The sequence below is a fragment of the Rubripirellula obstinata genome, assembly GCF_001642955.1.
GTDB classification, from domain to species: Bacteria; Planctomycetota; Planctomycetia; order Pirellulales; family Pirellulaceae; genus Rubripirellula; species Rubripirellula obstinata.
The window spans coordinates 1-52235 of record NZ_LWSK01000035.1 but is presented as its reverse complement, the minus strand read 5'-3'; the positions used below and the strand labels follow the sequence as shown (position 1 = coordinate 52235).

The following is a 52235-nucleotide window of genomic DNA, read 5'->3' as shown; positions in this document are numbered from 1 at the left end:
ATTCGCTGGTCAATTTACATTTTTCAGTGTTCATTTTGCAATTTGCAATCAACACCGAGGCCGGTCAGCCACAAACCCCCAAAGTCGTCCAGTTTCCCTCCACGCAAACATTTTCGTCAGCCCAGGCGATGCCCACGCGGTTAAACGATTCAGAAACCCTTCACGGCGTTGGGGCTAACCGCTCGATTGAAGCGGATTGCCCGGACTGCACAACCATCCTTGGCTTCGGCGAGAAGCTTCGTCGCAGAGACTTTCCGCCGTTCCTGCTGCGCGCTTGAAAGTACGGCCAAACCGCTTTATCAGGTCACACCAAGCATGGCTGTCCAATCCGATCCTCGATAGGATCGGAGCGAGATGCGAGGGGATCGTACCGACCTTTTCTTGATGGACTTGTCGCCCTGTCCAATCAAGCAACTCCAAATAGTTCAACATCGAGATGGAAAGAAATCCCTTTTTGCTGGCCCGACGACCGCCGCTATCGGTATCGGCACCGATCGCATCATCACGCTCATTGATCTCGATCGGACTGAGCCAACCGCTCTTGTGTCGTCGCCGGCTGCGTTCCCAATCGTGAGTGCTCATGCGAGTACGGTCCTCACGCTGAGCCAAATCGTCGAGCCGGTCCTTTGCACCGGTGTAATCACTTGACTCAGGAGTTTCAGCAATGGCTGCCCGGACCGGGTTCAAATCGACATAAGCAGAACAAGCCAAAAGTGATGCTTCGTCGAGCAACACTGTCGCCTTGTAGCGACCTTCCCAGAAATGACCCGTCACTTCGTCTTCTGCGTTGCTTCGCCGAGCAATATTTTCAGCCGTGCATCGCATCCACCAACTCAAGTCGCTCAAGCGTCGGCGTCGCTCGGCAAGTCGATCAGGATCATTGACAATCATGTTAATTTCGGGTGCCGTCGGTTCAGCGGGCGAGCCATCTTTGTCACGCCGCTTGGGAAACAGTCGCAACCAGCGCCGGGCAACTTCCTCGTCGCTCCAGGTTCCTAAAACGTCCGGCCGGCTTCTGAGAACTAAATGGATGTGATTGTGCATTACCGTGTAAGTAAGGCAATCAATCGCAAAAACACTGGCCAAAAACTCCAGTCTTTGCCGAATCCACTTTCGTCGGTGCTCAAAGGATTGACCGGTCAGAGGATCTTCGCCGCACAGAAATGCACGGCGAACGCAACGCTGAATACAGTGAACGACCTGGATTTCAGCGGGATCAATGATCTCGCCACGAGCAAGCCTAGGCATGGCAGCAGCCTCTTAATGGGGATTGCAGAATTCCGATTAAGCAAAAATAAGCGAAAACGCGTTCGGGCAGCAAGATCAGTTTATGCCTGTCCCTTTTCTAACCCCTGAGTGTGGGTCAGGGTGAGCCACTGAGCGAACCGCGACATTTCACCGTCAACACCTGGGCGGACGCAAAGGTGCCAATGATTGGGCATCAAACAATACGAAAATAGTTCAACCTCGTAGCGTGATACCGCTTCAATAAGAACTCTCTCAAACGCTTCGTAGTCAGCTTCCTTCTCAAAGATCTCATCGCGACGATTTGCCCGATTGAGCATGTGATAAATGCAACCTGCTTCGTCGGCTCTCTTTGGTCGCCCCATGTCGTCGCTCTTAGTGAAGTGTTTTCAATATCACAGAAACTAACGATCGACCAACAGCTTGCCTAGACAGCCAAATTGGTACCTGACACCTTTTTGCTCGTCGGCGATCCAACGCCGTACCATGCACTTGCCGGAACTGCGCCGAAGCGGCTTGTTCCGGCCTACACACGCTCGAGCGTTTGATTGGTGGCGTTCACTGAGAAGTGTCGAAAGATGGTTGTTTTTAGCGACCAACTTATTGCCGAAGGCTGTGTGGACCGTTGGAGAACATCGAATGTCGAACAAGGAGTTTTCAATGAGGAAGTCCGGGACATGTGCGAACAAACAGTTCAACATTCGAGATTCCTTGTTCGTGTTCGACATTGAGTTCCGCTGAGAAACCCACCTTCGGCCTGGAAAGTCCTCAACGAACCTTGACGCACGCTTCTGTCGGATGAGCCCTATCAAGTCGGTTTTTTGTGTTACCGCAAAGTGACCTAACGTTTCAGATAACCGGCGCTGGTTTGGAAGTAACGTTGTCGTCGCTGGGTCGATTGCTGCGTTTTTTGACTGGCGGCTTGCAGGTCGGCTAGGTTGGCTTCGCAGTAGCGGCAACCGATTTCTTGGATGTGAAATTGGATGTATTCGGTGTGGTCTTCATCGAGCGTGCCCAAAACGAATTGTCCGAGTTGGGTTCGATTAGGGCATGACAATCTTCGGCGTCGCCAGATTGCACCGACGGTGTGAAGTCCCGCGGTTTCGCGTCCGCGGACTGAGATCAAGCGTTGGCGGAGTTGTTCGTCGTCGCGAAGTGCTGATTCAAATTCAGCGCTGCGGGCAGGTGCGAGTGCTTCATCCAAGAAGGCTGCGATTTCAGCGTCGGTAAAACTGGACATGAAATCGGGAGCCGGATTAAGGTGTCAGGTACCGAATTGGAGGTTTAGGTGGTTTTGTCTGCATTTGGAAACTTCCTTGGTCTGCCTCGCGGTCGCATTGTCATCTCGAGGTCAAAACGCCGCGCGACCGATTCGACCCAAGTTTCTTCACCAAAAGGGCACCCCCTTTGCCTGGACCAACGGAGGCGTTTCAACTCGTTATCAGACAAAGCCATCGTGACCACATCGACCCAGTTTCGGTGGCGGGTGATCGGCCACGGTGCAAGCATTTTCTTTTCTTTGGTAGTCCCATGTTTCCACCGATGAAGACTTCCGTATCGCCATTGTTCGGGTGCCTGACAAAGTTCGGCTGTGAACGCGTTTCGCTCAACATAGCGGCAGACTGTTAGGAAATGCTCATCATCCTGAACAGGAAACGACTTGTAGCGTCCCTGGTAGAGATGCCCATGGCCGACCGTTTTGTGGTGAGCATTGTATCGCTGAGTGTGGGTCAGGGTGAGCCACTGAGCGAACCGCGACATTTCACCGTCAACACCTGGGCGGACGCAAAGGTGCCAATGATTGGGCATCAAACAATACGAAAATAGTTCAACCTCGTAGCGTGATACCGCTTCAATAAGAACTCTCTCAAACGCTTCGTAGTCAGCTTCCTTCTCAAAGATCTCATCGCGACGATTTGCCCGATTGAGCATGTGATAAATGCAACCTGCTTCGTCGGCTCTCTTTGGTCGCCCCATGTCGTCGCTCTTAGTGAAGTGTTTTCAATATCACAGAAACTAACGATCGACCAACAGCTTGCCTAGACAGCCAAATTGGTACCTGACACCTTTTTGCTCGTCGGCGATCCAACGCCGTACCATGCACTTGCCGGAACTGCGCCGAAGCGGCTTGTTCCGGCCTACACACGCTCGAGCGTTTGATTGGTGGCGTTCACTGAGAAGTGTCGAAAGATGGTTGTTTTTAGCGACCAACTTATTGCCGAAGGCTGTGTGGACCGTTGGAGAACATCGAATGTCGAACAAGGAGTTTTCAATGAGGAAGTCCGGGACATGTGCGAACAAACAGTTCAACATTCGAGATTCCTTGTTCGTGTTCGACATTGAGTTCCGCTAAGAAACCCACCTTCGGCCTGGAAAGTCCTCAACGAACCTTGACGCACGCTTCTGTCGGATGAGCCTTATCAAGTCGGTTTTTTGCGTTGCCGCAAAGTGGCCTAACGTTTCAGATAACCGGCGCTGGTTTGGAAGTAACGTTGTCGTCGCTGGGTCGATTGCTGCGTTTTTTGACTGGCGGCTTGCAGGTCGGCTAGGTTGGCTTCGCAGTAGCGGCAACCGATTTCTTGGATGTGAAATTGGATGTAGTCGGCGTGGTCTTCATCGAGCGTGCCCAAAACGAATTGTCCGAGTTGGGTTCGATTAGGGCATGACAATCTTCGGCGTCGCCAGATTGCGCCGACGGTGTGAAGTCCCGCGGTTTCGCGTCCGCGGACTGAGATCAAGCGTTGGCGGAGTTGTTCGTCGTCGCGAAGTGCTGATTCAAATTCAGCGCTGCGGGCAGGTGCGAGTGCTTCATCCAAGAAGGCTGCGATTTCAGCGTCGGTAAAACTGGACATGAAATCGAACCTTTGTTCGGCGGGTCGTCGTTTGTGGAACGTCTCGTGAATTGACGTAGGCCGGAACAAGCTTAGCGCAGTTCCGGCAATCCAATGCACTACTTTGCAATTGCCGGAGCTGCGCTAAGCTTGTTCCGGCCTACACACGAGTGCCATTGGAGGGATCAATGCTTACTCGAATCGCGACAGGCACAGCGTGACGTTTTGTCCGCCGAAGCCGAAGCTATTGTTGAGTGCGTATTTGATCGGAGCTTCGCGGGCCACGTTGGGAACGTAATCGAGGTCGCAAAGCGGGTCTGGGTTTTCGTAATTGATTGTCGGCGGCAGCACTGAATCTCGCATCGCCATTAAACAGACGATCATTTCGGTGACGCCCGCCGCTGCGATCAAGTGCCCCATCATGCTCTTCGTGCTACTGACGGGAGTCTTGGCAGCATCTTCCCCAAAAACTTCTCGGCACGCCAGCGATTCGACTTTGTCGTTGACCGTCGTGCTGGTTCCGTGCGCGTTGACGTAGTCGATGTCCGACGGATTCAATCCCGCATCGGCGATCGACATTCGCATCGCCGCGATTCCGCCATGGCCGTCGGGTGGAATATCGGTGATTCGATACGCGTCGGCGGTGGTACCGTAGCCCGCGATCTCGCCGTAGATTTTTGCTCCACGAGCCTTGGCTGATTCCAGTTCTTCCAAAATGACCATTGCCGATCCTTCGCCCAGGACAAAGCCGTTGCGAAGTCGATCGAATGGGCGTGATGCTTTGGTGGGTTCGTCGTTGCTTTCGCTAAGTGCGGTCAGCAAGTTGAATCCGGTCACGCCGAAGGGGTGAATCATGCTGTGGGTTCCGCCGGCCAGCATCACGTCGGCGTCGCTGCGGCGAATGATTTCGGTGGCTTCGCCGATCGCTTGGCTGCTGGCGGCGCAGGCGGTCAGGCAGTTTAGGTTTGGACCTTGGGCGTTGAACATGGTCGCCAAGTGGGCGGCGGGCATGTTGGGTTCTTGTTCAAGTTCTTTTGCGGGATCGAGCAATTCCAAACCGGCAGCAATAAACCTGGACGCGTCATATTCGCCGCTTGCCAATGCGGCTGCCATCATCTTGCTAAATGTTGCAAAATCTTGGTTGCCTTCGCCGCTGCCCAGATAGACACCAAAGCGAGTCGGGTCTTGCAGGCTATCGACCACGCCGCTGTCCAGGACGGCTTGCTTGCCAGCACCGATGGCAAACTTGGTGTGACGTCCGCGGTTTTGCCATTTTTCAGCGGGCTCACCTGCATCGGTGATGTCCCAGCCTTTGACTTCGGCGCTGATTTTGGTGGGGAAGCCGCTGGCGTCGAACAGCGTTGTTTTTGCGACGCCGCTTTTGCCTTCTTTGAGTCCAGACCAGACGGTTTCGGCATCGTGCCCCATGGGGTTGATCATGCCAATGCCAGTGACGACAACGCGACGACGCATGTGAGGAGAACCGATGTTAGAGATTTTCGTAGATTGGTACAGGTTCACCGTCAGCATCGACGGCGACATGGAAGAAGTTCATCATTCGAAGCATTGATTCAAGATCGCCTGGCTCGAAGAGCGGGCCATCGGTAAAGCGATCGTCACCTGGTTCTAAAAACGCAAACATCATCTGGACTTCGGCTTGCAATTGATCATCGCAATGACTGACGCAGGTCACCGTGGCACCTTGATCGCCGATCGCATCGACATCCACACGGTAATGAAGTTGGTCACCGGTTCGAGCCGGTGCATGGAACTTTGCACTGCCGACTTTGGCAAGCACGACTCGTTTTTCAAAACCAAAATGTTCGGCGACCATGATGCCGCCAAGTTGTGCCATGCCTTCAATGATCAACGTCGGCGGAAGCATCGGGAAACCGGGGCAATACTTATCAACCGCCTCTTCAGCCAACGCGATATTTTTAATCCCGCAGACATGAGAGCCGCTTACGAACTCAGTAAACCGATCCACCCAAAACCATCGCATCGCGACTAGCCAACCTTCGATTCGACGTAGTTGCAGAGATCGCCAACGGTCAACAAGTTTCCGAAATCTTGAACGCGTGGGCTCTTTTCAAATTCGCTGAGGTCAGCCCATGGCATTCGGCGTTTCAGTTCGGCCATGCCTTCGCCGGTGACCGACCCGTCTTGCACGTATTGAGCGTTGGTCAGGATGTCTTCGGGTGAGAGTTCTTCGCGTGGGATCGTGATATCGAACATTTTTTCGAGCTTGAAAACGATGTCCAAAAAGTCGATTGACTCTGCGCCCAAATCGCCCACCAAGGTGGCTTCTTTGGTGACTTCGTCATTGTCAACGCCAAGAGCATCTTCGAGAGCTTCTTGGACCTTTGCGTAAATTTCGTCTGCTGATAACGCCATCGTGAGTGATTTCCTTACTGGATTCGTTAGAAAGTGATCGAGTGAAGTGTTGGGTTGGATTTCGCCGTTGAGTTTCGCGCTGCTTAGTTTTGAGCGGTTAATTTCGCACAGTGGCTAGGTTGGCTGCAAGGCGACTAGGTTGTCTGCATGGAATCCTTGACCAGATTCACTGCATCATCGCCAAAGAGTTCTTGGAATTGTTCTTCGGTGCATCGCCGAACCTCTTCGTCGGTGCCGATTCGATCGCAGTCGCCTGTCTTGCATTTTTCGATAATCAAGCGTGCTGAGACGGTTACTTTGTCGCCTTTCTTGGCTGACGCTTTGATTGTCGTGAAGTCACCGTCGGTTTTGATGGTCTCGGCAGTGATATCGAGCGTTTCGCCGGGTGCGAGGAATTCGCCAAACTTAACGCTTCGGACCTCGCGAAGCAGCACCAATGGGGTTTGGAAGTTATCGCCTGATCGTACCAGCCAAATTGCAGCCTGGTGCAGGGCTTCCAACATCATGACGCCGGGCATGACGGGAAAACGCGGGAAGTGGTCGAGCAAGTGTTCTTCGTCGGCGCGCAATGTTCGAGTGCCCGTAAGCGATTTGCCGGGCTGAATTGATTTGATCGTGTCGAGTTGGCGGTATTTCATGTGCCGTCGAAAACTTGGGATGCTGTCCGCGGTCCCTGAAAATCGGGATCGGACCCTAAAATAGAGGCCCGCAAATTTTGCCTCAACCGTCCTAGGCCCTGTTTGCCGCGGTTTCAGTCGATTCGAGGGCTGTTTTTGGCTGCGAAACCCGGTTGAGGCTCCTCTTGCGAGCCCGCGTCAGACCACTTTGCACCCACAATAACTAGCAAACCGGCCAATAATAGCCCCGCGCCAATCAATCGCGTCGGTGACGCCGTCACGCGAGGATTGCCCAGCCATCCGAAATGGTCCAAGACCGTTGCGGCAATGACTTGCCCCGTGATCATCGCTGCAAACCAGGGTAAAGATCCCATTCGGGGCACGATGATCAGTGAGCTAGTCACCACGACAGCACCAATGGTCCCGCCCATCCACATCCAAACGGGAATCTGGGAAGGCGTCGTCGTAAAACGCGGTGGGAAATTGCCAGTCGCCATGCAACAAAATGCGATAATCAGCGTTCCACTGCCAAACGAAATTAGGGCAGCTTGCAGCGGATGCTGGACGGCTGATCCAAGGTTCGCGTTGACACTGGGCTGGATTCCGAACAGGCAACCGACGGCCAACGCGATCACAATCCCGATCAGGTAGATCACGACTGTTGGTCGCTGGACGCTGTTACTGGGTCACTGTCGGTCGCTGCATTCGCTGAATCTTTTCCCAGGAAGGGTTCAAGCAGCAAGCGAGTTTCTTCGTCGCCGATCGACAGCTTTCCGAATCCGCGAACGCAACCAGCTTCGATGGCTGTTTCTTGGTGTTCGTCGTAATTGGTCACCAACATGACGGGAACCGAACCGACTTCGGGGTCTGACTTGATCGCTTTGATGACTTCAAGTCCATCGGTGTAATCACGATCCAGCTTGCGGTTGACCGTCACCAGATCGATCTTCTTTTCGCGCAACATCGCCAGCGTGTCTTCGGCACCATGGGACTGAACGACCGAGGCTCCGAATTTTGATTTGACCATTTGGCGAATCGAATTGAAGTCGGGACCGCAATTTCCGCAGTCGAGGAGTGTCTTGGTCATGGTGTTTAATCCCAACGAATAAGGGTTGGTGAGTGTTGAATGTCGGATTTTTGAGAGTGTGGGGAGGCGGAGCCTCCAAGACAGTGCGTTCCCAGGCGGAGCCTGGGAACGAGTCGACTTACTTGCCGATCGAGAACAACTTGTCTTTGGTGCTGATAAAGATCGTTTTGTTTGCCGCGACTGGGGTGCTGTAAACGCTGCTGCCCATGTTGATCTCTTCGATCGGTTCCTTATTGTCGGCTCCGAATTCAAAAATCGCAACATCACCGTCTTCGTCACCAATGTAAACGTGTCCGTCGGCGATCAACGGGCTGCCCCAGCTTTGGGCCAGCATATCGTAGGTGAAGTGGACAATCGGTTTGCGGTCCGGGGTGCCCTTTGCATCTAAACAGTGTAGCAGTCCCGAAAAGTCGGCGATGTACAAAACATCATCCTTGATGGCACAGGTTCCAATGCTGCGATGCATTTCTTCCTCGAACGCGATGTCGTTATCACCATCGGCGTCAAAGAATGAGTAGTGCCAAACGACGCCCGAATTAGGATTGTCGTCTTCGGTTTCATTATCCTTTTCCGAAACGGCTTGAATCCGACGATGAGGAATGATGACGCGTTTGTCGTCTTCGAATCGATGGGCCAGCGTGGGCGAAATGTCTCCGCGACCGGTCGGATCGATGCACCACAGGTGGCCTTCGCCTTCACCGTGTTCAGGGTCCTGACCAACGGCGATGTAAATTCGGCCTTCGTAGATCACCGGCGTTGCGATGATGTTGTTGCGAGTTCCTTCGCCGCCGAGTCGCCAAATGGTTTTCTTTGGGTTGCAGTCAAACTTCCACAGAAACTCTGGCTTGCCGTCGGTTCCTTCGTCAGCCCGAAAGCTGTACAGGATCCCGTCGCCGCCTGGGAAAATCACTTGCGGCACTCCGTCGAAAACACCGACCGCTGGGCTGGACCATTGACCATGCAAGATGTTCAGGCCCGGTGACGCATCCCGCCACAAAACTTCGCCAGTGTTTTTGTTCATGCAAATGAAGCTGGGGGCTTCGGGAGCAGGCAGGTTGATGTGGGATTCGTCGAGTCCATTGGATGTCGTCACAAACAGCAGATCGCCGTAACTGGTCACGCTGCAAGCGCACATGTTGTGTTGGCTGACGCCCATGTCCGGCCCCATCATGTCGTAGATCCAAATGACATCGGCTTCGCGTTTGTCCGATACGCCCAACGCCTTGATGAACATGATGCGAGGACCGATCTGTTTGATCGCGATGGTTCGATCGACGCCGCCAAAGTTGCCAGTCGCTTTCCATGACTTGCCCTCGGTGACTGTTTCAATCTTGATATCGCCTTCGACAGCTTCCCCTGCATCGGCAAGCGATTTCTTTGCCGCATCGGAAAGCTTTCCATCGGCGAGCGCTTCAAGTGTTTTTGCGTGCGCCTCCGCAGCCGGGCCAGCGTTCATGATCGATGTAACGTTGGCAGGTTCATCTTTGACGGGGCCGTCGTCTTCATCGTCGTAGAAACCATTTGTGTCCAAGCATCGGACTTCGCCACGACTGGTGACAAACCACATTCGTTCGCCTTCGACCAACGGCGCACAACAAATGCCTTGCAGCGGCCAATCGTGGACGCGACCGGTAATCAATTTCTCGCTGCTGTGTTGCCACAAAAAATCACCATTGGATTCGTCGAACGCCAACAAGCATCCCAGGTCAACGTCGGCGGGGTAACGTTTCATGTGTCCCGAACCGTTGTTGGTACCGACAAAGACACGTCCGCCGGCGACCACGGGGTTGCCGTAGGTTTGGCTGCCGAGTCGCGAGAACCAATTGACGTTTTCCGCCTTGCTCTTATCCCAGTCACCGGTTCGGCGATCGAACTTTCCAATGTTCCATTCTTGGACCAAGCCGGTCACGCCAGGAACATTGTTGCGAAGCCGGGTGCCGCCCCACTGAGGCCAATCGCCACCGCTGCTGGTCACTTCTTCGGGAGATTGATACTCATCGACTTGCGTGGTTGGCGTGATCGATTCAGCTTTGGCGTGTCCCGAAATCAGCGAGACGAAGACGACGGCCGCGATGAAAGAGAGAACCGCGTTCAGGTTCAACCTTTCCAGTTTATGATTGATAGATTTCATGAGTATTTATTGGTTGCGGTGTGATTGTTGCGCGGTGTGATTGTTACGTGGGGCGGATCAATGGGTAGTGGATCTTGTTAAAGATCCGACTGCACTGATCCCACAGCACTGATCCCACGGCACTGGGCGGATCTTTACTGGGCGGATCTTTAACAAGATCCACTACGGCTTTTCGAGGTTGCAAGAGTCGTCATCTTTAAAAAGACTTTGACGCGGCAAAACGCCCGCCACTTGAAGCGTCGCTCTTTGTTTTTGATCGCGTGGTTACCAAGGTGTGATTGGCGAAGGCCTCATCCGATCCGACTTCGACAGCCTGCTGGACTTGCTTGCTGGTTGATTTGGCCTCTGGATTAGGAAGAGCCGCCGCGACGATGCTGCCTACCACTGATGAAGTGATCAGCATCGCCCAAATTGTGAGTTCATTGCGTTTCATGATGTTTAGTTCTTAGTTACTTCAATGTTGTCGTAATAGATTTCGGCGACCTTGGCGTTTCCGTAAAGCCCAGGGCTTGCCGCTTTGTTGGGCGATTGGTCACGTGCAGTAATGGTCCACTCTTTGGGCTCGGGCTTGTCTTTTTCCCAAACCTTGCCACGAAGAACTGCCACCGCGGATTCCCCTTCGCCTTCCAATTCAGATTGAAACTTCATTCGATACCAGGTGTCTTCACGCCACGGGAATTTGATCGTTTGAGCCATTCGCAACTGCGCCGACCAAGTGCGAATCTGCAATTGCTGGCTCTCGCCCATTAAGTCCAAGACATAACCTTGGTTGGTCAAACCGATATCGCCCAACTGTTGGCTCATGCGTTTGCCGCGAACATCGGCGGCGATCGTGTACTGCGACAAATCGCTTGGCCCCATCCAAGCTCGACTTCTCGCTCCCTTGGGAATGGTCGTGATCTTGGTCAGTGCCGGTGAACCATCGACAGGCCGAATGATATGCCGGTAACGAGCTCCCACCCAAGACAATGGCGGATCGTTCAAACCGTCAAACGTAAACTTCCAAGGCAACGGAGGCACGATACGTACTCGAGCGGTCCCCGAGATCTCGCCGACCGTCGCGGTGATTTTGGCCGCGGTATGGGTGGCATCCGAATCAGCGGTGAAGGTGTTTCCGTCGATCTTTCCAGCGCCTTCGACTGAAAACTCAACGTCGGTCGGATCAGGCAGTGCTTGGCCGATTGAGTTGAAAGCGTACACACTCAATTCAATACTCTGGCCAGGCTGAATCAGCGATTCGGTTGGAACCAATTGCACCCAATCGACGGTTTCGTTCTCAGCGACAGGCGTTTCTTGGCCCATGGATTCGGTGATGTTGATTGGTTCACCTTTCCCATCACCAGTCGAAACACAGAAGAGCGTCGTGGTACCCGGAAAGTAAAGCCGTCCATCAGACACGATCGGCGACCCGGCAAATCCCATGTCACGAACGCGACCTTTGCTGAGAACGTCAAAGCCGTCTTCGGTTGGTTCGATAATCGCCCAACGTCCGTTTTCAGTCAAAACATAGATCTTGCCATCGGCGTGCAATAACGCGGCCCGTTGTCGGCTGCCGACGAACGACTTCCGCTCAACAATCGGCTCGCCTGTTTCCGCGTCAAAGATCCACATCTTGCAGCGATCATCGACCAGATACAGTTTGCCATCGACCAACACCGGTTCGCTGTAACCCGATACGACCTCGAACTGTTTCCATTGTTCGGTGACTTTGGTATCGCTGCCGGTACCCGAAATCTTCAACCCAACAACGCCGCCCATCACATTCTCATCGGGAGCGACATTTTCCTCGCTATGGCTGGCAAACACTTGGTCGCCAACCACCAGCGGCGTGGCAAAGATGCCGCGGCGGGATAGGTCATAGTGCCAAAGCGGCCGGCCGGTGCGAGGTTGGAATCCCCAGATCGCTCCGTCGCCCGCGCCAAGGATCAATTGACGCTGGCCGTCGATCGTGACCAGGCTGGGTGCGGAATAGGTCGTGTCATAGGGCAGGTCGCGAGTACCGCTGAACCAGCGGACTTCGCCGCTTTCTTTGTCCATCGCAATCAAACGATGGTTGGGCTTTGCCTTTTCGCCGTAGTTAATGATGATCCCGCTGATGATCACCAGGTCTTCGTGAACGATTGGGAAATTGGTTCGACCACCATAAGTGCTGAGCATCCCAAACTGTTCGTGCAGTGGAACGCTCCACAACGTCTTTCCCGTTTTGCTGTCAATGCATTGGAATAAGTCGCACGAGCCCAGTGCATATAGATTGCCGGTTTCAGGATCGCCAACAACACTGCTCCACCCGATCCGTTCGGCGGGAACGTCTGACATCCAGACGTTGAAACGGTTCTCCCAGATCGTTTCGCCGGTCGCCGCATCCAAGCAGACGACTTTCTCGCCTTCGTTTGGCGTGTTGGGTTGGTCGCGTTGAATGGTGAACAACCGACCGTCCATCACGATCGGAGTGCAGGGGCCACCGATGTCTTCTCGTTTCCAAAGCAGATTGCCATCGTCTTTGTCACCATTGGGATCCCACGATTCGGCCAGGCCGCTCGCATTGGCGGTTCCGTCATAGCTTGGACCACGCCAGTACGGCCAATCCGCATTTGAAGGACTGGCGAATGTGATTGCGAGCGAACTCAACAGCAGTAATGTTGCCGAAAGATGGCAGGCCGGTTTCATCAATGAAGTACTCTTCGAGGGAAAAACGACGATGGCGGCAAAGGTGGGCACTAGGTGGCGTCGGGGATTGTGAAAAAACTTGCCGACTGGGGTTCCGCCCGATAGCGGGGTGAATTCAGTTTCACGACATCAATAAGACGCCAGCGACGCAGTTTATACCGATCGTGTCGGATCCGCCACGTGCATGTTCGGACGAACAGGAATCGCCGGAAAATCAGGCTGCTTTTGCCCAGTCGGTAAAGCTTAGCAACAGGCCGAAAATGCCATGGAACATTGGTTCTGACGGGAATCTACGTCGATACCGTTACAGACTCGCTTACCGCAGTACGCTGGCTCGTGGCCAGTGAAACGGGTAAACGACGGACGTGATCAGAGGCGTTGACACCGGATGTTGACGTCTTGCCAAGTACCAAATTTGAATCGAGAAGCGGTTCAATCACGAAGCAAAATCTGACGAATTGAACGAAGTCGGCGGGCTGGGTGTCCGCACCCGGCTCGTTAAGTGTTCGTCAGGTTTGATGAGAGAGGTTCGTTCGCCGGCGACTTCGTCCGACGAACGCATCTCTGCGAAACTGTCTTTGTGAAAAAACGCTTCCAACTTTTGACTTTGATAAGCGGCGAATAATTACCTGCGAAAAAGAGATTAGGGAGACGTGGCTCCAATGAAGCGTACTATCATGACTTTGACCATGGTTCTTGGATGTACTTTGAGTACTCAGAGCTTTGGATTTGACCTTTTGGATCGTATGCTCGGCCTTAAGGGCTGTGGCTGCGACACACAATGTTGCGACAGCGGATGTGAAATGCCGTCATGCGAACCAGCTTGCGGTTGCGAAGCACCAGCTTGCGGTTGCGACATGGGCTGCGAAGCACCATCGTGCTGCGAAGAACCAGCATGCGGTTGCGAAGCACCTGCTTGCGGCTGTGCTGAACCAGCATGCGGTTGCGAAGCACCAGCTTGCGGCTGTAGCGAACCAAGTTGCGGATGCGAAAGCGGATGCGGACTTCTTGGCAAACTAGGCTGCAACAAGGGTTGCAACAGTTGCGAACCAGCTTGCGGCTGCGAAGCACCAGCTTGTGGCTGTGCTGCTGAACCAGCTTGCGGTTGTGAAGCACCTGCTTGCGGCTGCGACATGGGCTGCGAAGCACCAGCCTGCGGCTGTGCTGCTGAACCAGCTTGCGGTTGCGAAGCACCAGCCTGTGGCTGTGCTGCTGAACCAGCTTGCGGTTGCGAAGCACCTGCTTGCGGATGCGACATGGGCTGTGACGGTGGCTGCGATAGCGGTTGCCAAAAGAGCTGTGGCGGTGGACTTCTTAGCAAGTTTTTCGCTTGCAAGAAAGCTCATCACGCCAAGATGTTCGGCGGACGCAGCAGCGGCTGCTGCGAAGCACCAACTTGTGGCTGCGAAGCACCAACTTGTGGCTGTGAAGCACCCGCTTGCGGATGCGACATGGGCTGCGACAGCGGCTGCGATAGCTGCTGCAGCAAAAGCTGCAACATCGGCAACGGCCAACTGTTGAAGAAGCTGTTCGGCAACCTCGGTTGCAACAAGAACAGTTGCTGCGACAGCGGTTGCGACATGGGCTGCGACAGCGGCTGCGGATGTGCACCTGCTGCACCATCTTGCGGTTGCGGATCGGCTCCTATGGCTGCACCAATGGCTGCTCCAATGGCTGCACCTTCATACGAAGCTGCACCAATGCCACCAGCACCCGTTGTTGACCCAAGTGCAAGCTTGACACAAAAGCGACGCGTCATTCAGGCCAGTGCCGTTTTCGTTCGCTAGTAAAACTGGAAAGGCGAAAGCCCAAAAGTTTGAACACGAAGCGAAGATTCACTGATCACCTTAAGACGTGACCGCGACAAAAAAACGACTCGGCGAGGGAAACCTTACCGGGTCGTTTTTTACTTTCGAATCAAGCTCAGCGACCGACGACGTCGCTCTCACCTTCAGGCGGCCGATTCAAGCTCCTCCGCGCGAACCATTCCCAGCAGCGACAGGATGTGAAACCGCCACTTGCCATCTGATTCATCTTGATACAGAACATGAATCGACAAGCTGCTGACCAAGGCCCTATCGCCATAAGCCGGAATAACATGTTCGCTTCCATCATTCATGGTAACCCGGATGGGGCCGCGTTTGAGAAGCTCAATGATTCCGTCGCGATCCATGGTTCTCTCTTTGCAAACTGGGGAATGCGGACTTGCCGTTCCCCATTCTAACCCAAAAAAACGCGACGTTGCGAACCTACCTCAACCTTCCTTGATCGCCGTACTCAGGTGCAACGTTTCGGTCACCAAAGTGTCAACGCGATCCTGGATGCTTTCATCCGCCAAGTCGTTGCCCTCGAATGATTCGCCCGTGGCATAGATAAATCGCGGCACAATGTGACAGCGAAAATCCAACATCAGGCTGTTCGCCAATCCCATCGCCGACATGTAGCTGCCCTGACCACCGGCGGCCAACATCATGCCAACGACCTTGCCCGTCCAAGCCTTGCCGGTCAACTCAACCGCGTTCTTCGCTGCCGCGTTGACGTCGTAGTTGTAAACCGGCGACGCGATCAAAACCGCATCCGCTGCGCCGATCAATTTCGATAATGCAACAACATTCGGATCGCCATAAGCGGTTGCTCCATCACACGCCGGCAACTTTGTCTGCGACAGATCAAACAGCTCCGTCGTCTCGCCAAGCGATTCAAGTTTCTCAACACAAGCGCGGGCCAAAATGCGGCTGCGAGAATCGGGGTGCAGCGAGGAGCTTAAAACAAGAATCATGGTATCGGCGGTACAGAACGAGGAATCACGGCGTGAAATCAATGACGACGTGAAGATAGTAGTCCCGGATCAACATCCTTACCACGACCGCGTAGTTTGCCTCATTCGAAAATTTTTCATCAGGCTAGGCTACCATCGAATGCCCGGCCGCTTACGCGATCACGGCTCACTAAATCAACGAGCCTTCAACGCGTTCATGCCAACGCGTTCATGCCAACGCTTTCATGCGAAGGAATACTGCAGCCAAGGATTACCAAGCGCCGGCGGCTTCGCCTTCGCTGTCCATGCCCAATCGAGTTTTCAAAATCTCGAATTGTTCTTGCAGGCGTTCGCTGCTGCTGTGGACGTGTTCCGCTTCGGTGATGAAACGTAAATCTTGATCGGGATAGACGTCGCCTTCGATCAGGATTTGCTCGAACGGTTTGAGCGGTTCTCCGTAGGCGATCAACAGCTTGTGTTCGTCCAGTTGGACTTCTTGACGCTTCGCTGGGTTGATCACGGCGATGCCTGTGCAACCATCGTTGATCAGCAAGTCTTCGAATTCAAGCAGCGTGCTTTTCAGCACTGGCATGTCAATGTGTTCGCGGTACAAGTCCGCGTGACCTTCGCCAGCTTGATGGCTGGTTTCAAGCACCACATCGACGACTTGTCCGAGTGGTTCGATCAATTCCAAAAACAGATCCATCAGCGAATTGCGAGTCGCCGATGCCATGACAACGGGCGTCTTGGTTCCGCTGGCGTCATCAACATATTGATCATGACGAAATCCTTGCTTGGGTACGATTTGAAGATCGTACGATGGCCGGATTGCGTCTGAAAGCTCGAACACGCCGTAGGACCGAATGCCCATGTGGGCTTGCAGTTCTTCGTCGGTTAGTGATTCGAAGCTACCTTCGGGAACGCTTCGGAGCGATGTTTCGTCGCTCGGTCCGTTTCGGAGGATACGTTTTAGAAAACCCATGATTTAATTTCGGCCTGTAAGAAAACTGACTTTCGCAGTCTGCTAGCAAGTAAGGGAGTGCATTTAAAAGTTGGGCCAGGACAACATGCTCATGAAGCTGAACTGACACCCAAAGCTAGGTCAGTTGTGGCGATGAGCACCCCGGAAGTGTCTTCCTGAACACTTTTCCCAAACTAAATCGGCGGCACAATCGTTAGAACCGTTCAGAAACGGCACAATGGAATCAGGTGTTGCAATCGACAACCTGCTAGGATCACGGCCTGCAATTTGTCACTCTGTACAGTCGCCCGGTGCGTGGTGCATGCTGGGGCGATAAGATAGACGTCCGCAAATCGCTGGTGATCGTGATGAGGGCTTGGTTGCTTTAACAACGCACATCTGGGCTTCTCTGGCAACGCATCGCCTTTTCCTTACACTTTTTTACTTTGAAATCGTATGTTTTTCACAGTTCGATCTAACCCGCGAAGCTCGGTTTTTCGTTCGAGCTGGTCGGTCTTTGCATCGAGCTGGCGATGGCGTCCGAATCCGTCGCTGGCAATGATGACCGCGTTTGCCATGACCGTGCTGGGCATCGGAAGTACCGGCTGCGATATCCCCCAGCGTCCTCCTTTGGCAAAGAAATCCGATAAACCAAAAACGGTTTACAATGATGCGTCCGAGGATGGAACTGGCGGCGAATCGTTGGAACTAGCCGGTGGCCGAATCGATGTCGGCTGGGATACCTGGGACGCCTACTACGTTGGCGATCGCCACGTCGGTTACAACCACATCAGTTGCGAAGTCGATCAAGACAGTGACCGTGACGATATCGTTTACGAAATGGACAATGTCCTATTCATCAATCAAGGGCAAGCAAGGACACTGCAGCGACTTCGTCAAACCAGCAAAGAGACGAATAAAGGACGCCTAATCAACTTTGATAGTTCGCTGCAGGTTGGTCCAGTCGTCACCCGGCACAACGGGATCCTGTCAGGTTTGAATGGCGAAGGAAGTTTGTTGCAGGTGGAAACACTTCGCGGCAGCAAACGCACCACCAAAACCATCCCCTGGGACAAGACCAATCGTGGTCTGATCGCGATCGAGCAATCGCTAAGAAATCGCCCCTTGATCAACAAGGGCGAAATGCGATCAATGAAAGTGTTGCTATCGGGCTACTACGACGTCGCGATTGCCAGGCTAAAGTGCAGCGGCGATGCCTACGTGCCAATGCTTGATGGCGAATCGATGCGTCTGATCGAGATCAATTACGAAGTTGAAAAGAGTGAAGGTGAAACAACCTATTCGACTCTTTGGATCGACCCCTCGGGAAACGTCAGACGCACCTACACGCCCGGCATCGACTTGGTGTCTTACCGCACTGACAAAATGACCGCGACCAATCTTCCGCAGTCGATCGAACAGCCGTTATGGTTGCCGGTAAAAGGCAAAATTGATCAGCCGGCCAAGGCAAAGCGGATTGGATATGAAGTTAGTCCGTTGCCAGGTTTGATCGAACGAACACCCGAAGAAGATCGCGACTATTTGCTGGACATCATTGCGGCACCACGGCAAACAATTCGTAAAGTCAGCGCCAATCGTTTTCAGGTTCTTGTCAGTCGCCAGCAAGAACCAGAACGTCGCGGGTTTGAGACGTCCGACATGACGCCATCGAAGTTTGATACGGCACCAAGCGGGTACATCGATTATCGCGACCGTACCGTACGCCGCTTTGCCGATGCCGCGGGCGCATCAAAATCGTTAAGCAAAGAAGAAATCGCGATCGAGATGACGCGAACCGTTCAGTCGTTGATCCAAAAAGATCCAACGAAGATTGGATTGGTCAAAGCCAGCGATGTGGCAAAACTAAGTTCTGCCAATGAACTGGGCCGGTCCATCTTTTTGTGCGCGATGCTACGCGCCAAAGGGATTCCATCGCGAGTCGCCTTGGGAATCAAGTATCAGCCATCTGACCAGCCACCATCGGATGATCCTGAGGAACCGGAACCACCAGCACGAATGATTTACCACCCGTGGACACTGGCCTACGTTGATAACCAATGGGTGCCACTCGATGTCGAAGCCGGTGGCATCGCTCCGCCGGATCGAATCACACTGTCCACAGCAACGTTCGCCGACAAAAGCGAGTACCGCGCTTTTATTCCTTTCTTGGAAGCCGTCAGCCGAATGCAGGTCAACGTCCTGAAAGCCCAGTACTGATCAACCAGTACTGATCAACCAGTACTAATCAAGTGGCATAGGCTTCCAGCCTGTGTTGCAAATTGACCGGCTTTATTTGTTCCAGTGCATAGCGACGGCCGCCAACAATGGGTCGATCGTTTCGGCTTGAATTTGGTGCGGAGGATCCCAGGGTAACCACTCAAACGAATCATGCTCGGTGACACTGATCTTCATCTTTTTAGGAACCTTGCCTAGAAAGTAACGAACATGCTTGTCGAACACTTGATCGCCATGCCGGCGATAGGTGACTCGGTAGCGAAGATCGAATTGAAAGTCGGGATCCCAGGTGACTTTTTCGCGAGAGATTCCTGTTTCCTCTTCCATTTCTCGGATAGCGGTTTCAAGAAAGGATTCGTCGCCGTCGCAGTGTCCCTTTGGAAGATCCCAGCGGTTGGAATGCCGCATCAGCAGGAAAAATTTTCCCAAATCGTTTATGTTGACGTTGCAATACAACAAGACGCCCGCGGCACGGACAACTTGCAGAGGCTTTGTCGGTTTCTTCGGCTTTTCAGACGACTCGGGCATCAAATCCACTTTTTTTAACACGCACGATCGGGTCAACTTTTAAGTGATGAAAATCTATACACGTACTGGGGATACTGGTAGCACAGGATTGTTTGGGGGACCGCGAGTGTCCAAAGATGATGACCGAATCGAGTCCTATGGGACTGTTGATGAATTGAACGCGGCAATCGGAATGGCTCGGTCGGCGGGATTATCTGAAGCCATCGATGGTCAGCTCGACACGATCCAACATGCTCTGTTTTCAATCGGAGCCGAATTGGCGACGCCTGATCCTGACGCCAAACAGATGCGAATCATTTCTCAATCGCACATCGAACAGTTGGAAATTTGGATTGATCAGCATGAAAAGACGGTGCCCGAGTTGAAGCATTTCATTTTGCCCGCCGGACACCCCGGATGCACGGCTCTGCATCTTGCTCGATCGATCTGCCGGCGTGCCGAGCGGCGAGTGGTGACGCTGGTTCGCCATCACGAGACGCAGGTTTCGGAGGAACTGATCATCTATTTAAACCGGCTCAGCGACCTACTTTTCGTTCTCACTCGGGTCGTCAATCACGAAGCCGGGATTGAGGAGGTCAAATGGGTCAGTCCGGCCTAAGGACGCGGTTTTGTTCGTACACTGGCTCGATCACCGGCTCGATCACCGGCTCGATTGGCCCGAATTGGTCGCGATCGGCCGCGTTTTGAAGCAGTCCGGCACGTGATTTTGGCTGGACAATGTTTGGCTGGACAATGCCCGCTAGCCCGCTGGGCATTGCGTTGGCCCGGTGTACAATGCCGACTAATCATTAGTGGTGCGACAAATCATCGCTTACTGCCACCTGAATCGCCTGAGGTTAGTCACCGTGAAAAAAGTTGAAGCCATCGTCCGCCACTTCAAGTTGGAGGACGTCAAAAATGCACTCACCGACCAGGGCATCCACGGGATGACGGTCAGCGAAGTTCGCGGATTCGGTCGCCAAAAAGGGCACACCGAAATCTATCGCGGAACTGAGTACGCCATCGATTTTGTTCCCAAGGTCAAAATCGAAGTTACCTGCACGGATGAGAATCTTCAAACGGTCATCGACACGGTTTTGCAAACCGCGCAAACCGGTCAAATCGGTGACGGAAAGATTTTTGTAACCAACCTAGAAGATGCGATTCGGATTCGTACCGGCGAACGAGGCGAAGAAGCGCTGTAGTGACGTTGGTCGCAGTTGATCCGTAGTGGACGAGGCTACGAGTCCTCGCTTAGGAACGTGCGACTTTTTATAGTCGCCTTTCGCTCCGCGAAAGCAGCGGATTCGCTACTTTCGCGGAGCGAAAGGCGACACTAATTTCCCGCTCGTTCCTTATCTGAGTTCTCACTCATCTGGGTTCTCACTCATCTGAGTTCTCACTTATCTGAGTCTTCGACTCGCCTTTGAGCCAGCATGCGGCCATTTATCAACCGATGTCGTGAAATGCTGGAGGCGGGCCGCGAAAAGGCCTACGCCCAACACCGGTTGGGCAGCCCAGGGATGCAAGTCTCAACCCTGCTGGCGGATCTCTATGATGATGTTGTCTTGGAAATCTGGCACCAAGCGATCGCCCAGCACGGCGACGACGATCGGCTAAGCGGATTGGCACTGGTCGCTCACGGTGGTTTCGGGCGTCGCGATCTTGCCCCGTATTCTGACGCCGACTTGATGCTGTTATCGACGCGCGGTTCAGCCGACTTGGCGGCCAAAATTGCCGGCAACCTGACGCGTGATTTATCAGACTGTGGAATTGATCCTGGTCTATCGATTCGTTCGCCCGCCGAAGCTTGTTCATTGTCGTGGACTGATGCGGTGGTTTTTTCGTCGTTGACCGAGTCGCGGTTCTTGGCTGGCGGTTTGCAGCTTTACCGCAAGTTTTTTGATTCGTATCGCCTCGGTGCAAAACGACGTAGCAATCGTCTGATCAAAAACATCGTCGAAGCGAGACGCGAAGAACGAAGCAAATGGGGCGAGACAAACTATATGCTCCGCCCCAATGTTAAAAGGTCCAGCGGTGCTTTGCGAGACATTCAATTGATTCGCTGGATCGGGTTCGCTCGGTTTGGCGAGACCGATTTGGAACGCCTGCTGAAACTGGGGGCCCTACCCGAAGAGGACTTTCGGCTGATGCGAAGAGCCTATGGATTCATGTTGCGGGTTCGGCATGAATTGCATTTTCGCAGCGGCAAGAGTCAGGACGTGCTTGATCGCCCAACGCAGATGGACATCGCCAAAGCATGGGGTTACCAGGGCGACGATGGTGTGCTGCCGGTTGAGCAGTTCATGCAGGACTATTTCGATAACACACGTAACGTCCGTTACAGTTCAGCCTACTTTGTTGACGATGCCAGAAGCCGCTCGCTGCCGGCTAGGCTGACGGAGTCGGCGCTATCCAGGAAGATGAGCGACAACATTCGAATGGGCCCAACCAGCATTTGGGTTCGGCAAGACGCACTGAAGGAATTTTCCAACAGCTTACCCGATGTGCTGGGTTTGATGAGTCTTGCCAATCAACACACCCGTCGAATTTCGCACCGAACGTGGCAGGCGATCCGTAATGCGATGCGAGAACGCGAACCGTCGCCGCCGGACGAACGTTCCATCGAATCGTTCCTGTCGTTGTTGAGCCGCCCAGGTCGTCTGGCGGATCTGCTTCGGCGTCTGCATGAACTGCGAATTATTGAACAACTGATTCCTGAATTCGAGCGGATGCGAGGGCTGTTGCAATTCAATGCCTATCACAAGTACACCGTCGACGCGCACAGCTTTCTAGCTGTCGAAGCGGCAACCGATTTGCAGGACGATTTAGAATCAGGCATGGGCCGGCGCTATCGGCGAATCGAGGATAAGCGACTGCTTCATTTGGCCTTGCTGGTGCATGACATCGGCAAGGGCTACGAAGAAGATCACTGCATCGTCGGCGAACGAATTGCTGAAAAGGTCGCCAATCGGTTGAATCTTAGCTCCAGTGATTCCGAAATGCTGCGCTGGTTGGTGCTGAAGCATTTGATCGTCAACGTGGTTGCCTTTCGGCATGACTTGAGCGATCCGCAGATCGTTTTGTCGTTCGCCGCCGAAGTAGGCTCCATCAGGCGGTTGGAAATGTTGGTCGTTCACACTTACTGTGATCTTACCGCCGTTGGACCTGGTGTCGCGACGCAGTGGAAATTGAATTTGATCGAAGACCTGTATCGCCGAACGCGACGGTACTTTGATTCGGGCGACTTACCGGGAAGTCCCGACGATCCAGAAATTGACCGAACTCGCAACCGAGTCGATGAGCAACTTATCAAGCATTGCAGCGCAGAACTTTTGCCCCAGGCCAGAGAGTTGCTTTCGGACATGCCATTGTCGTTGCTTAGTCGCTGCGAGGCTGATTCATTGGCAGCCGAAATCATGGCGGTGGGAGCATTTGATTGGGATGACGATCGTCGAACCATTTGCATGGCGGGATACGATAACGCGGTTCAAGCATTGCGTTTTGTTGTCATTCGTCGCGAGGACTATTTGACGATGGGAACCTTTGCTCGCGCAACGGCAGCACTCGCAGCAAACGGTTTCGACATTCAAAGAGCTCAGATTGAAACTGTCGGTGACTTCGCCTGGGATTATTTCTGGGTGGTCGATTCCAAGGTGGGATTGAGCGATCAGGAACCTGAACTCGATGCGAGGACCATCGATGCGGTCAGCAATCGTGTTCGCGACTTGATTGATTCAACTCAGCAACCGATGCCGAAACCGCCAAAGACTTGGAGTCCCAAGGAGTTGTCGGAACCGGATAGCGTGAATGTTTTGCCAAAGAAAGTCGTCTTTGATAACGAGTCGATTGATCGTTACACCATCATCTCGTTTTTTGCCTACAACCGAGTTGGTTTGCTATCTCGGATCGCGCTGGCGATGTCTCAACAGAAATTGAATCTGTCGTTCGCCAAGATTGACACGCACATCGATCAAGTGGCGGACGTTTTCTACGTTAGCGAACAAGATGGATCCAAGCTAATCGATCCAGAGCGTCAAGAAACAGTGCGGCAAGCGATGCTTAGCGTGGTGGATGATGTTTGAACTCGGACGCGATCATGCATTGCTCTCGTTGCGTCGAGTTTAGTGGTTGGCGAAAGCTGTCTAGTTAAGAAGTGTCTGCTGTTCGTTCTCATTAAGCATTTGCATTTCTTCACATCCGAGCTTGTTTTGCTCGAAATCATTTGCAGCCCTTGACGGGCGCGGCAATTCTTTGTTGGTCAACGATCACGATCGCAAGGCGAAACCCGCCACCCAAAACCCAGGCTTGGCCTTCAACCGCCCGCCTCGGATTATCACGGGGATTCACCAAGCGATCACCGACTCACTGGTTGCCGCTTAAACACCAGATGATCAAGTGCAATTCATGCACTTGGTCATCGGTGATTTGGCGAGCTGTTTGGTGGCGATTCAAGAGCACACGTTAAACCAAAAACTTGGTTCCCGAAGCTCCTTGAACCGTATCGAAACACCTTTACAAAAACATGGAACAGTGAGTTTGGCAGCGGGTCTTGATTGATGAACCACACCGTTCCCCTATTCAAGGATGACCTTGCTATGAACCACTTCAATCTTGCCGTCGCTATTGTCCTCACTGTGGCCTTCTCGGTGATCAGTTTCACGGAGTCATGTGCAAACGATTTTCGCTCCCTTCTGTCTGAGCTGAACTTCTCCAAACGAACCACCAATGCACAGCCTCTCGGCATTGCGAATCACCATTCTGCTGCGGCTCTTCGTCCAGTTCCATCGGGTCACCAGGCGTACAGTGCTGGCGCTGCAACCTTGCAGGCACCTATCGTCAACCGTGATCGGGTTGTCAACCGTGATAGGGTCCCAGGTAATTCGTCGATGTCAGCCAGGTCGGCACTTGGGCAGATGACAGCAAGGTCAGGCCAGGTCGCAGCAAGTTCAGTGGGGCACTTGCTCGGCGGGCATCATCACGCTGGTTCCAGTTGTGATGGTGGATCGTGCGACGCTTGCGACGCCATGCCTATGCCCCGAAGGCCGATTCGGTTACCCAAGCTGGGATGCAAATCCTGCTGCGGGCCCGGTTGCGGTGAAATCATCGACGCACCTTGTGGTTGCAGCAGTGGTTGTGGGAGTGGTTGCGGTAAAGGATGTGGGTTGGGGCTAGGAAAGAAACACAAGCACGTCGAGCAAAAGGTTTGCCCGCCACGGACTGCTGTGAATCTGCCCGCGTCAACGCTACGTCAGTACTTCCGCAGCGACCGCTGTAACACCAACGTCTGGGACGGCTACACACGGGAATGCAGTGCTGACCACAAACACGCCAACGGCACCTGTGATTGCGGAACGAAAAAGAAACGCAGTTGTTTGAGCGGTCTTTGTGGCGGAAGCTGTGGCGAGGTTTTGCCTCCACGACAAGCTTGTAACGATTGCGACAGTTGCGATTCCGGCTGCGACAGCGGGTTTTGTCACTAACCCAGGTTCGGCCCTCGCAAGACCAATCAGGTATCATTTTTAAGAAAATGTGGTGCAGTTAGCAAAAGAGTTTCAGCGATTGTCAATCGCTGGCCGATGCTACTAGTACCATGGATTGGGAGGGTGGAACGAACGGTGCCTTCGTTCCGCATTTGATGGGCCATGGTGAGGCAGGGAGGGCTTCACCATGGCCCTTCTTTTATGCGCTAACATAACACGTGTTTTCCCGGCTCGATCGAAGTTGCTTACTCGATTTGGAAGCCAATAAAAACGGTACTCGCTTAGATGGCGACGTGCATGTCCTTGAAGCGGACGACCTCTACGCCATCGCGTCATCACCTGGTTTAGCCAACGTCTGAACCGTTTAACCGCGTGGGCATCGCTTGGCCTGATGGAAATCGTTGCATCGCAGCAAATTGGGCAAACTGCAGTGCTGCGAAGCATTGTGGCAACGGCACATTTCCCTGATCGCCAGTATGTAGGCCGTAGCGAGCATAGCGAGTTACGGCAATTTGCGCAACGCCGTAACTCGCTATGGCTCGCTACGGCCTACTTTCAAGGTTCGTGACAAGTTGACAACGACACATTTTCATCACCCCAGGCATCGCCCCGCGCGTTGTGCCGGCCCGAACGCGCGGGGCGATGCCCACGCGGCTAAACGAACTAGCACGTGTTTTTCGGGAAAAATCTCTTTGCGGCGTTGTGGTTTAGCCGTTCCGCAAACGAGACAATGCACGAGAACTGATTGTCAGCGAAAAGCATCGAAAACGTGGGTGCAAAATTGCTAGTGATTGATAAGTTATGCGTTCGGTTTCATTGGACTTTTTCCGTTCCAAAACAATCAAGGACGTCATCATGGCTCGTGGAAACAAAAATTCGGCAATCGCTCGACGAAGAAAACTGGACCGGCGGCGAAGGACAGGCGGTCAGTCAACGATTGCCACACAGGGCAAGATGCCGCGTGGTGTCAGCCGTCGGGTCGATCGTATTATCGAATTAATTGATGAGCATGATTTTGACGAAGCGATCGAAATCGCAAAACAATTGACGCCAAGCGATCGCGAATTTCCCGAGGTTGCTCAGTGTTTGGTCTCGCTGTATCAACGCATTGATGACTCTGAATCTGCCTGGGTTGAAGCGAGACGTTGGGCCAGAGTTTCGCCGACCGATATGCAAGCCCAATACTTCTACGGAATCCAGTCAGTGATCTGCGAGCGAGCTTGCTTGGCTCTTCTGCAATTCGCCAAACTTCCAGATTCGTATCCTGCGAAGTCGAAAGTAGGCCACCTGCTTGGAAAACTCGAAACCGAAGCCAAACAGCGACTCAGCAAGGTGGCGATGAGCTACCCGGATGATCTGGCAATGTACGCCAAGCATGAAGAGTGCATCGGACTGTTGGGCGACGGAGAATACGATCAATGTCACAAGCTTTGTGAATGCTTAAACGAACAAGTCCCCGAATTTACGTCGCCATGGAACAACCGATCGATGGCATTGTTTTTTCGCGGTCAACTCGATGAAGCGATCGACGTCAGCACCAAAACACTTCAAGCACATCCCGGCAATGCGTTCACGCGATCAATCCTGGCCCGTTGGTTAATGATTCGCGGTGACCACGATCAATCCAATCAAATACTTGACGAACTGATGGCTGATCCGCCCAGCGACACTGATCCGATAACCATGCTTTTTGAAACGCTTGCAATGGTCGGACGTGATGAAGATATCCTGACGTTGCACCAAAACATTGATTGTGATTCGCTGGCGGATTCGACCGCCAAGGCAATGGTGCTGCACTACGTCGCCTACGCATATTGTCGCCAAGGCGACAAACGGCTAGCGAGAAAGCATTGGCGTCAAAGTCTTGCAGCGGTTCCTGGGTATTCCATGGCGAAAGAGAACCTAAACGACTTGGACGAAAAGGTGGGGCACGCGCCGTTTGCTGTGGCAGCGCAACATTGGTTGCCAAAGGCATTGACTAGTGATTTTTCAAGCAAATCGCGGTCAGGAAAAAACATCGAAAAACTGCGAGACTATCTCAAGCCCATCATTCCTGCCTTGTTGGATCGCGGCGACCCGCTTGCTCGCGAAATCGCCATCAAGGCATCGGTACAGTTCGATGATGATGCGTTGATTGAGCCTCTTTTGCAGTTCGCGTTGGGTGAGCGTGGATCAGATAGTTCGCGGTTAGACGCGTTGTGTTATCTCCGTGAATGTGGGCGAATCGACCGTGGACCGCATCGATTTTTTAGCCGCAGGAAATGGGAGGGAGTGTACATCGGCGGTGTGGAAATTCATGAAGAACAAACGATCACCGATGATTCGCCGGAGATACAAGAAATCAATGAACGGGCATGTCAAGCAGCATACGATGGCGATTATGAACTTGCGGTCCAATTGCACGACAAGCTGGTCAACGCGGATCCCGATAACATCCCTAAAAGATTTAACTGGGTGATGGCTCGAACATGGCTGCTTGGGGAAGAGTTTGAAGCCGAAGCAAGGCAATGGCTTGAAAAGCTTCATCAAAAAGATCCCGACTACTTGTTTGCGACGACGGAATTGGCACAGCGTCACGTCGCCGATAAAAATCTGAGTGCAGCAATCGAAATGCTGGCACCACTGATGAAGCGATCGCGACTTCATTTCACCGAAGCACGCTCTCTCTTCACAGTTCAAATCCGACTGGCGATTGCCAAAGAAGACTTTGATTCGGCCGAAGCGACGTTTAAGGTGATGACCCATTCACTCGGCGAGGACGATCCGGTGGTGGAACAGGCAGCTCGTATGATGGAACCCGTTCGTGATCTCCAGCAGATCTACAAGTCGCAGATCTACAAGTCACAGATCTAAAATTCGCAGATCTACAATTCGCAGGGGGCAAGCAAGAAAACGGCAACGGAATTACTATCGTCAATTGCCCGAAATATTACGAGCTGACAATGAGGCTGCGATTTTTCAAGCGATCCCACCCGAGCGCCGTGAAGAGTTTTGGTCCCGGAAAAAACGTGTTAGATCGTTTAGCCGCGTGGGCATCGCCCCGCGCGTTTGGGCCAGCACAACGCGCGGGGCGATGCCCACGCGGTTAAACAATTTAGAAACCCTTCACGGCGTTGGCTTTCGTCCTGCCGGGACGATTCACGAACGTTCTGATCGCGGAGCGATCAACGACTGTTTGCATTTATCTGCACGACCTCTGCTCGGCGAGGCCGGTCGGTTTACTAGCTTGGCGAAACGGAACGGCGCGATTTCTTTGCTACCCGCGAAGCGTCAAACTACTTCCCAGCCTTTGCGGTAGGCCGTTTGGATCAGGCTTTGTGCTTCAGCGTTGGTGCCCGTTTTTAGTCCATCGGCATCCCAGTCGAATCCACCGGCTCGGTAAGCAACGTTGCCCAGTAACACGGTTTCGGACAGCGGTCCCGAATAGTCGAAGTGGCACGTCGCGGCATCGTCTCCTCGGCAGGCTGCGATCCATTCCTGATAGAAGCCGGGCGAGTCCGGGATCGTCGGGCTGGGGGCACGGAAGTCGGCGTATTTTTCTTCGGGGTAGAGTTTCAGCGTATCGAAGCCGCAGGCCAGAATGCCTTCGCTGCCGATGAACACCGTATTCATTCCTTCGCCATCGATTCGGTGCTGGCGAAGCAATTCGTCAGGAGATCCGTGACGCCAATGCAAAACGATCTCTGAGTTTTGGTTTGACTCAGCAAACTGAAAGGTCACATGCATCGAAGTCGGCGTGCGTTGGTCATCGACCGCAGGACCGACTGCGTCCACTCGTGATGGATGTTTTAGCCCCAAAGCCCAATAGGGAATGTCCAGGACGTGGCATCCCCAATTTCCCGTTTCGCCCGTTCCAAAATCCCACCAAAAACGCCAACCGTAAGGACAAAACGATGGATGGTAGGGGCGACTTTTCGCGGGACCAATCCACAGATCGTAATCCAATCCGCTTGGAACCGGTGGACTGTCCAGAGGGATCGAAGGCATCCCGCGATTGCCATTGATCCAACTGTGAACCTCGCTCACCTTGCCGATTGCACCCGCCTGAATGTGTTCAACAACGCGATGCATGTTGGGTATCGCGTGACGCTGAGCGCCGAGCTGGGTTGCGATCCCTTTTTCGCGGGCCAGATTGGTCAGCGTCCGAGTTTCAGCAACCGTGTGTGCCAGGGGTTTTTCAAGGTAAACATGCAATCCCATTTGCATCGCAATCGATGCGGGATGGAAGTGCGAATGATCGGGTGTGCTAATCACGACGGCATCAAGTTGATTGCCCAGCGTGTCAAACATTTTCCGATAGTCAGTAAATCGCCGAGGATTGGGGAACTTCTTCAGCGTCGGGGCCGCTCGATTCTCGTCAACGTCCACCATTGCAATAATGTTTTGGCTCTGCACTCCATTCACATTGGCCACACCTCGACCGCCGACACCAATGCAGGCGATGTTGAGTTTTTCGTTGGGGCTGGGGGCAGCAAACAATCGTGATGGCGAAGCACCGTGGCAGAATACGAGTCCCGCTGCTGTTGCGGTTTGCTTGATCAGACTGCGGCGTGTTGTTCGGTTTGACATGGGTTGATGAAAGCTAATGTGAGGTTTTGAAAATAAAGCAGTACTGGATGTGCTCCGACGCTTGCCGTGGTTATTTCTTTCTACAACCAAAATTTGAGTGTCTGGAAATCGGACTTGATCGCGGCCCAGTGCTGTGGCACCAATTTAGGATTTCGGTGGTCAATGTATTCCTGGTGCAAAGAAATCGGACCGCGGAAATTGGCTTTTTTTAACATGCTGAAAAAGTTCGGATCAACTTCGCCTTGACCCAGCGGGACATTGGTCAGCCCCGACTCGCCCCATGTGAAATCCTTGACGTAGACAACCTGAACGTGGTCGCGAATTAATTGAAAGTTGATCGGCCAGCTCATTCCGGCTTCGACCGCAGCGTGGCGGATATCGTAGGCGACTCCAATGTCGTTGGGATCAATGCCGTCGAGACCTCGATGCAAATCCCAGATCGCAGCTCCAAAGTAATTGCGTCCCGCGTGATTCTGGTAGACGCCGGTAATTCCTAGTTGCTTGTTGAGCGCCGCCAGGTCTTTCATGCGACGATTCCACTGGTCGATCTGCTTGGTGATCGACTTTCCCTCGTCGTATTTAAAATACTGCATGCGATAGTACCGAATGCCGAGACTGGCCGTTGTGCTCAAAACAGATTCAGTGATCGGATCCGAGGCATCGTTGATGTTGGACGTCAGGACGGTCAACTTCAGGTTTTGTTTGCGAAGTGATTCCACCAGTTCCGGAAGCTTGTCAGGAACCGCTTCTGGTTCAATGTGCCCGCCCGGCCGAATGGGAGCTTCGATGCCGCCAAAGCCAACCGCAGCGGTTTGTTGCGCCAGTTCGTCGAAGGTCAACGATTGAAACGGCTTCGTAAAGACGCAGATAGAATTCGATTCAGACTCGGCCGACGCATCGCCTGCAAACGCCGAGCGAGCCAATGCGGTCGCCGCCGTGGTGGCTAGAAATGTTCTTCGAGTCGGCATAGTTCTGGCTCATTACTTTGAATTGAAATCTAGGAGTCGACTTTTTATAGTCGCTAACCAGCATCGAACTCAACAACTTTATTGCCAATTCAAAGACTCGGTTCAACAATCGCAAGTTCCAACAGCTCTTTCAGACGAATGGGATCCGTTGCCGAGACCTTTGCGACAAAGCCGCGTTTGTGAGCGAAATGCACATCGTCCTGTGATTCGATTCGCGAAAAGTCTAGACGTTGATTGTCGTCGTAACGCGATAATCCGTAGCCGTCACTTCGCCGATCGGGATACACCATCGCTTGCACTTCGTTTTCTTTTCCTTCGCTTTCGATGAACGCATAAATACCAAACGCTGGATCATCTGATATCGTGTCACTCTTTTCCAAAAACAAAGCCTGAATTGGTTCGCCATCGGTTTCGATCGTCCAGTACTGACCATGTTGTTTCAGGTAGTCGAGTCGCGTTCGCAGAGTTCGCAAATAGTTGACGATGTCTTCACCGATCATGCCCATGATTTGGTGGATCGGGTTTTCCAGATTCAATTCGGAATGGTTTGCGAATCGGTTCAGCATGGTCATATCGACCGGCGAATTGAGCGCACTCAAAGCTTCACGCGGAATCCCCATCAACTTGGCGGCTTCGTTGGGACCGAGCGTGTCGAGCCATTCCGCCGGACGAAGCCAGGCACAGAACGACAATGCATCTTCGTAGAGTTCTAGGCTCTGCAGTACGAGCGACAATGCACAAAGCGGCGGCGCATCGCGAGGGAATTGGTGATGGTCAAAGTTGTTGAGTTCCGGATCGTGAACGCCGCCGACATCAACGACGCAGATCGACGGATTGGCCAAGTCGTCATCGGTTGGCTCGCGCCGACTGATTGGAACCCCATGCAAATGCGCGAGCACACTGCAAGCAAGGAAATCGTCTTTGTGGGCTCCGCCCGGATGAGTCACGATCAGTTGAACAGTCATGAAGTGGCACTATGGTGATTGGGGAAATAATGTTGGTGGCCCGTGAATTTCGCAAAACTGAAGACGCAAGTCAGCAGTTAGATTCTGGGAAGAACCGGTTACTCACTCGCTGGGGCCAGGAAGGTTTTCCGTGGCTTGTTTTTCATCGGGCGTGGCGATCGCTTGATAGACGTACCAGGATTGTTTCTTTTCGCCGTGAGGGTTTCCCGGGGTTGGTAGCGTTCGCAGGCCCATTTTGAGTCCGCCTTCCTTGGGGTGGTCGATCCAACGATGATAGTGAAATGATTCCACCGTCGGCATCTTTGCGATCTTTCGCATCGCGTAGGCAAGCGAACCTGCTTGATTCGCCTGAGCTTCTGTGTCGTACGAATCGGTGTGGAATCCTTGCTCGCTAAGCAGGATCGGGCGAGGTTGCCTGGCGGCGTTCAACATCAAACGATGAGCCAAAAATTTTTCAAGTACTTCGATATTTTGAATCGTAATGAAAGGCGTATCCAATCCATCGGTCACCTTGGTGTCGTTCCAAGCGGTCGCGGCAAACAGGCTTTGAGGATAAGGGTGATACGCGACGCCCCAATCAAAATCGCCTTCTACGAGCGAGTAGCGCTGAAGCGTGATCAGCACTTCGCGAGGCGACAACCGAGTCCCTTTGCCCACGGCTTCGTCGACCATCCAGCTATGCGTCAGCGATGCGAAGACGCGAGCATGGGGATTGTATTGCCGGGTCGCGTTGTAGATCATCCGCATCGATCGATAGTAGGCCTCCGTGACCAAGGCACGCGGCTGCTTGCCCATGTTGGTCCACTGATGATGGTGATCCACTTCATTCTGAACGATCCAATTGGTGATGCCACCAGGCGGCTTCGATGGGTTGCTGTAGCGGCGTGCAAGTCGATTCAAAACATAAGCATAGGCTTCCGCTGAACGAGCATTGGTCAAGTTGGGCATCGAATAGACGCCGCCGTCGTTGTCTGGATGGATCAACATCGATGCAGCGGATTGCTTGTTGTTGGCAGGAACCAACAGGATGCCAGAAACGATGATCTTGTGTTTTCGTGCAAACATCATCGTCGCATCGAGTGGCCGAAACGCCGCTGGATTGAAATAGACTGGCCCAATGTCGTCTGACGAGTTTTCGCCGTCGAACGATCCAAAACCACTGGGCGATTCGAGAGGAATCACTTCACGTCCCGGTCCTGGCTTATCGACCAAGAAGGCACTCAAAAGAATGTTGACGGTGATCGCCGAGATTCCCAGTTCAGGCAGTTCCTCCATCGGGCTCGCGCGATCGATCCCACCGAGCCCTTTCTGATTGAAGGGCACGGGGCGTTCCTTCACATGGTTTTTGCCTTTGGTTTGAATGGTCGTTGGGAAACGACGCGCCGTAAGAAAACGATCCTGGAATGAAAGCCGCCAACTGCTGTGCAATCGATCGCGTTTACCGTCATAGCGAGGGATGGTTGCGTTCCAAGTTTTAGCCCCAAGCTTCAAGGTTGCATTGACAGGGAATGCGGATGGATCGTCGGTAACGTCGGTCCAAGCAGGACACTCCATGATTTGAATCTCTGATTCGTCAACCTTGGAAGACAGCGTCTTTCCGGCCAGCAGAATCTTGTCGTCAGAAACAACAACGGTTTCGATTCGGTCTCGGTAACGCAGTTTTAGGTATCGGCTGATTTTTGTTGCTCGGCTTTCTCGTTCTTTTTCGATACGCAGAGCTTCCAGTCTTGCTTTTCGATCCGCCGCCGACAGCGGACGCAGTCGAACGGCACGAATCTGCAACCGCACGCCTTCCTGTTTTCCCAAATCAAGACGCATCTTCTCGGGAGGCTTCCGCAACTTCTTGATCACCTCCGGATCGATTTCACTCTGGTAAGTAGTCCAAGTTTCCGACTCTGGAATGGGCGGCAACTGACTGCGTGCTTGCTTTGAAAACGGCGGCCCCAGGTAAACCTCGAAACCACGAACACCATCGGCCGCAAAGACTTCCATTTCCAACACCGAGTCATTGGCCCCGACGCCAACCAAGTCGCCGACCAAGAACGGATCTTTGCCGATCGTCTTAATTTCCAAGACATCGTCCCGCTGTGATATCTCAACATCCTTGCATTTGTCGGGAATCACGCGGAAGTTCTGAGCAGAAGTTTGCGTTTGTGCGAGAAAGGCACAGACGACGCAATAGATTGCTAGGCTGTTAGGTTTAGTGAATTGCATTCTCTTGAACCGATTCGGGATGACGCACTGCGTTTTCGAATCGGGAGTTATATCACGAGAATAGCTGATCGATCACCGTGCCATCGCGTACCAAAGTAATGGGGCGTCCGGTGTTACTGTCGAATTCCAGCGACGGATCGATCCCCAGGTTGTGGTAGAAGCTTGCCGCAACGTCGTCGGGTTTGATCGCATCGTGTCGAGGCCCGGACGCGGTATCGTCACTTTCGCCAATGACCTGGCCGCCACGAACGCCGCCGCCCGCCATCAGCATGAACATGCATCGTGGATAGTGATCGCGACCACCTTCGGCGCTGCGACTGTTGATTTTAGGAGTGCGACCGAATTCACCGGTGACGTAAACGGCGGTCGATTCCAGCAGTCCACGTTGATCTAGTCCAGTCAGCAATCCGCTAAGTCCTTCGTCCAGCTTCGGCAAGTTGTCGGTTTTTAGCTTGGTGAAATTATCTTGATGCGTGTCCCAACCGCCCAATTGCACGCTGACCATTCGCACGCCGGATTCGACCAGACGAAGAGCGAGTAAACAGCTTTGTCCAAAACCGCTCTCGCCAAACTGCGATGCAAAGCTATCCGGTTCTTGGCTGATGTCGAACGCCTTGCGCGCATCCGGTGACGTGATCATCGAATAGGCTTGTTGACCAAAGCGATCCAGGCCATCCAGCAGTTGACTGTTTTGTTCCAGCTTACTGAAACGACGGTCCAGTTTTTCCAGCAACGTTTGGCGACGACGAACTTCTTCAACACCGATACCGCTTGGCAACGAAATGCCGCGAACCGAATACGGTTTCCCAAACGCTGGCGTCGAATTGGTTTCCAGTGCCGCGTAACGAATGCCAAGAAAGCCTGGGCCTTGGCTGCCACGTGGGATCGCGACTTGAGTCGGGATTTCAGGACGGCCTGGTTGTTCCTTGGCCAGCACCGAACCGTAGCTGGGATATTCAAGCGCCGGAATCGGCTTGCTGCCCGTGTTGACGTACTCTTGCCCCAACCGGTGCGCTGCCAACGTGTGGCTGACCCCGCGCAGGATCACAAACTTGTCCATCACTCGCGCCAACTTTGGCAAGTGTTCGGAGACTTGAATTCCGGGAACGTTGGTATTGATCGTTTTGAATGATCCGCGGATATCGTCGGGCGCGTTTGGTTTTGGATCAAACGAATCGAGGTGCGACGGTCCGCCCGGCAATTCAATGAAGATTGCCCGCGTGGCACGACCGGGCGCTACTTGCCCAGCATCGGCCATCTTCAAATAGCCGCTAAGCGATAATCCGCCCAATGATAAAACGCCGGCACGAAGCATGTCGCGGCGATGGATTCCGTCACAAGTACGATGCATGATTTGAAGGAGGTTTAGGTTTAAGTTTAAGTTTTAGTTTTAGTTTTAGTGGCTGATGATGAATTCTTTGGTGTTGACCAAGGCCCACAGCAATGATTCCAGGCCTGCGGCCGGTGTCTTGGATTCTTTGATGTAGGCGATTCCAATCTCGGTTTCTTCCGGCTCGGGAAACCGGCTTAGTGTTCGTAGGTAGGCTTCTTCGATCAGCGAATCAAGCGACGCTGCGATCGCAGCGGTTGATTTGGAAGACTCGTCAGCGTCAATCGGTTTCCAGATTTCTGGGTTCTTGATCAGGTCATCGAGATCGGGGATTTCATATCCATGCGGTTTCATACGACGGACCAGATTTTGATGTCCTTTGTTCAACCCTTTTCTAATCTGCTTTCGTTGTTTTGCATTCCGGCTTTGGTGTTTGAACCGATCCAAACGCTTTAGAAACTGTTGCTGAGCGGCCGCTAGGTTGCGCTGGATTGCTTGCTTTTTCGCGTTGCCATTCCCCGTGGGGCCAGGTACGCCAAGCGTTTTGCACGCTTGGTTCACCCAGCCGTTTTTGTCCGACAAACGCTTGTACATATCGACATCGTTGCGCAAGTAAATTGATTGCAGCAAGCTTGGGTCATCACTGCGATCACAATCACAATTGGATTCTCGTTCGGATTGACCAAAGACTTCCAACGCAAAGTCTTGGCGGTTACGCAGCTTTGCCTTTCCATCGGCGATCGCCATGTCATCCAAGTCGCTGCGAAGTTTTTCAGCGGACGCGTCTGATCCCGTCGCCAGCACGACGCAGTCGTAAACAACCTCGGCTGGCAAGCGACGTGGAATGTGCCTGGAAAAGTTTTTGCGATCGCTGGCGTTGGTCACGTTGGCAGCGGCACTGCGTTGGTAGGTGTCACTGGTGGTGATCGTGCGATGCAACCAATGCAAATCAAAATCATTGGCGACAAATTCGCTTGCCAAGTAATCCAACAGAGGCGCATTGCTTGGCGGATTCGCCAAGTTCATGTCGTCCGATGGATCAACAATGCCGATCCCGAAGTAGTTGCTCCAGACACGGTTGACAATCGCTTTGGCAAAGTACGGATTTTCTGGTGACCGCAACCACTGCATTAAATCGACTCGCGGATCTTTGTCTAATGTTGTTGGTTCTTCTTCGCCCAGGATCGTTCCGCTGGCGACTTTCACATTGCCAGGCTTGCGTCCCTTCTTCTTGGCGATGCGGCGTGCCTTGGCGGCGTTGTTGGCCGCGGCGCTGGTGTTGACCAACAATTCATCAAACGGAACGACTTCTCCCTCTCTCGCAGCCTTGTAGATCGCTCTTCGTAAGTTTCCTTTTTCGACTTTGTTGCCCTTGGTGATCTTAGCGATCATTTCGTTGCGTATTTCTTGGATTGCTTTGCCGCCCTTCGCGTTGGCTTTAATCGGCGTAAAGAGCTTGGCGAATTCATCAAAGTCATTTTTGGACCATCGATCAAACGGGTGCTTGTGACACTGTGCGCATTCGATGCGAACTCCCAAAAACGTGTAGGCAAAACCGATCGCACGTTCTTCCGGTTTCTTGAAATTCCTTCGTGACCAATACAACGGCAATCCGCTGCGCTCGGCAAACAAGTCTTCACCACCGGGCTGGCAAGCTTGCGTCATGTTTTCACAGAACTGTCGATAGTCTTCCCCCTCTTCGCGACTTTCAGCGCTAACGATTCCTTCGACAAGTTCGTCGTAGGGAACGTTGTCGTCGAGTCGTTTTTTGAGCCATGCATACCACAGCTTGGTTGCAACACCGCGAACGGGCAAAACATTGTTAAGCTGTTCATCGCTATTACCCGTCCAGTCCGAAAGACGAGTCGCCCACCAAGCCGCATAGCCGGGCGATTGCAGCAAGCTTTCAATCAGGACTTCTCGTTTGTCGGGCGACGAGTCATCCAAGAACTCACGAACCGCATCCGACGTTGGCAGGATGCCGGTCATGTCCAGCGAAACCCGGCGAATGAATTCACTGTCGGTGCAAGATCGCGAGGGTTCGATGCCGAGTTTTGAAAGCTTGTCCGCAACCAATTGATCAATGGGATGATTCGACGTGGACTGACTAACGTTCAGCGGTTCTTGCCCAGTTGGTAATGATTTGGTTGGCCGGATGACTGGAATCGGAACGACAGCGTTGTCGTAGTAGACGACGACATGCGTATCACCAACTTCACCCGACTGTAAGTTTCCATCTTCATCGATCGCTGCGATTGAATCATCGTTGGAACTGAATCGGCAAAGCTCGGTCACGTCTTCGATGGTGCCGTCTTGCCAATGAGCGACCGCGTTTAGCGAAACAGATTGCTTGTCAGAATCAAAACGGATCTCGGCGGGCGTGACGCTTAGTTTGACCAGCTTGGTCGGTGTTTTTTTCGGGCCGATCGCTCCCTTGCTGATCCATTTTTCCAGCACTCGATATTGCCAGCTATCTCGGTCAAACCGTTTGCCTCCTTCGTGCATGTCCGCATCGGTCGGTTTGCTCAGGATCAAACTCTCCTCGACGTCCTGGACATCGACGCGTCCACTGTCTTCATCCAGTAACGCCAAATGGTCGGCTGAAAAGTCGTAGCCAAAAAGTGACAACTGGAACCCGCCACGCCCCTGGAACGATCCGTGGCATGCCCGACCGTTACACCCGAGTTTTCCAAGCAGCGGTATGACGTGCTTTTGAAAGTGAGGGACTTCGTCGTGGTTGGCGTCCGGCTGTTTGCCAGCGAAACGTTCACTCAGCGGCCGACTAGCCTGGTCCGGTTTAGCTGCCGACGCGGTGACGCTTGCCAGGAAGATGACAAGAAAGCCAATGAGTGGAGTTTGGAATCGGAATTTCATGCAAATTCGATTGTTGGTGGACAAAGAGAACCGCGACAACACCTAGATTTAACCAAAGTTGTGGCGGTTAGTTTCTGACAAAACTCAATTTATGGACAAAATATCCACCTGCTGCATGGCCTGCTTGATCGGAGGTCGTGCAGTTTTTGGAGCCCGAAAAACACAGTGATTGCGACGCACTTCTCCCTTTGGGAGAGGTCGAGCCTAAGCGAGGGAGAGGGTTTACGAGCAACGCTGCCCCCTCCCGGCCGCTGAAACGTCCGACCTCCGCCCGCTGCGCGGGGGAGGTTAAAATTGCACGACCTCTCGGGGTGGGGGAATGGATTGCACCCGTGCAGGCATGTCGGGTTGAATCCTCCGTTCGCTTTGATTCTGATTTCCCGACTTCTCAATTGCACCTTCTTATCTCTCGAGATTTTTCATGGCCGCCAACGACTCCACTGACGCTGACAAGAAAGTTTGGATTGGTTTTGATCTTGGTGGCACGAAGATGCTGGCGATTGCCTATGACGAGGACTGGAAAGAAGTCGGCCGTCGGCGTCGGAAAACCAAAGGCAGTGAAGGCAGCGAAAGTGGTATCCAGCGGATCGCTTCTACCATCTCTCGCTTGTTGGATGAATCCAAGTTATCGGTGAAGGACATCGCTGGGATCGGAATTGGATGTCCTGGGCCAATCGATTTGGAAAAGGGTGAGGTCTTGATGACTCCCAATTTGGGTTGGGACAACGTCAAAGTCAGCAGCCATCTGAAAAAAGAATTCGATTGCCCGGTGGTCGTGATGAATGATGTCGATGCCGGGGTGTATGGCGAGTACCAATTTGGCGCGGCCAAGAAGGCTCGCTGTGTTGTTGGGATTTTCCCAGGCACTGGCGTTGGCGGTGGATGTGTTTATGAGGGCAAGGTTTTGCAGGGGGCGGGGATTAGCTGCATGGAAATTGGACACACGCGAATTAGCAGCAGCCGAGGCGGTGGTTCGGCTTTCGCAGGGACCGTCGAATCTGATGCCAGTCGTTTGACGATCGCGGCCGAAGCAGCCAAGGCCGCCCAGCGCGGTGAAGCTCCTTACCTGTACGAGAAGACTGGTACCGACATCGCTGAAATTCGCAGCGGAGCACTCGCCGATTCGATCAAGAACGGCGACAAGGTCGTCAAGCGTCTGGTTGAAGAGGCGGCCGAGACCATCGGCATTGCGGTCGCTAACATCGTTCACATTTTGGCACCCGACAAAATTGTTTTGGGCGGCGGAATGGTCGAGGCGATGGAAGACTTGTTCATCGGTACCGTCAAGAAAGTCGCCAAGCAAAACGTGATGAGCGTTTACAAAGATCGCTTCGATGTCGTCGCAGCCAAGTTGGGCGACGACGCCGGAGCAATCGGTGCAGCGGCCTGGGCACGAGATCAGACCGAGAAGACGAGTGACAAGGCATAGGGAGTGGGCTGGACCGCTAAATCTTTGGGATTGCATCAGTTCTCGTTTGCGCAGGTTTCATTCTCACCGCGACGTTGAGTGCTTCCGCCGGGCTTGCCCCGGACGGAGCGGCAACTGGAAGCTACCTAACCGCAGATACTATTCGAAAGGGTACTCTCACGTAGGCCTCCGTTGCGGGCTTGTCCCGGCGGAGCCAACGACTTGGCTACCCCCATCACGATCAAGAGCGCGATCGAGCGAAATTCGTTGATCCCGCCGGGGCAAGCCCGCAGCGGAGATCGTGGCTGAAGAAGATTGGAACTGGCGTTGAAACGGAGCATTGGTAGCCGCCAGTTGTGATTCCGCCGGGACAAGCCCGCAACGGAAATCGATCGAGTTGCCTCCTACGATTCGAATGGCCGCATTGGACTGAAAGCGGAACAAATTCTTAATTGCAAAATACTATGTCAATACCAAAGATTTAGCGGCCCAGGGTGTGGCTGACCGGCCTCGGTGTTGATTGCAAATTGCAAAATGAACACTGAAAAATGTAAATTGACCAGCAAATACCGCTTCCCAAGAATTTTCAATTTGCAATGTTCATTTTGCAATTTGCAACGTTCGACTGGTTCGCGAATAACATCACTCACAGCATTTTCATCAGCCCACCGGTGCACCCCGTCCTACTGCGCATTCGATCGGCTGCCTTGGCTGCTGAGGCCGATCTTTTCGCCTTTGGGCAGCGGTCTTGCGGCGGTGGCGAAGCCTTTGGCGTAGAGGCGTTCTTTGAGGCTTCTAAAAGCTGCGAAGCTATCCGGGTAGACCCAGACTGTGATCGTTGTCGTTGATGGATTGTGACCAGCGAGTTCAACATCCAGCTCGCTGGAACCGGTTAGGGTTCGCGAAAGTGGCTGTCCGTGAGGTTCACTCATCGGTTCCAGCTTCATACCGACGACTTGCACCCGAGTTGCCATTTGTGCCTTGCCGCCGCGTGCAACCACGCCTTGGCTCTTGTCCATCACGTAACGAGCGACGTAGCCGCGGACGGGACCGACCGCGCCATCGGATCGTCCTTGCCGCGAACCAGACAAGGCACGCTGTAGATCGCGTTCCATCTCTTTGACCAGTCCGTCGATTGGAACCACGGATACATGATTGTCTTTCAATCGTAGATGGACTTCTTTTCCAAAGACGGTCTTGGCCATCGGTGTGGGCAGGTGATCCAATGCGACCACGTTTTCGGGCTGGTTGTCGATTTGGTCTCGCGTGCCTTGCAGTTGTTCCAGTTTTTGACGGGCGACATCAAACTCGGTTTGCCGTTTCGCGCGGGCCAACGCTTGTTGATCCATTTTGTCCTGGTTGGCTTGCCAGGCCGCTTGGGCTTCGGTCAGCAAATCCATCAGCATCGCGCGTTGTTTTTCGCGAGCAGCTAGTTCGCGGTCATACTGTTTGACCAAGGCTTCCAGGCGATCCGAATCAGCCCGAGCGGCGGCTGCACGCATCGAACTTCCGGCAAGTTTTTGCAATTGCTCTTCGGTTGCAAAACCACCCTCGGGCGTCGCAATCGCCGCGTCGTCTGGTTCATGGATGGCCCGCTGAATGACTTCGGTCGACTGGGCTCCCAGGACGACGACCAGGATGATCAGGATGCCCACCAAGTTGGCGACGATATCCAGAAAGGCATCGTGACCGAGTTCGATCGTGGAACGTTTTCGTTTTAGATTGGCCATGATTAGTTCTTAGGCAACCTCTTCTTTGGAACCACATTGACGCCGCTGTCTTGCAGAATCATTTGCAGTTGTTGGAAACGAACTTCGCCCCCTGGTTTGACATCGACCTCAAGCACTGGCTGCCATCGTCCGCCCGGCAACGCCGCACCCCAATGATCGACTCGATCACGAATCGCGGTCGCCAGTTCCAAACTTGCTCGTCGTGCGTTGCGGTCAAAGACGCCAAACATTTCCGGTGACGATCTGCGGTCACCCGGCAACAACACAAAACGGTCGCTGCGAGATTCCACTCGGATCGTTCGCAGGATTTCATTGCCGTGCGATCGTGCCACTTCGCGTGGCAGTGCCCATCCGGGGCTGCCCGGTTTGGCAAGATCTTCGGTGGCAGTTTGGCTGTAGGAGTTTTCCGGTGGCGGATCTTGCGCGTCGCTGGCATCGGCTTGTTGGTCTTGCGAGTTTGGTCGCTGGGCCGAATCGCCTTGGCATGATCCGCTTTGCGGTTGGCCCGCGCCCGCGGAGCCACCCGACGCTTCGTACGGATTCTGGTTCGGCTTCTTTCCTTCGTTCATTTCGCCGCCGGCACCGGACAGACCGTTGGGCTGTTCGACTTGATCGGTGTTGCCGTCGGCGCCGGCAAATTCACTGTTGAAATCAGAAGGCTTGCCTTCGGAACCGCTTTGTTGGCCAGCGCCTTGAAGGTAGGAATCCATCAGCGAACGTGGGTTGCCGTTTTCGTCAAACGCGCCGCTTCCATCAAGCGAACGTCCACTCAATTCACCGGCAGCTTGCCGCATATCCTCGGACCACTTTTGATCCATCGCCGGATCGATGCCGCCGGGATTGGTGTTGGCGTTCACCTGCGCCGATTGCTGGCCGTAGTTGTTGGAATTCCCGTAGGTCACGCTGGGTGATTTGCTGCGAGAATCGGCTCGGTCATCTGCATACGAACGAGCGATACTGCGGGCATCGTTGGCTTGTTCGGTGTACAGGTTTTGTTCGTTGCGGCCGAGTGATCGGTAGCCGCTGGATCGGCCTTGGCGATCGAGAGCCGCGGCCGATAAGACCGGCAACCGACGACCCGATGAGATATTGTTTCGCTGGGCGATTAGTTCTAAACGGGTTTGGTTGGCGATCGCTTCAGTGATCGCGCGATCGATCTTTCGCTTTAAGTTGGTGTCGGGTTTTGAGGTCGCCAATTCGATGTCGGTTGGAACCAGTTCGTATCCAAATTGATCGTCGTAATCCTTCATCGCGCCGCGTGCCGATGCGTAGGTCAGAATTCCGTCGGGGCGGACAATCAGCAAAGGGTAGGGCGGTACCGAATCACCGTACTGCGTCATGGCATGGTTTCGGATCACTCGCAGAGCCGATTCGACTGGATTGGCACCGGCGTCGGATTGTTGCAGTTGATCGATTGAGATTCGGACTTCCTCGGGCCAAATCACCAGTGCGTCTTCGGTGCATTCCAGATACACCGGTCGTCGGTCGGTACCGTTGGGGCCTTTGTGGGGCACAATGATGACTCGCGGTTTTCGCGTGCCTGATTCAGCAAGTTTCTCCTCGATTTCGCGTTCTTCGATTTCGATTTCTTGTTTCAAAATCGCCAGTTGCTCGTCGGTGATTTCGCTGTCAGCACTTTGCTGTTGTGTCGCTCGATCAACTTCATCGCTGAGTCGTTTGAGTTCATCCGTCAGCCGACGCGTGTGCTCTTCGACATGAGCCAGTTTGTCGCGGCGCTGTTCGATGTCGTCGGTTTGGGCTTGGCGTACTGAAACCAATTGAGCGACCAGGAATTCTTCCTCTTCGATCATGGACGAAACCGCTGTGGCGGCTAAGCCTGGGCGTGCAGGGCCTAAACTTGCAGCGTCGGCCGTTTCGATTTCAGCTTCCGACGCCGACGCAACCGCCGCGGCATCGGTTGCTTTTTCTGCAACGAGCGCAAGCAGCAAGATCAACGTTCCCAACGTACAAATCAGTACGGCAAGAAACGGGAACAGCGAAGGTGATAGCTTGGATCGGCGACCACCACTCATGCTGCACGTCCTAGTTGACGGTTACCGTGATCAGCATTGTTGTAACCAGTATTGCCAGTCCGTTGGTTTTGGCTCATGTGGGTCGACAAAATATCGACTGCACGAGCAAGCGTACGGACGGCGTCGGCCATCGTTTCGTCGGTCTCTTTCCGTGTCGTTTCTTTACTTTGCAGACCTTGCTGAATCGATTCGCTGGTTTCGCGAAGCGCTTGCAAGTTATCGCTGAGCCGTTCTTCGATGTTACCCATCGACTCGAATCGGTCTTGGGACTTGGTCAACGTTTCGGTGTGTTGAATCAGTGCCGGGACCAAACTTAGTTTGAACGCATCGACCATTTTGTTGTTGTTGTCATCGTGGACCGATTGCCATTGGCCTTGCGCGGTGTCGATGGTGTCTCGCCATAGTTTGGCTTGATTGTTCAGCGATTCCGCGACGGCTGCTTGGACGCCGCGGCACAGGTCCGCGATCAAGACGGTTTGATTGTCCGATGCTTCATCGCTTGGCAGATTCGACGAGACGAGCGAGCCGACGCGTTGGTCGATGTCGGCGAGCAGTCGTTGTTCGCTACGTTCGACTGGGAATTGTAAGAAGATTGCGACAACGGACAGAACCAATCCGACGGCGGTGGTATCGAACGCGACGTACAGACCGCTTTTTAGATTATCCACTGCGGCTGAACCGTTGGTAAAATCGAGTCCGCCCAAGGTTTGCGTGATCCCGATAACGGTTCCCAGGAAACCCAACATCGGAATCGCCCAGACAATGATCCGCACCATGCCAAGCGAATCATGAGCGGCATCGCCATCGCGGGCGGCGACTTCTCGCAAGTCATCGGGCAACTGTTTCGATGATCCTCGCCGTGATTGCCGCATCAGAATTTCTTCCAAGCGGCGAACCAGGACGCTGTCGCGGGTTGATTGCTGCAGCGATGCAAGACTGCGCAGCCAGCCCTTGGCAACATGACCGGCATCGTTGCTGGCCAGCCATTGGTCGGCTGGGCCGGACGACGAATCGCTGCCGCTGCCGCCGGGCGAAAGATGCTGGTCGAAAATTCGAGCAAGCAGATTGTTTTGGGCTGATACTGCGAACTGTTTTGCGGCCAGCGAACCAATTGCAAACCAGAACAGAATGGTTGCGGCGATCGCGATCGGGTGGCCCAGGAAGTATCGCCGAAGTGGATCGCCCACGAACGAGGTCATTTCGGACGCCGTCAGAATCATCACCAGGCCGTAGAATACGACTGCGGATGCGACGCTGATGGAAACCGCGGTCAGCGGACTGCCCATTTGATAGTGGGCGATGCTGGCGGTCTCGGGAGAATTCGCCGACGACTGAGTCTTTGACGACTGGGTCTTTGACGACTGAGTTTTAAATGACTGAGTTTTAGATGGTTGGGCCATCGAAACACGCTTTGCTGGAGAGGGCTTTGGGAGGTCGTTTGCTCAAAAGAGCGGAGGCATACCTTCATCGTTTCGACCGTTTCGACCGCTCGTCTTTACCTAATCCGCAAGGTTCGCCTTGTTGCGTGGGTCAGCCAGGGTTTAGATTGCGATTCGCCCCTGGAAGTTGCCCCGATCAAGGAAGTTCGCCATGAAGCGTTTTCAGACATCACCGCTCGTTTTGCTTGGGATTCTGGGGATTGCCAGCATTCAGGTGGTCGGCGTTGGACAAAACCCTGATTATCAAAATCCTGCGCAGAACCAAGGTTTTGAGCCCTCGAGCGACCCAAATCTTGCCGGGTTGCCCGCCTGGGCCGGACAAGTCGATCAAACGGCGCAAGCTGCAAATCTGAATCCACCCGCGAGCGGGGTTTCAGCTCCGAATGTGGGCGCTGCGGGCGACATCATCGGATTTTCCCATTCTGACGGTGCGGGAAGTCAGAGAATAACGCTCGTAAACACCAGCAAATCGTGGATGGCCGTGTATCATATCGATAGATCGGGAAAAATCCGTCTGGCCAGCAGCCGACCGATTGATGCCGATTTCACGCTGCAACTTAACGCCACCGCTCCGCTGCCCGACGAAATTCGTCGTATGGATCGTCGATAATCGAATCGTCGGTAGCTGAGTCGTCGACAAATTGATGGTCGATAATTGGCACCGACACCGCCGGTGATCAATGGGTGACGTAGGCTTGCACGGAAGCTAAAAACGGAAGCTAAAAAAAGAGCGCCAAAAATAGGGCGTTACAAGAACGACGCTGCAAGAATTACAACTAGAACTACACCCACACTCATCTGACCATCTGCGGAGCCGTAAGACGCATGGCTGAATATCTGTCACTCGAAGACGCTGCCAAACAACTTGGAATCCCGACTGAAAAGTTGGTGGAACTGCGCAGCCAGGGGCAAGTCCGTGGTTTCCGCGACGGCGCGAGCTGGAAGTTCCCTGAAAACGAAATCGAACGTTTGCAGGACGACCTTGCCGACCTGGTCGGCGGCGGTAGCGGGTTCTTGGTCAGCGATGATTCCGAACTGTCGCTCGGCAGCAGCATTATCGGTGGCGATGAAGGTTCGGATGTAGGCGACGGCAGCGGCAGCGGCAATGACAGTGATCTGGGCATTGGCATTGGCAGCGAAAAACTTTCGACCGGTTCGGGCGGCAGCGATGTCAACCTGGTCACCGCTGACGGCGAAGGCAGCGACGTTGCGATCGTTGCCAGCGACATGGATTTGTTGGCCGACAGCGCAAGCGACCTGATCGAGAATCACGAATTGGTCGAACTCGATTCGGCTGAATTGAATTTGAAAGATCCCGCGATCACGCATGATTCGGCGCAGATTGATCTGGCGATTGAACCCAACGCGGGCAGCACTGGTCCAGTGACGGATGCAGAATTGAAAGAGATCGCCGAATCGCATCCTGACGTTTTGGCTGGCGAGGACGAAGCCGCCGAAGACGATAGCATCGACAACTCGCTCGATTTCGGACCCGATAGCGAAGCAGACGTTTTGGGTGGCGGAGTTAGCGAAGAACCTGCCGCCGGTGCGAGCAGTCTGGAACTGATGAAGGAACTTGACGACGAACCAGCAGGAACCGACTCATTGCTTGGCGGCGATTCACGCGGTGCGGACGTGCTGAGTGAACTTGACTTGCTGAGCGCCGAACAAGGTGGCAGCGGTTTGATTTCGGGCGATAGCGAAGACCTGCTAGTGTCCTCGGGCATCGCCAGTGGATCGGGTCTGGGCAGCAGCATGGGAGCCGACCTGATTGGTGGTTCGGATCTTTCCGGCATTGATGACGCACTTGCCGACGATGATGACTTGGTGATCGCCGATGACGACGACGACTTGGTGATCAGCAGCGCGGGCAGCGACATTTCGGTTGCTGGCGACAGTGGCATTAATTTGATGAGTCCGTCGGACAGCGGTTTGTCGCTGGAAAGCGAACCCCTGGATCTTGCGGGCAGCAGTATTTCCGCACTGGACCTCGGAGCCGAACTTGCCGACGGCAGTGGAATCGGAAGTGGCAGTGGCAGCGGCAGCGGAAGTGGAATCAGCGGAGAGTCGTTGGCGGATTTTGAAGCGGACGAAGAGTTTCAGCTTTCACCCTCGGGTGTCGGGTTGGATGCCGACATCGATAGCGGTTCGCAAGTCATCGAGATTGAAGATTCAGGCGAAGCAATCGGCGAAGCGGTCGTCTTTGATGACGCTGCGGTTGCCGAAGCCGATCCGATGGGCGGAGACGTTTTCGGCGACTCGGCCGGGTTTGCTGACGGTGGTTTTGACGATGCACCCGCCGGCGATGATGGGTTTGGTGACGACGACGGCGAAGCGATCGCTCTGGACGATTCCGAAGTCCAACCGATGGGTGCCAGCGCGACGGCGGCCTACGAGGTTCCTTTCAGCATGCTTCAATGTGTCGCACTGATGTCCATTCTGTTGATGATGGGACTGTGCGGAATGCTGATGACCGATTTGGTTCGCAATATGTGGACTTACAACGAAGTTTCAGCACCCGTTAGTACGTTGACCGATACCCTGATCGGCCTAATCGAGTAATCGATTTAGCCCTCGGCACTTGAGATACTGGGTACGAGAGGTTGCGTCATGGCGTTAGACTAACGGCATGGCGAAAACTATCTCACGACTAAATTCCACCTCTTTCTATGCCTGTGCCGTTTGGTTTGCAGGTTGTACCTTCGTTTTGCTGACAACGGGCTGCGAGGAAACTCGCCCGGTCGTGACTTACACGATTCCGTTGGAAGAACCGGACGAATTTAAGTCCGAGAAATCTCGGATGCTGGCGGCAATGGTTCCGCTGACGGATCAGGTTTGGTTCTTCAAGGTGACCGGTCCCGAATCCGCGGTCGAATTGGTACGTGACGACCTGCGACAATTTGTTGAACAGGTTTCTTTTGAGGGTGATGAACCCAAGCTAGACGAATTGCCCGAGGGTTGGCGCAAGGGTGGCAAACAGACGCAGTTCCGTTTTGCGTCGATCAATGTCGATACGCCTGAAAAGCAGCTCGACATCAGCGTATCCAAACTTGGTCGCCAACCTGATTGGGATTCCATGGTGGCGATGAATGTCAATCGTTGGCGCGGTCAACTTGGGCTGGATAACAGCGATGATAAATGGGCCGATGGCGAACCGATCGACGTTGCCGCCGTGGATGACAAAGCAGTCTGGGTGGACATCGTGGGCGACGGTTCGCCCGCCGGCGGATCGATGATGGGCGGATCAATGTCAGGCTTCCCGTCACCTCCGAATCGAACCACGCCAAATCGAACCACACCAAATCAAACCACACCGGCTCCCTCCGCTCCTGCTTCTCCATCGGCGTTGCCGCCTATGCCACCGCCGATTGGTTCGGTCGCCGCTGGCGATGCCGATGACATTCCACCGATGGAGCCAGACCCACGTTTGAAATTTGATCGCCCCGAAGGTTGGCGAGATGGTCGGATGAACAGCATGCGTATGGCGGCGTTCAACGTTGGCCCCGATGACCGCTTGGCCGAGATCACCGTGATCCCGGCCGGTGGCGACTTGCGCGGCAACGTCGCACGATGGTTGGGCCAGGCACTCGGCAGTGTCGCACCCGAGGAAGTCGTCGATGCTGCGATGGAAGCGGCATTGGACGTCAATGTTGATGGACGTGACGGAAAACGGTTCATTCTAAGTGGCAACGGCGAAGACGACGGGACCGCCATCGACGCCACCATCGTGCCGATGGACGGCGGCATGAGTCTGTTCATCAAGATGACAGGTCCGAAAGAAACTTTGAATGAACAGACCCAAAAGATTGATGAGTTTTTGAAGTCAATCAAGCTTAAAATGTAGGCCGTAGTTCGCTCCATTCCATACGGCCTACCACAACACCACTCCCACCTAAACGATTTCTAAGATGGCAACTGCTGCTTCCGAATTCGAAACAACTCGAGTCGCCAATCGATCCAACATCGATAAATCCAACATCGATGCGTGGACGGTCCTGCAAGTGCTCGGATCACTCAAGGCGACCGTTGTTCTGTTTGCTCTGTCGCTTGTCATTGTGCTGGTGGGCACGCTGGCGCAAGACGAGATGAACATGCTGGATGTCAAAGAGCGGTACTTCCTTTCGTGGATTGCACCGTTGCACATCGACGACTTTTTTCCGCAGTCGTTCTTCCCGCACAGCAAACCCATCGGCCTGGTGCTTCCGTTCCCAGGTGGCGCGCTGATCGGCATGTTGCTGATGATCAACCTAATCGCTGCCAAGACAACGCGGTTTAAAATTCATTCCTCCGGTGCAAAGCTGATCACTGGGTTGGCGTTCATCGCGTTCGGAATGTTAACCGCGGGCGTAATCGTTTCGTGGGGCAACAGCACCGACGGATTGCAAGGAGAACCCGGCATCGGATACTCGGCGCTTTGGGGACTGACTTTGGCTGGCGTCGCGGTGATGGGAGCGGGCGTGGCCTACGCGGGAACGCGAATCAGTCAGCCTACACTTCGCCGCACCGCGTTTATCGCAGCAATTGGTCTGGTCGCGTTTGTCGTGTACGCCATGTTGAGCGGTTTTCGGATCGGTGATCCCGGTTTGCGGATTGTGTGGCAACTGGCAAAGGGACTCGGCGCGGGCGTGGTGCTGATGGTCGGTTGCATGCTGGTGTTTGATAAGCAAGGCGGCAATGTGTTGCTGCACATTGGTGTCGGATTGCTGATGTTCGGGCAATTCTTTTTTGGCGACCGACAAACCGAACAACGTCTATCCCTGATCGAAGGTCAATCCACCAACCAACTGATCAACACTTCCGAAACTGAATTGGCATTCAGTCAAATTGAAAACAACGAGCGGAAAGTGATTGCATTGCCGGCAAGTCGAATGGCTGCCGCCAACCAAGACGTCAGCAACGAGTATCCCAATCGATCCAAGCCGTCCGACAATGTCATCACCGATCCATCATTGCCGGTGGATGTTCGCGTGTTGGATTACTTTCCCAACAGTGCCTTGGTTGACGTGACGTCCAAAAACATCGCCGACACCGGCGTTGGGCTTCAAGTGATGGCGATTCCAAAGCCAAAGTCGGGTGGTGCCGACATGGGGACCGATGTGGCGTCGGCCTATGTTGAAATTTTGGACAAGGAAACTGGTGATTCACTGGGCAAGCACTTGGTCAGTCATTGGATTTCCGAACGCGAAGTCCTGGCACCCGATGGGAAAAGCAAGGATGTGTTGGACGATGTCGTCGTCGGTGACCAAACCTACGAAATGGGCCTGAGATTTCATCGCCAGGTCAAACCGTATTGGGTTCAGCTCCAAGATGTCGAACGGGTCAATTACAGCGGCACCGAAACGCCACGCGATTACCACTCGGTCATTCGCATTGTTCACAAGGAAGATGGCGACGATTTCAAGGAACGTGTTTGGATGAACAATCCGCTGCGTTACCGTGGTGAAACGTTTTATCAATCCAATTACACGCAGTTGCCGACCGGCCAGGAATTGACCGGCATTCAGGTCGTGCAAAACTCGGGCTGGTTGATTCCCTACGTTGCCTGCAGCATCACCGGGTTAGGCATGCTGGTCCACTTCTTGGGGACGCTAACCCGTTTCGTTCGCCGCCGCGAACGGGAAACTCGCAAACAACGATCCGACCTCGCCGAATTTGGTATCACTCCGCCACGAAAATGGCCGGTGGTTGCATCGGTGTCGGCGTTCGCCGTGCTGGCATCGATCATGCTGGTGCCATGGTCCGCGGTGCAAAATTCAATGCAGCCCGATCAACGCGCATCCAAGTTCGATTTCTATACCGCCGGTAAAATTCCGACCCAGTATGGTGGACGCGTGATGCCGCTGGATGCTTACGCACGGGCGACTGTCAAAGCCATGAGCAACAAGGAATCGATTCCGCTTGCCGAAGCGCCGCTAGGCATCAAGTCGCGTTCGACTTCCGAGCGAAAACTGTCAGCGATGCAATGGTTGATGGAAGTCGCAACCGATCAACCCGAATTGCGTTCGCTGCCGATGTTCCGCATCGATGCCGAAGAGGTTCGTAGTGAATTGAACCTGGATCGACGCGAGAGCAAGCTGTACACGCTGACGGAAATTTTTGACAACATCTCGCGTTTGCAGGTGATCCTAAAACGTGCTCGAGAAAAAGACGCGGCTGATTTATCGTTCAAGGAAAAGAAGGTGGTCGAACTCAATCAGCGGGTTCAGCAATTCTTGATGGCCTCGGATGCGTTCCAACTGCCTGTGCCTTCTGAAATCACGATGGAGGAATTGCAGAAGTTTCGTCCAGAGGCGACCGAGCGTGATCGCCAAACGATCATGATTCGCGAACTCCAGCGACGAATGGAATCGGTCAGCAGTCGGGATTCACCCTCGATTGTCGCGCCGACGGAAAAACAAGCCGAAGTGTCGGTTGGCGATCCGAAATGGGCTGCATTTGCACCGGCGTTCTTTAACTTCTACAGCGAACTTGTGTCTTCGCCTGAAACCGCTGCCGCCGCAAAGAGTCCCACGGGCGTGCAGTCATTCAGCAATATGATCAAGGCGTACGGTGACGACGAACCAGCGGAGTTTAACAAAGCCGTCGATGAACACTTGGCCGATTTGGCCAGTCGCACAATCGCGGGTTACGAACCGTCGATTGTCTCGCTGGAACGTTGGATGCAATCGAATTGGCCGACGGGCGTTTCGATGTTCCTGTACTTGGCCGCATTGGTGCTGGGACTGGTTTACTTCTTCTTTGAATTACCGCGACTGCGTCAAGTCGTTTGGGGAACGCTGGCACTGGCGATCGTCATTCACACCATCGCGATCATCTGTCGGATCACCATCACCGGTCGCGCGCCGGTCATTAACCTTTACTCGTCCGCCGTGTTTATCGGTTGGGCGATGGTGCTTGGTGGATTGGTGGTCGAGCGGATCTTTAAATACGGCGTCGGTAATGTCTTGTCGGCTGCGACGGGCGTGATGTCATTGTTGGTTGCTTACGGCTTGAACAAGGGCGATACGATGCCCGTGTTGCAAGCGGTCTTGGACACCCAGTTTTGGTTGGCAACGCACGTGATCACCGTCACGCTCGGATACGTGGCAACCTTGGTGGCAGGTTCCTTCGGCGTCGGTTATCTGTTGGCGTCGTGGATTGGCAAGGACGACAAGTTCTTGCGAGACATTTACCGTTGTTGCTACGGCGCAGCTTGTTTCGGGATCCTATTCAGTTTCATCGGAACCGTTTTGGGCGGTTTGTGGGCTGACGACAGTTGGGGCCGTTTTTGGGGCTGGGATCCGAAGGAAAACGGAGCACTGCTGATTGTGATTTGGAACGCACTGATGTTGCATGCACGTTGGGATGGCATGATCAAAGGCCGCGGCTTCGCAATGCTTGCGATTGGTGGCAATATCGTCACGGCATGGAGCTGGTTTGGCACCAACGCGCTTGGCATCGGTCTGCATAGCTACGGATTCACCTCCGGCGTCATGTGGTGGTTTGCGTTCTTCGTGCTAACGCAGTTAGCGGTCGTCCTCATCGACGCGGTCATAGGATTCGTCCGCCCAACGCCACAGGTTTAGACTGGGCTGATGAAAATTTGTCGTTGTCAACTTGTAGCAACCCTTGAAAGTAGAAAGTAGGCCGTAGCGAGCCATAGCGAGTTACGGCGGTGGGCAAATTGCCGTAACTCGCTATGGCTCGCTACGGCCTACATACTGGCGATCAGGCAATTGTCCCGTTGCCTCAATGTTTCCCAGCGTTCCAGTTTGTGTTGCCTGCCATGGTGCAGCTTGCCCAATTTGCT

39 protein-coding genes are annotated in these 52235 nt (G+C 53.7%); 10 read left to right on the top strand and 29 right to left on the bottom strand.

Annotated features, from left to right (window positions below; translation table 11 throughout):
* Positions 1 to 174: 174 nt before the first annotated feature.
* From RC85_RS11065 to RC85_RS10965, 19 genes are all read right to left on the bottom strand, one after another.
* The gene (locus RC85_RS11065) at positions 175 to 1248 is read right to left on the bottom strand and encodes a transposase (RefSeq protein WP_068262424.1); all 1074 of its coding nucleotides are present in this window, start codon (positions 1246 to 1248) and stop codon (positions 175 to 177) included.
* A gap of 80 nt (positions 1249 to 1328) precedes the next feature.
* Complete coding sequence (locus RC85_RS11060) at positions 1329 to 1610, bottom strand: transposase (RefSeq protein WP_235033329.1); 282 nt, start codon at positions 1608 to 1610, stop codon at positions 1329 to 1331.
* Positions 1611 to 2086: 476 nt separating this feature from the next.
* Positions 2087 to 2485, bottom strand: a complete 399-nt coding sequence (locus RC85_RS11050; RefSeq protein WP_068262421.1) for a hypothetical protein — start codon at positions 2483 to 2485, stop codon at positions 2087 to 2089.
* Between the two features lie 44 nt (positions 2486 to 2529).
* Positions 2530 to 3222 carry a transposase gene (locus RC85_RS11045; RefSeq protein WP_068262418.1) on the bottom strand — a complete coding sequence of 231 codons (693 nt, stop codon included), beginning with the start codon at positions 3220 to 3222 and terminating at the stop codon, positions 2530 to 2532.
* A 476-nt stretch (positions 3223 to 3698) separates the two neighbouring features.
* Entirely contained in the window at positions 3699 to 4097 is a 399-nt protein-coding gene (locus RC85_RS11035; RefSeq protein ID WP_068262433.1) for a hypothetical protein, read from the bottom strand.
* 171 nt (positions 4098 to 4268) lie between these two features.
* A complete protein-coding gene (locus RC85_RS11030; protein WP_068262413.1) occupies positions 4269 to 5549 on the bottom strand; it encodes a beta-ketoacyl-[acyl-carrier-protein] synthase family protein in 1281 nt (426 codons plus the stop codon).
* A gap of 16 nt (positions 5550 to 5565) precedes the next feature.
* Entirely contained in the window at positions 5566 to 6078 is a 513-nt protein-coding gene (locus RC85_RS11025) for a 3-hydroxyacyl-ACP dehydratase FabZ family protein (protein ID WP_068262407.1), read from the bottom strand.
* A gap of 5 nt (positions 6079 to 6083) precedes the next feature.
* On the bottom strand, positions 6084 to 6470 hold the full coding sequence (locus RC85_RS11020; protein ID WP_068262404.1) for an acyl carrier protein: 387 nt from the start codon (positions 6468 to 6470) through the stop codon (positions 6084 to 6086).
* A 134-nt stretch (positions 6471 to 6604) separates the two neighbouring features.
* The gene (locus RC85_RS11015; RefSeq protein ID WP_068262402.1) at positions 6605 to 7108 is read right to left on the bottom strand and encodes a 3-hydroxyacyl-ACP dehydratase FabZ family protein; all 504 of its coding nucleotides are present in this window, start codon (positions 7106 to 7108) and stop codon (positions 6605 to 6607) included.
* Between the two features lie 113 nt (positions 7109 to 7221).
* The gene (locus RC85_RS11010) at positions 7222 to 7743 is read right to left on the bottom strand and encodes a DMT family transporter (protein ID WP_068262396.1); all 522 of its coding nucleotides are present in this window, start codon (positions 7741 to 7743) and stop codon (positions 7222 to 7224) included.
* Positions 7740 to 8174 carry a response regulator gene (locus tag RC85_RS11005; RefSeq protein WP_084422564.1) on the bottom strand — a complete coding sequence of 145 codons (435 nt, stop codon included), beginning with the start codon at positions 8172 to 8174 and terminating at the stop codon, positions 7740 to 7742. The genes RC85_RS11010 and RC85_RS11005 overlap by 4 nt, the downstream gene beginning before the upstream one ends.
* 118 nt (positions 8175 to 8292) lie before the next feature.
* Positions 8293 to 10305: a PQQ-binding-like beta-propeller repeat protein gene (locus tag RC85_RS11000; protein ID WP_068262395.1), complete on the bottom strand. Its 2013-nt coding sequence runs from the start codon at positions 10303 to 10305 to the stop codon at positions 8293 to 8295.
* 196 nt (positions 10306 to 10501) lie between these two features.
* On the bottom strand, positions 10502 to 10738 hold the full coding sequence (locus RC85_RS10995; RefSeq protein WP_068262393.1) for a hypothetical protein: 237 nt from the start codon (positions 10736 to 10738) through the stop codon (positions 10502 to 10504).
* Positions 10739 to 10743: 5 nt separating this feature from the next.
* Positions 10744 to 12972 carry an outer membrane protein assembly factor BamB family protein gene (locus RC85_RS10990; RefSeq protein WP_068262430.1) on the bottom strand — a complete coding sequence of 743 codons (2229 nt, stop codon included), beginning with the start codon at positions 12970 to 12972 and terminating at the stop codon, positions 10744 to 10746.
* A 756-nt stretch (positions 12973 to 13728) separates the two neighbouring features.
* Positions 13729 to 14211 (bottom strand): hypothetical protein, encoded by a 483-nt coding sequence (locus RC85_RS26800; protein ID WP_068262391.1) that lies wholly within the window; start codon positions 14209 to 14211, stop codon positions 13729 to 13731.
* A gap of 106 nt (positions 14212 to 14317) precedes the next feature.
* Entirely contained in the window at positions 14318 to 14731 is a 414-nt protein-coding gene (locus RC85_RS26795) for a hypothetical protein (protein WP_068262389.1), read from the bottom strand.
* Positions 14732 to 14923: 192 nt separating this feature from the next.
* Positions 14924 to 15145, bottom strand: coding sequence for a hypothetical protein (locus RC85_RS10975; RefSeq protein WP_068262387.1), 222 nt, complete (start codon positions 15143 to 15145; stop codon positions 14924 to 14926).
* Positions 15146 to 15226: 81 nt separating this feature from the next.
* Positions 15227 to 15751 carry an NADPH-dependent FMN reductase gene (locus RC85_RS10970; RefSeq protein WP_068262385.1) on the bottom strand — a complete coding sequence of 175 codons (525 nt, stop codon included), beginning with the start codon at positions 15749 to 15751 and terminating at the stop codon, positions 15227 to 15229.
* A gap of 250 nt (positions 15752 to 16001) precedes the next feature.
* Positions 16002 to 16712, bottom strand: a complete 711-nt coding sequence (locus tag RC85_RS10965) for a hypothetical protein (RefSeq protein ID WP_068262384.1) — start codon at positions 16710 to 16712, stop codon at positions 16002 to 16004.
* Between the two features lie 435 nt (positions 16713 to 17147).
* Here RC85_RS10965 and RC85_RS10960 point away from each other — a divergent pair, with 435 nt between their 5' ends.
* Positions 17148 to 18908, top strand: a complete 1761-nt coding sequence (locus RC85_RS10960; RefSeq protein ID WP_084422562.1) for a transglutaminase-like domain-containing protein — start codon at positions 17148 to 17150, stop codon at positions 18906 to 18908.
* Positions 18909 to 18980: 72 nt separating this feature from the next.
* On the opposite strand, the gene RC85_RS10955 is transcribed toward RC85_RS10960, so the two are convergent.
* Positions 18981 to 19475 carry a bis(5'-nucleosyl)-tetraphosphatase gene (locus tag RC85_RS10955; protein ID WP_235033328.1) on the bottom strand — a complete coding sequence of 165 codons (495 nt, stop codon included), beginning with the start codon at positions 19473 to 19475 and terminating at the stop codon, positions 18981 to 18983.
* 25 nt (positions 19476 to 19500) lie between these two features.
* On the opposite strand from RC85_RS10955, the gene RC85_RS10950 reads away from it, so the two are divergent.
* The 4 genes from RC85_RS10950 to RC85_RS10930 all read left to right on the top strand — a co-directional run bounded on the left by RC85_RS10950 (position 19501) and on the right by RC85_RS10930 (position 27769).
* Positions 19501 to 20052: a cob(I)yrinic acid a,c-diamide adenosyltransferase gene (locus RC85_RS10950; protein WP_068262382.1), complete on the top strand. Its 552-nt coding sequence runs from the start codon at positions 19501 to 19503 to the stop codon at positions 20050 to 20052.
* Positions 20053 to 20299: 247 nt separating this feature from the next.
* Positions 20300 to 20638: a P-II family nitrogen regulator gene (locus tag RC85_RS10945; RefSeq protein WP_068262378.1), complete on the top strand. Its 339-nt coding sequence runs from the start codon at positions 20300 to 20302 to the stop codon at positions 20636 to 20638.
* Positions 20639 to 20869: 231 nt separating this feature from the next.
* Complete coding sequence (locus RC85_RS10940) at positions 20870 to 23518, top strand: [protein-PII] uridylyltransferase family protein (protein WP_068262375.1); 2649 nt, start codon at positions 20870 to 20872, stop codon at positions 23516 to 23518.
* 2253 nt (positions 23519 to 25771) lie between these two features.
* Entirely contained in the window at positions 25772 to 27769 is a 1998-nt protein-coding gene (locus RC85_RS10930; protein WP_149752827.1) for a tetratricopeptide repeat protein, read from the top strand.
* Positions 27770 to 28186: 417 nt separating this feature from the next.
* Here RC85_RS10930 and RC85_RS10925 read toward each other — a convergent pair whose 3' ends face one another.
* The 6 genes from RC85_RS10925 to RC85_RS10900 all read right to left on the bottom strand — a co-directional run bounded on the left by RC85_RS10925 (position 28187) and on the right by RC85_RS10900 (position 37836).
* On the bottom strand, positions 28187 to 29485 hold the full coding sequence (locus RC85_RS10925; RefSeq protein WP_068262372.1) for a Gfo/Idh/MocA family protein: 1299 nt from the start codon (positions 29483 to 29485) through the stop codon (positions 28187 to 28189).
* Between the two features lie 80 nt (positions 29486 to 29565).
* Positions 29566 to 30453: a sugar phosphate isomerase/epimerase family protein gene (locus tag RC85_RS10920; RefSeq protein WP_068262370.1), complete on the bottom strand. Its 888-nt coding sequence runs from the start codon at positions 30451 to 30453 to the stop codon at positions 29566 to 29568.
* 89 nt (positions 30454 to 30542) lie between these two features.
* Positions 30543 to 31418, bottom strand: coding sequence for an MYG1 family protein (locus tag RC85_RS10915; protein WP_068262368.1), 876 nt, complete (start codon positions 31416 to 31418; stop codon positions 30543 to 30545).
* 102 nt (positions 31419 to 31520) lie between these two features.
* Positions 31521 to 33632, bottom strand: a complete 2112-nt coding sequence (locus RC85_RS10910; RefSeq protein WP_068262367.1) for a DUF5722 domain-containing protein — start codon at positions 33630 to 33632, stop codon at positions 31521 to 31523.
* Between the two features lie 52 nt (positions 33633 to 33684).
* A complete protein-coding gene (locus RC85_RS10905; RefSeq protein ID WP_068262366.1) occupies positions 33685 to 34983 on the bottom strand; it encodes a DUF1501 domain-containing protein in 1299 nt (432 codons plus the stop codon).
* Between the two features lie 45 nt (positions 34984 to 35028).
* Complete coding sequence (locus RC85_RS10900) at positions 35029 to 37836, bottom strand: DUF1549 and DUF1553 domain-containing protein (RefSeq protein ID WP_068262365.1); 2808 nt, start codon at positions 37834 to 37836, stop codon at positions 35029 to 35031.
* Positions 37837 to 38257: 421 nt separating this feature from the next.
* Here RC85_RS10900 and RC85_RS10895 point away from each other — a divergent pair, with 421 nt between their 5' ends.
* Positions 38258 to 39265 (top strand): ROK family protein, encoded by a 1008-nt coding sequence (locus tag RC85_RS10895; RefSeq protein WP_068262364.1) that lies wholly within the window; start codon positions 38258 to 38260, stop codon positions 39263 to 39265.
* A gap of 662 nt (positions 39266 to 39927) precedes the next feature.
* On the opposite strand, the gene RC85_RS10885 is transcribed toward RC85_RS10895, so the two are convergent.
* Genes RC85_RS10885 through RC85_RS10875 form a run of 3 tightly spaced genes read right to left on the bottom strand, consistent with a single transcriptional unit; the run spans position 39928 to position 44407 of the window.
* Positions 39928 to 40974, bottom strand: coding sequence for a hypothetical protein (locus RC85_RS10885; RefSeq protein WP_068262361.1), 1047 nt, complete (start codon positions 40972 to 40974; stop codon positions 39928 to 39930).
* A 2-nt stretch (positions 40975 to 40976) separates the two neighbouring features.
* Positions 40977 to 43007 carry a hypothetical protein gene (locus tag RC85_RS10880; RefSeq protein WP_068262359.1) on the bottom strand — a complete coding sequence of 677 codons (2031 nt, stop codon included), beginning with the start codon at positions 43005 to 43007 and terminating at the stop codon, positions 40977 to 40979.
* Positions 43004 to 44407 (bottom strand): MotA/TolQ/ExbB proton channel family protein, encoded by a 1404-nt coding sequence (locus tag RC85_RS10875; RefSeq protein ID WP_068262357.1) that lies wholly within the window; start codon positions 44405 to 44407, stop codon positions 43004 to 43006. Before RC85_RS10875 ends, RC85_RS10880 begins: the two co-directional genes overlap by 4 nt.
* 190 nt (positions 44408 to 44597) lie before the next feature.
* Between RC85_RS10875 and RC85_RS28455 the strand changes: the two genes are divergently transcribed.
* From RC85_RS28455 to RC85_RS10855, 4 genes are all read left to right on the top strand, one after another.
* Positions 44598 to 45056 carry a hypothetical protein gene (locus tag RC85_RS28455; protein WP_068262355.1) on the top strand — a complete coding sequence of 153 codons (459 nt, stop codon included), beginning with the start codon at positions 44598 to 44600 and terminating at the stop codon, positions 45054 to 45056.
* Positions 45057 to 45271: 215 nt separating this feature from the next.
* Entirely contained in the window at positions 45272 to 47008 is a 1737-nt protein-coding gene (locus tag RC85_RS10865; protein WP_068262352.1) for a helix-turn-helix domain-containing protein, read from the top strand.
* Between the two features lie 67 nt (positions 47009 to 47075).
* Positions 47076 to 48290 carry a hypothetical protein gene (locus RC85_RS10860; RefSeq protein ID WP_068262350.1) on the top strand — a complete coding sequence of 405 codons (1215 nt, stop codon included), beginning with the start codon at positions 47076 to 47078 and terminating at the stop codon, positions 48288 to 48290.
* A 64-nt stretch (positions 48291 to 48354) separates the two neighbouring features.
* Positions 48355 to 52011, top strand: a complete 3657-nt coding sequence (locus tag RC85_RS10855; RefSeq protein WP_068262347.1) for a cytochrome c biogenesis protein — start codon at positions 48355 to 48357, stop codon at positions 52009 to 52011.
* Positions 52012 to 52235 lie beyond the last annotated feature (224 nt).

What these genes read in the sequence shown, in the direction of transcription:
- RC85_RS11030 (WP_068262413.1), bottom strand. Translation starts at nt 5,549, where the DNA reads ATGCGTCGTCGCGTTGTCGTCACTGGCATTGGCATGATCAACCCCATG.
- RC85_RS10900 (WP_068262365.1), bottom strand. Translation starts at nt 37,836, where the DNA reads ATGAAATTCCGATTCCAAACTCCACTCATTGGCTTTCTTGTCATCTTC.
- RC85_RS11065 (WP_068262424.1), bottom strand. Translation starts at nt 1,248, where the DNA reads ATGCCTAGGCTTGCTCGTGGCGAGATCATTGATCCCGCTGAAATCCAG.
- RC85_RS10925 (WP_068262372.1), bottom strand. Translation starts at nt 29,485, where the DNA reads ATGTCAAACCGAACAACACGCCGCAGTCTGATCAAGCAAACCGCAACA.
- RC85_RS11045 (WP_068262418.1), bottom strand. Translation starts at nt 3,222, where the DNA reads ATGGGGCGACCAAAGAGAGCCGACGAAGCAGGTTGCATTTATCACATG.
- RC85_RS10930 (WP_149752827.1), top strand. Translation starts at nt 25,772, where the DNA reads ATGGCTCGTGGAAACAAAAATTCGGCAATCGCTCGACGAAGAAAACTG.
- RC85_RS10910 (WP_068262367.1), bottom strand. Translation starts at nt 33,632, where the DNA reads ATGCAATTCACTAAACCTAACAGCCTAGCAATCTATTGCGTCGTCTGT.
- RC85_RS10975 (WP_068262387.1), bottom strand. Translation starts at nt 15,145, where the DNA reads ATGGATCGCGACGGAATCATTGAGCTTCTCAAACGCGGCCCCATCCGG.
- RC85_RS10920 (WP_068262370.1), bottom strand. Translation starts at nt 30,453, where the DNA reads ATGCCGACTCGAAGAACATTTCTAGCCACCACGGCGGCGACCGCATTG.
- RC85_RS10855 (WP_068262347.1), top strand. Translation starts at nt 48,355, where the DNA reads ATGGCAACTGCTGCTTCCGAATTCGAAACAACTCGAGTCGCCAATCGA.
- RC85_RS10940 (WP_068262375.1), top strand. Translation starts at nt 20,870, where the DNA reads ATGCGGCCATTTATCAACCGATGTCGTGAAATGCTGGAGGCGGGCCGC.
- RC85_RS10950 (WP_068262382.1), top strand. Translation starts at nt 19,501, where the DNA reads ATGAAAATCTATACACGTACTGGGGATACTGGTAGCACAGGATTGTTT.
- RC85_RS10875 (WP_068262357.1), bottom strand. Translation starts at nt 44,407, where the DNA reads ATGGCCCAACCATCTAAAACTCAGTCATTTAAAACTCAGTCGTCAAAG.
- RC85_RS11015 (WP_068262402.1), bottom strand. Translation starts at nt 7,108, where the DNA reads ATGAAATACCGCCAACTCGACACGATCAAATCAATTCAGCCCGGCAAA.
- RC85_RS28455 (WP_068262355.1), top strand. Translation starts at nt 44,598, where the DNA reads ATGAAGCGTTTTCAGACATCACCGCTCGTTTTGCTTGGGATTCTGGGG.
- RC85_RS10905 (WP_068262366.1), bottom strand. Translation starts at nt 34,983, where the DNA reads ATGCATCGTACTTGTGACGGAATCCATCGCCGCGACATGCTTCGTGCC.
- RC85_RS10895 (WP_068262364.1), top strand. Translation starts at nt 38,258, where the DNA reads ATGGCCGCCAACGACTCCACTGACGCTGACAAGAAAGTTTGGATTGGT.
- RC85_RS10915 (WP_068262368.1), bottom strand. Translation starts at nt 31,418, where the DNA reads ATGACTGTTCAACTGATCGTGACTCATCCGGGCGGAGCCCACAAAGAC.
- RC85_RS11035 (WP_068262433.1), bottom strand. Translation starts at nt 4,097, where the DNA reads ATGTCCAGTTTTACCGACGCTGAAATCGCAGCCTTCTTGGATGAAGCA.
- RC85_RS11000 (WP_068262395.1), bottom strand. Translation starts at nt 10,305, where the DNA reads ATGAAATCTATCAATCATAAACTGGAAAGGTTGAACCTGAACGCGGTT.
- RC85_RS10880 (WP_068262359.1), bottom strand. Translation starts at nt 43,007, where the DNA reads ATGAGTGGTGGTCGCCGATCCAAGCTATCACCTTCGCTGTTCCCGTTT.
- RC85_RS11050 (WP_068262421.1), bottom strand. Translation starts at nt 2,485, where the DNA reads ATGTCCAGTTTTACCGACGCTGAAATCGCAGCCTTCTTGGATGAAGCA.
- RC85_RS11025 (WP_068262407.1), bottom strand. Translation starts at nt 6,078, where the DNA reads ATGCGATGGTTTTGGGTGGATCGGTTTACTGAGTTCGTAAGCGGCTCT.
- RC85_RS11060 (WP_235033329.1), bottom strand. Translation starts at nt 1,610, where the DNA reads ATGGGGCGACCAAAGAGAGCCGACGAAGCAGGTTGCATTTATCACATG.
- RC85_RS10990 (WP_068262430.1), bottom strand. Translation starts at nt 12,972, where the DNA reads ATGAAACCGGCCTGCCATCTTTCGGCAACATTACTGCTGTTGAGTTCG.
- RC85_RS10885 (WP_068262361.1), bottom strand. Translation starts at nt 40,974, where the DNA reads ATGGCCAATCTAAAACGAAAACGTTCCACGATCGAACTCGGTCACGAT.
- RC85_RS10960 (WP_084422562.1), top strand. Translation starts at nt 17,148, where the DNA reads ATGTTTTTCACAGTTCGATCTAACCCGCGAAGCTCGGTTTTTCGTTCG.
- RC85_RS10860 (WP_068262350.1), top strand. Translation starts at nt 47,076, where the DNA reads ATGGCGAAAACTATCTCACGACTAAATTCCACCTCTTTCTATGCCTGT.
- RC85_RS11005 (WP_084422564.1), bottom strand. Translation starts at nt 8,174, where the DNA reads ATGACCAAGACACTCCTCGACTGCGGAAATTGCGGTCCCGACTTCAAT.
- RC85_RS10970 (WP_068262385.1), bottom strand. Translation starts at nt 15,751, where the DNA reads ATGATTCTTGTTTTAAGCTCCTCGCTGCACCCCGATTCTCGCAGCCGC.
- RC85_RS11020 (WP_068262404.1), bottom strand. Translation starts at nt 6,470, where the DNA reads ATGGCGTTATCAGCAGACGAAATTTACGCAAAGGTCCAAGAAGCTCTC.
- RC85_RS10965 (WP_068262384.1), bottom strand. Translation starts at nt 16,712, where the DNA reads ATGGGTTTTCTAAAACGTATCCTCCGAAACGGACCGAGCGACGAAACA.
- RC85_RS10865 (WP_068262352.1), top strand. Translation starts at nt 45,272, where the DNA reads ATGGCTGAATATCTGTCACTCGAAGACGCTGCCAAACAACTTGGAATC.
- RC85_RS10995 (WP_068262393.1), bottom strand. Translation starts at nt 10,738, where the DNA reads ATGAAACGCAATGAACTCACAATTTGGGCGATGCTGATCACTTCATCA.
- RC85_RS26795 (WP_068262389.1), bottom strand. Translation starts at nt 14,731, where the DNA reads ATGACGCGTCGCTTTTGTGTCAAGCTTGCACTTGGGTCAACAACGGGT.